Raw genomic sequence first — 57,671 nt, forward strand, 5'->3', positions numbered from 1 at the left:
TCGAACGCATGACCCGCCAGCCCGGCAACCGCCTCCGCCAGACCCTCCCGTCCCACCTCAACCACCGGCAGATCAAAAGAGGAAGGCGGAGCAAGAATCTGCTGATACGGCCTGCCCTCATCGGCAGCAAAGACCATCCGCAGCACCTCGTGCCGGCCCACCACATCGCCCAGCGCCATCCGCAACGCCTCGACATCCAGGTCACCGGTCAGCCGCAGAGCCACAGGAATGTTGTAGGTCGCCGACGGTCCCTCCAACTCGCCCAGGAACCACAACCGCTGCTGCGCGAACGACACTGGTACCGCCTTGGGCCGTGTCATCGCCACCAGCGCGGGACGCGCCGCACTCGAATCCGTCAGCCGCTGCGCGAGTCCGGCCACGGTCGGCGCCTCGAACAGCGCCCGCATCGGCACCTCGGCCCCAAAAACCGACCGGATACGGCTCACCAACCGGGTCGCCAGCAGTGAGTGGCCGCCCAGCTCGAAGAAGTTGTCCTCCACCCCGACCGTGGGCACGCCCAAAATCTCGGCGAACACCGAGCACAGGAGCTCCTCCTGCACCGTCGACGGCCCCCGCCCACCGTCGGCCGCCTGATAGTCCGGAGCCGGCAGAGCCCTACGGTCCAGCTTGCCGTTCACCGTCAACGGCAGCGCCTCCAGGACCACCAGCGCGGACGGCACCATGTACTCCGGCAACACACCCTGCAGATGCCTACGCACTACGGCGATGTCTGCACCCTCCGGACCACTCACCGGGACGAGATAGCCGACCAGACGCTTGTCACCGGGACGGTCCTCACGCAGCACCACCACCGACTGGGCCACGGACGGGAGCGCAGCCAGCACGGCCTCGATCTCACCCAGCTCGATCCGGAAACCCCGGACCTTCACCTGGTCATCCGTACGGCCCAGATACTCCAGCTGCCCGTCGGCGTTCCACCGGGCCAGGTCACCAGTGCGGTACATCCGCTCACCCGAGGTGAACGGGTTGGCCACAAACCGCTCCGCAGTCAGCCCCGGCCGCTCGAGGTAACCACGGGCCAGCTGCACACCGGCCAGATACAACTCACCCGCCACCCCGGGCGGCACCGGCCGCAAGGCTGCGTCCAGCACGAAGACTCTCATGTTCGGAACGGAACGGCCGATGGGGACGCCACCCAGCACATCCGGGTCCCCGGGACGAACGGTGAAGGTGACACATCCGACGGCCGCCTCGGTCGGACCGTACTCATTCGTGATCAGGACGTCGTGGTGCGCGGACCGCCACCGTGTGAGCTGCTCGCCTGCAAGGCTTTCACCGCCGACGACGAGGTCTCCCCGGACGAAGGACCCGGCGGGCTCTCCGGACAGAAGGCCCAGGTGGCTCGGCGTCACCTTCAGGAAGGTGGGCGCCAGTTCAGCGGGAAGCCCCTTCCGGATATCCGCGATATGCAGGGCACCGCCCGAGATCAGCGTGCCGTACAACGGTGTAACGGTCAGGTCGAACGCAGCCGACGAGTGCAGCACGGTCCGACCACTCAACCCGGGGTACGCGCCGATAGCCCAGGTGAGGTAATAGGCGACTGCTGCGTGGCTCACCACGACGCCCTTGGGGCGTCCCGTGGAGCCGGAGGTGTAGATCACGTAGGCGGGGTGGGCGGGCAGGAGTGCCGCTCCTCGCTCGTGGTCCGTGAGGTTCTCCCCGGCCATGGTGGACAGGGCCGCCGTGATGTCTGGGGCATCCGTCACGATGCGCGTCACACCGTCATCCACTGCGCCTGTCATGGCCTGGTGTGTAACCAGCAGTGTGGCCTGGGCGTCGTTGAGCATGTAGGTGACGCGGTCGGCGGGGTAAGCCGGGTCGATCGGAACGTACGCGGCTCCGGTCTTGACCACTGCGAGGAGTGCGGCGACGAGGTCGGCGGAGCGGTCCATCATCACCGCCACACGTTCTTCCGGCCGGGCGCCCCTGCCCACAAGGACGCGGGCCAGCCGGTTGGCCCGCGCGTTCAACTCCGCATAGGTCACCTCGGTGCCGTCGAAGACCACCGCGGTCGCGTCGGGGGTGCGGGCGACCTGGGCTTCCAACAGTTCGGCCAGCGTGGTCGGCGGAACCTCGTGGGTGGTGTCGTTCCACCCGGACAGGATCCGCTCCCGCTCCGCGGTGTCCAGGACATCGATGCGGCTGACCGGCACCGACGGATCCGCGGTCACTGTCTCCAGGACCAAAAGGAAGCGCCGTGCGATCGCCTCGACACTTGCGGGATCGAACAGGTCGGTGGCGTAGGTGATCAGTCCGGTCAGGCCCGCCGGGGTGCCGCCGTCGGTGATCTGCTCGGCGATCTGGAAGTCCAGGTCGAACTTGGCAGGAAGGACGCCCGCAGGCAGTACCTCGATGTTCAGCCCGGGCAGGTCCAGACGCGCTTCGGCGGTGTTCTGCAGGGTGAGCATGACCTGGAACAGCGGGTGGCGGGCCATCGACCGGGCCGGGGCCAGGTCCTCCACCAGCCGCTCGAACGGCACATCCTGGTGCGTGTAGGCGCCGAGGTCCGCTTCCCGTGTTCTGGCCAGCAGTTGCAGGAAGGTCGGATCGCCGGACAGGTCTGAGCGCAGCACGAGGGTGTTGACGAAGAATCCCACCAGATCGTCCAGTGCCTCGTCGGTGCGGCCTGCGATCGAGGTGCCGACCGGGATGTCGTCTCCGGCCCCCAGCCGGTGCAGCAGGACGGCCAATGCCGCCTGCACCACCATGAACACCGTCACGCCCTGCACCCGGGCCAGCTCAACCAACTCCTGGTGCACCTGCGCGTCAATGGTCAGTTCGACACTGCCACCCCGATGGGAGACGACCGGGGGACGCGACCGGTCGAACGGCAACGCCAGTTCCTCCGGCAGGTCGGCCAGTGCCTGGCGCCAATAGGCCAACTGCTCGGTCAGGAGGCTGTCGGGGTCGGTCTCGTCACCAAGCAGCTCGCGCTGCCACAGGCTGTAGTCGGCATACTGCACCGGCAACGGCACCCACTCCAGGGCCCGGCCAGTGGATCGGGCCGCATACGCGGCCGACAGATCCCGCGTCAGGGGGGCCAGGGACCACCCGTCACCCGCGATGTGGTGCACCATGATCATCAGGACGTGCTCGTCAGGACCGGTTTCGAACAGCCAGGCCCGCAGCGGGATCTGCTTGGCAAGATCGAAGTGGTGACCTGCGATCTCGGTGATCGCAGCCTCGAGGTCCGCTGCCCGTTCGACCGCGAGTGGGACGGGGGCGTCTTCGGCCGGCAGGATCTGCTGGTGGGGTTGCCCGTCCACCGTGGCGAACACGGTGCGCAGGACCTCGTGTCGGCCGACCACATCACGCAGGGCGGCCTTCAGAGCGTCGACATCCAGCGACCCGGTCAGTCGCAGGGCGAGGGGGATGTTGTAGGTGGCCGACGGGCCTTCCAGCTCGCCCAGGAACCACAACCGCTGCTGCGCGAACGACAACGGCACCCGCTCCACCCGCTCCGCCCGCACCAGCGGTTGCCGCCTCGCACCGGACGAGGTCAACCGGTCCGCCAGGGCAGCCGGAGTGGACGCCTCGAACAGCGTCCGGATCGGCACCTCGGCCCCAAAGACCGACCGGATACGGCTCACCAACCGGGTCGCCAGCAGTGAGTGGCCGCCCAGCTCGAAGAAGTTGTCCTCCACCCCGACCGTGGGCACGCCCAAAATCTCGGCGAACACCGAGCACAGGAGCTCCTCCTGCACCGTCGACGGCCCCCGCCCACCGTCGGCCGCCTGATAGTCCGGAGCCGGCAGAGCCCTACGGTCCAGCTTGCCGTTCACCGTCAACGGCAGCGCCTCCAGGACCACCAGCGCGGACGGCACCATGTACTCCGGCAACACACCCTGCAGATGCCTACGCACTACGGCGATGTCTGCACCTCCCGCACCACTCGCCGGGACGAGATAGCCGACCAGACGCTTGTCACCGGGACGGTCCTCACGCAGCACCACCACCGACTGGGCCACGGACGGGAGCGCAGCCAGCACGGCCTCGATCTCACCCAGCTCGATCCGGAAACCCCGGACCTTCACCTGGTCATCCGTACGGCCCAGATACTCCAGCTGCCCGTCGGCGTTCCACCGGGCCAGGTCACCAGTGCGGTACATCCGCTCACCCGAGGTGAACGGGTTGGCCACAAACCGCTCCGCAGTCAGCCCCGGCCGCTCGAGATAGCCACGGGCCAGCTGCACCCCGGCCAGATACAACTCACCCGCCACCCCGGGCGGCACCGGCCGCAAGGCTGCGTCCAGCACATAGACCTGGGTGTTCCAGACCGGGCGTCCGATGGGGACACTGCTCCTGCTGGTGTCGCTGTCACACGTCCATGCGGTGACCTCGACTGACGCCTCGGTGGGACCGTAGAGATTGTGAAGCGGAACGTCCAGTACGTTCCGGAACTGCCCGGCGAGGTCGCCGGGGAGCGCTTCGCCGCTGCAGAACACAGCTCGCAGGTCGGTACAGGCGGCGGCGGCCGGTTCGCGGAGGAAGACCTGCAGCAGGGACGGGACGAAGTGCGCGATCGTGACACGTTCGCGTTGGATCAACTCGGCCAGGTACCCCGGGTCGCGGTGGCCTGAGGGCTTGGCGACCACCACCGTCGCGCCCTGGAGCAGCGGCCAGAAGAACTCCCGTACCGACACATCGAAACCGAAGGGGGTTTTCTGCAACACCCGTTCCGAGGCCGTTAAGTTGTAGGCGCCCTGCATCCAGGTCAGCCAGTTGACGATACCCGCATGGGGTACGGCCACACCCTTCGGCCGTCCGGTGGACCCGGAGGTGTAGATGACGTAGGCGGGGTGGGCTGGCAGCAGGGTGGTCCGGCGCTCGGTGTCGGTGGGGTCGGTGTCGGTGTCGGTGTCGGTGGGGTCGGTGTCTTGGAGGTCCTCGAGTGCGGTGGTGGTCCGGGGGTCGTCGACGGCCACGTACGGCGGGTGGCTGTCGGTGAGGCAGGAGGCCAGGTCCGTGCTGGTGAGCACCAGGAGGGGCTGGGCGTCGGTGAGGACGTAAGTGATGCGGTCGGCGGGGTAGTCCGGGTCAACGGGTACATACGCGCCGCCGGCCTTGACCACCGCAAGGAGGGCGACCACCAGGTCGACGGAGCGGTGCATCATCACCGCGACCAGCGACTCGGGTCCCACACCCCGGTCGATCAGGAACCGGGCGAGGCGGTTGGCCCGTGCGTTGAGGTCCGCATAGGTCACCTCGATACCCTCGAAGACCACCGCGACCGCGTCCGGGGTGCGGGCGGCCTGGGTCTGGAACAGCTCCGGCAGTGTCGCCGCGGGCACCTCCCGGGCGGTGTCGTTCCAGTCCTCGAGAACCAGACGCTGCTCGGAGCGGCTCATCAACGTGATCTGGTGTACGCGTTTCTCCGCAGTGGAACGCGCCATCCAGTTCATCACGTCAAGGAATTTCGCAGCATGCTCATGCGCTGCTCCCCGGCTGTAAAGATCCGGGTTGGCATCCACAATCACGGATATGCTTCCGTCGGATGACCTGTCGTACACGGAAATAGACAGGTCATTGAAATTTATGCCACCGAGCCCGTGCGCACTGCTGGGGGCGTCACCAAATCTCAGATCGTAGTCAAAGGAGACGATATTGACCAGTAGGGGGTAAAGTCCGCTGCGCCCTACGAGCTTCAGGTCTCTGAGGATGTCCTCGTAGCGGTATCGCTGATGCCGCAAGGCATCTCTCACTCCGCGAGACACCTGCTTCACGAGTTCCCTCACCGTGGCCTTCGGCTGCACTGCGAGGCGCAGAGGAATGATATTCGCCGTCATTCCTGGGATGTCCCGCAGTGCAGTTGTTCTACCCATTACGGGGACCCCGAGAATGACGTCCTCTTGCCCCGTTGCGCGATGCAGGTAGGCAGCGCTCGCGGCTACGGCCAGACCCGAGAGGCTCGTTCCCAGTCGACGTGCGGAGCTTCGGAGTTCCGCGGCGGCGGCGGGAGGGATGTGGAGCGTATGACGTGTCAGTTCATGGGGCGTGGTGGAAGGTTCCCGGCCACTCAAGCTGACCGCTTGAGGGCGATCGGAAAGCCGCTCCGTCCAGTAATCCCGGTCCAGTTCGAATTCTGCGGACACCCGGTAATCGGCATCGGCGTCCATCAGTACGGAACTCGAGAGAAGAGGGCTGCCCGTGAGGGATTCACCAGCCAAAAGTGCCGTGTAAACTGCAGCCACTCGGGAGGCTATCAGGGGTCCCGCGAGTCCGTCTGCAATGATGTGGTGTATTCGCTGATACCAGAAGAAGAGGTCTTCGTCCACCTTGAATACAGCCTGGGTGAAAAGTTCACCGCCCTGGAGATCCACTGGACGTCGCATGTTCACCCGCATCCAACTCTCCGCGCTGGAACGGGGATCTTCCTCACCGCTCACGTCGATCACGTGAAACAGCCAATCGCTCCGCAGGTCAAAATACTGCTGCGGGACTTCGTCTGCGGTTCCCTCAAAGCGCAGGCTAAAACAGTCGACTTCTTGGACGACTCTTCGCACGGCCGCCTCAAAGAAGCCCGTGTGCACCTTTCCGTGAATCTCTATGTATTCACCCATGTTGTAGATCGGATTATCCGGATTCAGCTGCTGCGCATGCCATAGGCCAAGCTGTCCGGCCATCAGTTCACGACGGCCACCATGCGATCCAGACATCTCCACACCTCGGTCAACGCACGCGCTCCGTACCAGGAGCAACCAATTAAGCAATTTGAAAGCAATGTTGATCCACTTAACCCTCTCAAGCCGAACTGGGCACTGTCAACTTTCTTGGCGAAGTGGGCATTTAGAGGACGCTTAGGGGCGGCTTGTGGTAATAAGTTGCTTCTGCGGCCAACAATCCTTGGACTGATTCGCGTCTTACGTGCACCTTCCCGGCCTTCTGGGCGCCGACCTCTGTGCTCGTTCGATCCGCTTCTCGACGCTGGATTCCGTCTGGTTTATTAATAGGCGAAAAATTCCCACCAGTGTGGAGATTTCAGGTATTCCAGTCCGTGCCCGTCGGCGATAAATACGGCAAAACGGTAAACAGCTATTGCAAACAAACATCAAACACCCTCCAAGGGTGCAACCAGGGAGAGCTTGTGCCATTGACTGAACTTTGAGATCGCCAGTTTTCAACCCGTCTGTCCGGCACATGCATTTTTCGACCCCTGGGCTGCCGACCCTGCCACCCGTTTGATCCGGTTCTCATGCACAAAGTCCGTCTGGCCTGAGACGTCATCCGCTTATCGATCACAGGGACGGCCTGGTCGGACAGGGTTCCTGATCGGGTGATCGCGCGAGGGTCGGCGCATGGCAGCAGGGCCTCTTGGTAGTTCGGAGGCGCGAACCGAACCGAATACCAGGAGGCCCTGTTGTCGCAGTCTTCAGCGCTCGCGTGTGTGGAGTCCAGCTCGCCTTCCCTGCCGTGTGACTGCCTCGCGCACAGGCTCGGCAACGCGGCAGACCGGCCGACCGCACCCCCTGATGTCTCCGATATGACGGACGCGGAGTGGCAGGTCGTCCTGGCGTTGCTGCCGGTTCCGGCCAGGCCCTTCTCGGCTTGCGGATAGCCCCCCACGAAGATCTCCCGGCAGGGGTTGTCGATGAACATGTACTCCAGCGCGAGCAGCGAGGGTGCCGCGGCCGCGACGTGGATCGCGGCCAGCTGGGAGAGCCCCCCGGAAAAACCCGTGTGCGGGGCGAAGGCTATGTTGTGCGCGAACGCCAGGGTCCAGATGTGGCGTGCCCCGGTGATCCTCCCGCAGCGACCCAGATCAGGTTGCGCGACATCGATCAACCGCCGCTCGATCAGCGCGATCAGCTGCAGCAGCGGCTCCGGTCCGACTCGCCGGACGGCCGCCTTCGCGCTGACCAGTGCCGCGGCAGCAGGACGCTGTCATCAAGAAGGTGCCTTCGCCGCGAAGTTCGCGAGCCGTTCAGCGAAAGCCTCGACGAGGCCACGGAGCTCATCCGGGCGTTCGATGACGAAGGGCCGGTCCAGCGAGGCAAGTACGGCAGGCAGCCAGTCGAGCCGCTCCACACGCAGTTCGACACGGCAACAGCGCTCGGCCCCCGGAGATGCGCCGCCCGGGGATGGCAGTTCCGTCACGATCGCGACGCCGGCGGGCAGTCGGGTGTGGATCTGCTCGGCCGTCCCCTGGACTCGCAGGGTCACCTCATGCTGGTACGGAGCCGTGGCGAGCCCTGTCAGGACGCGCTTCGCCGGATCGATTCCGACGGATGGTTCGAACGAGCCGGGCAGGCTCCTCACACCGGTGATGCGATCCAGTCTGAAGGTCCGGTCCTCACCTGCCGAGAGATCCGCAGCCGTTACGTACCACCTGCCCGAGTGGGCGACGACCCCGTAGGGGTGCAGGGTGCGCTCGCTGCGTCGGCCGTCGCCGGCGGTGTACCGGATCGAGATCGGCCGGTGGTGGTGCACCGCGTCGGCGATCGGGAGGAGGACCGCGGGCTCCGGGGCGGCCGCTTTGCCGGGCGGATCCGTGAAGGCGAGGGAGCCGAGCACAGCGTCGAGTCTGCGGCTCAGCCGCTCGGGCAGCACTCGCCGGATCTTGGCCGCCGCCGTCTCAATCGCCGTGTCCGTGGCCGTCACCAGGCCCGATCGCCGACCCGCGACCAGGCCGAGCAGCACGGCGAGCGCTTCGTCGTCGCTCAGCATGAGCGGGGGCATGCGGTAACCGGGGCCGAGTCGGTAGCCACCGTAGCGGCCGCGCACCGACTCGACGGGCACGTCGAGGTCGACGAGCTGCTGGACGTAGCGCCGTACGGTGCGTTCGTCGACGTTCAGCCGATCGGCGAGTTCGGACACGGTCCGGATGCCGCCCGACTGCAGAAGCTCCAGCAGGGTGAGGACGCGAGCAATGGGGCGGGCCATACCCGGAAGTCTCCCGCATATACCGGGCGGGTTCCGCCCGGTATATGTCGTAGCGTGCGGTCACAGGCACCGACCGGCCACCGGCCAGAGGAGAAAACCCATGAACTTCGTCTCCATCCGCATCATCACGGGTGACGTCGCACGCCTCGTCGACTTCTACGAGCGCGCCACCGAAGTGTCCGCCACCTGGGCCAACGAGGACTTCGCCGAACTCAGGACCCCCCAGGCCACCCTCGCGATCGGCAGCACCCGCACGGTCCCTCTGTTCGCGCCGGGCTCCGCCCGCCCGGCCGACAATCACAGTGTCATCCTCGAATTCCTCGTCGACGACGTGGACAGCGTGTACAAGAACCTGAGCAGCTTCGTGGAGGACTTCGTCAACGAGCCCACCACGATGCCCTGGGGGAACCGGGCGCTCCTGTTCCGCGACCCCGACGGCAACCTCGTCAACTTCTTCACTCCTGTGACGCCGGCCGCCGTCGAGAAGTTCGCTCGCTGAGGACAACACGGTGGTGGCGACCCGCGCTCTCGGGCGGCCCCTGCACCCTCGGCACCTCCATCTGCCTGAGCTGCGCTTGCGGCCCCTTCACGTGCTCGTTGGGCTCCTCAAGACGAAGCGTGCCGGCAGAGAACGTCTCCCAGTTCAAGGTGAGCTGAGCTGCACTCACAGGCACTCTCCTTTACCTGCAACCGGGTCGCCTGGTGGTACCGGCCCGGCGAGAGCGTCGACGCGATCGCCGACACGGCCGAGGCCGGCGTCTGCCGCGCCGACCACCGGCTTCCCCCAGGCCAGGGGCCGGCCGGGGCGATCGCAGCTTTACGGCCTGGGAACGTTGCGCAGATTGGCCCTGGCCAGGTCGAGCATCCTGCCCACGCCCCCGTTGAGTACCGTCCTGCCTGCCGAGAAGGCGAAGCCCTTCACCTGTTCGCCGGAGATGTGCGGCGGGATCGACAGTGCGTTGGGGTCGGTGACCAGATCCACCAGGCACGGCCCGTCGTACGACAGCGCCTCCCGCAGGCCTTCCCGGATCTGGTCGGGCTTCTCGATGCGGATCGAGTGGATTCCGACCCCCGCGGCGATGGCGGCGTAGTCCACCGGCTCGTGGTCGGTCTCGTAGTCGGGCAGGCCGTCGACCATCATCTCCAGCTTGACCATGCCGAGGGAGGAGTTGTTGAAGACGATCGTCTTCACCGGCAGGTTGTGCAGTTTGACGGTGAGCAGCTCACCCATGAGCATGCCGAGTCCACCGTCGCCCGACATGGAGATCACCTGACGGCCGGGGTAGGCGAACTGGGCGCCGATGGCGTGCGGGAGAGCGTTGGCCATGGTGCCGTGCAGGAACGAACCGATCACGCGACGGCGACCGTTGGGCGTGATGTAGCGGGCCGCCCACACGTTGCACATTCCGGTGTCGACGGTGAACACCGCGTCGTCGTCGGCGAGTTCGTCGAGGATGGACGCCGGGTATTCGGGGTGGATCGGCACGTGGTGCTCGACGTTGCGGGTGTAGGCGGAGACCACGTTCTCCAGGGACTTGGCGTGGTGGCGCAGCGTCCGGTCCAGGTACGAGCGGTCGCGCTTCGCCTCGACCAGCGGCAGCGCCGCGCGCAGCGTCTCTCCCACGTCGCCGTGTACGCCCAGCTCCAGCGCGGTCCGGCGCCCGATCCGTGCCGCGTCGTGGTCGATCTGTACAGTGCGGGCCTGCGGCAGGAAGTCGTCGTACGGGAAGTCGGTGCCCAGCAGTACCACGAGGTCCGCCTCGTGCATCGCGTCGTAGCAGGCGCCGTAGCCGAGCAGTCCGCTCATGCCGACGTCGTACGGGTTGTCGTACTGGATCCACTCCTTGCCGCGCAGCGTGTGCCCGATCGGCGCGTGCACCCGGCCCGCGAGTTCCATCACCTCGGCGTGCGCGTCCCGCACACCGGCGCCGCAGAAGAACATCACCTTCTGGGCCGCGTTGAGCTTCGCCGCGAGGTCCCGCACCTGCTCGGCCGGTGGGACGACCCGGCCGCGGTCGGTGACGAAGCTGCTCGATCCGGTGGGGTTGGTGGCGGGCGCGTGGGACAGGTCGCCGGGCATGACGAGCACCGACACCCCGTTGTCCGCCAGCGCGCGCTGTACGGCGATCCGCACCATCCGCGGCATCTGCGAGGACTGGCTCACCATCTCGCAGTACTGGCTGCACTCGGTGAACAGCCGCTCCGGATGCGTCTCCTGGAAGAACCCGGTTCCGATCTGCTTCGACGGAATGTGGGAGGCGATCGCGAGCACCGGGGCCCCGGAGCGGTTCGCGTCGTACAGCCCCTGGATCAGGTGGGTGTTGCCCGGACCGCAACTGCCCGCGCACACCGCGAGCCGCCCGGTCAGCTGCGCCTCGGCCGCGGCGGCCAACGCCGCCGCCTCCTCGTTGCGCACATGGACCCACTCGATGCCCTCGGTACGCCGGATGGCGTCCACGACCGGATTGAGGCTGTCGCCGACGACGCCGTAGATCCGTTCCACCCCTGCCTGCCGCAGGACGTCTATCAGCTGCTGTGCCACGGTCGGATTACGCACCGGGTCCTCCTTGAACGGGTTGCTCGACGGACGCCCGCGGACGGCGGCCACCCTGGTGACGCGGCTCGCGTCGGCCACCAGGGTGGCCTTGCCGCTGAGTGGTCCGCCCGCCGTCGTCTTCGATTCGTCGGTGTCTGCGGCGCCTGCGTGAGACTAGCTCAGCCCGCCTTGATCTTCGAGAGGTTCTCTGCCAGCCAGGCGTCGAAGCTCTTGAGCGCCGGGTTGAGTTCCCGCACCTTGTCCAGGTCGCGGGCGCCGGTGAACTCCTGGTCGAAGTCGCCGTAGTACTGGAACATGTTGGCGATCTCCTCGGCGGCCGGGATGTCGAGGGAGCGGAAGACGTCGTAGGGGACCGACTGGAAGCGCACCGGTTCGCCGAGCGCGGCCTCGAACTTCGCCGCGTACTGCGCTCCGGTCAGGTGGTCGCCGGCCAGGCCGACAGTCTCGCCGAGGAACCGCTCGCCGCCCTTGAGGATGCCGAAAGCGGTGCGACCGATGTCCTCGGAGTCCACTCCGGACAGCAGCTTGCCGTCCTCCAGGGGCAGGGTCAGCGTCAGCACGCCGTCCTCACCGCGCTGGGGACCCATCTGGGTCAGGAAGCCCTGGAAGAAGAAGGTGGTGTTCAGGAAGGTGGTCGGCACGCCGGCCTGGCGGAACAGTTCGTTGGCCTCGCCCTTGGCGTCGAAGTGCGGCACGTTGTACTTGCCCTGGAGAACAGGCATCCGCTCGTCCTCCAGCGGCAGCAACTCGCGAGTGTCCTCCAGCGTCGACCACACCACGTGCTTCAGCCCCGCCGCCTGGGCCGCCCGCACCAGGACGTGGACCTCCTCGATCTCCTTCTCCGCCGAGCCGTGCGCCCAGAAGTTGGTGACCAGGAAAGCGCCGTACGCACCCGCGAACGCCTTGTGCACGCTCGCCTCGTCATGGAAGTCCGCCTGGACGACCTCGGCCCCCAGGGCGACGAGTTCCCGGGCGGCGGGCGCGCCGGGGTTCCTGGTGAGCGCGCGCACCGTAAAGCCCGAATCCGGGTCGGCCAGGATCGCCCGCGCGACACCGCCGCCCTGGCCGCCCGTCGCTCCGGCGACCGCGATGACCTTCTGCTCACTCATAGGTACTGCCCCTGCCCAAAAGTTAGGTTGATGCATCAATAAAAACTTACGCCATCTGAGATGACGCGTCAACCTTTCGGTTGGTCTTCACACGGTGACCGCCAGGGTGACCGCGTCGGCGGACGACCCGTGCCGCACCCCCCCCCCCGGACCGAGGAGGCCACGCCCGGCTCCACGCCCTGACCGGCCGCCTGGATCAGGCGCACGCGGCACCGCGCGACGTCGAGGGCGCACCGCCGACACCGGGCCCGGCTCCGCTCTCCGCCCTCCGCCCTCCGCCCTCCGCCCTCCGCCCTCAGCGTCGCACAGACGGCGTCGCGCAGACGGCGTCGCGCAGACGGCGTCTCGGCGAGGCAGGGATGACGCGTCAACAAATCGTTTACACTGACACGTATGACTGAGAGAACGCCCTGGCTCTCCGAGCCGGAGCAACACGCCTGGCGCAGCTTCGTGCGGATGCAGGAAAAGCTTGTCGGCAGGCTGGGCCGCGAGGTGCAGACCGAGTCGGGACTGTCGACCGCCGACTACGGAGTACTCGTCCACCTCACCGAAGTCCCTGAGGGTCGGCAGCGCGTCCTGGAGCTGGCCAAGGCCGTGGAGTGGGAAAAAAGCCGGATGTCCCACCACATCAACCGGATGGCCAAGCGGGGTCTGGTGATCCGGGAGGACTGTCCCACCGACGCGCGCGTGTCGTTCGTGGTCGTCACTCCCGCCGGCCGTGAAGCCCTCGCGACGGCAGCCCCCCGTCATGTCGAGGCGGTCCGCCGCCTGTTCATCGACCCGCTCAGCCCGGCAGAGCTCGCCATGCTCGCCCAGATCTCCGACCGCATCCTCGAACAGCTGGGGAAGGACAGCGCCTGAGCAGACGGCGCGACACCCGGCGGGCCGGACCGTCCTTCAGAACGGCCCGGAACCCCGGAACCCCGGTCCGTCTCACATCGCCGCGGCGAGCGTGACAGCGGCAGCGACCGCGAGCAGGACGAGGACGAAGGGAGCCATCGCGCCGCCTCGGGTCTTGGGGTCGGCGTAGTCACCGGCCTTGGCATGGAAGCCGATCGCCCCTGCCATCGTGATCGCGAAGCCGACAGCGGCGGCGATGCCCAGCGGCTGCCAGAAGAGTCCCCACGACGAGGCCCACGGCGGCAGCCACCTCGGCGAGCCCGATGAAGCGCACGAACCCGGCACTCAGCCCCATGTGCGACTGCAGCCCGGCGGAAACGTCCCCCTTGAGCAGAACCTTGGGCGCGCCGGCAGCGAGTGCCACCAGGGCCAGGAGCACGCTGAGGACGGCGGCGGCGATGTACATGGGAACGGATTTCCTTCCAGCTGGGCACACGCCCCACAGGGGGAACACCTGCCATTGATTGACTGATCAACCGCGAGCACAGGATGTAAAGGTTGACGCATCAATCAATGCGCGGAGCCGCCCCAGAGCCGCCCCAGAGTCGTCCCGGAGCTACCCCGGAGTGCCGACAGGGGCCGCCTCCGCCCGGAATACGAGCACCAGGCCACACGTTCCCACATACAGTTGACTCATCAACCAAATGGAAGAGGATGAGTGCGATGCAGTTCGGAATCTTCACCGTCGGCGACGTCACCACGGACCCGACCACGGGCCGGACACCGACCGAGCACGAGCGGATCAAGGCGATGGTCACCATCGCGCAGAAGGCGGAGGAGGTCGGGCTCGACGTCTTCGCGACCGGCGAGCACCACAACCCGCCCTTCGTGCCCTCGTCCCCCACCACCATGCTGGGCTGGATCGCCGCCCGCACCGACCGCATCATCCTTTCCACGGCCACCACGCTGATCACCACCAACGACCCGGTGAAGATCGCCGAGGACTACGCCATGCTCCAGCACCTGGCCGACGGGCGCGTCGACCTGATGATGGGCCGCGGCAACACCGGCCCGGTCTACCCCTGGTTCGGCAAGGACATCCGCGAGGGCATCAACCTCACCATCGAGAACTACGCCCTGCTGCACCGGCTGTGGCGTGAGGACGTCGTGAACTGGGAGGGCAAGTTCCGCACGCCGCTGCAGGGCTTCACCTCCACGCCCCGCCCGCTGGACGGCGTCCCGCCGTTCGTCTGGCACGGCTCCATCCGCTCCCCGGAAATAGCCGAGCAGGCCGCGTACTACGGCGACGGCTTCTTCGCCAACAACATCTTCTGGCCCAAGGAACACTTCCAGCGTCTGATCAACCTCTATCGGGAGCGGTACGCGTACTACGGCCACGGCACGCCCGAGCAGGCCATCGTCGGACTGGGCGGCCATGTGTACATGCGGCGCAACTCCCAGGACGCCATACGGGAGTTCCGGCCGTTCTTCGACGGCTCGCCCCAGATGGGAGGCGGTCCGTCGCTGGAGCAGTACATGGAGCAGACCCCGCTGACGGTCGGCAGCCCGCAGGAGGTCATCGAGAAGACGCTGACGTTCCGGGAGTCGTTCGGCGACTACCAGCGACAACTGTTCAACGTGGACGGCGTGGGAGTACCGCTGAAGAGCGTGCTGGAGCAGATCGACATGCTCGGCGAAGAGGTGGTCCCCGTCCTGCGCGAGGAGTTCGCCAAGAACCGCCCCGCCGACGTGCCCGCCGGCCCGACTCACGCCGACCTTCTCGGGCGGCACAAGGGAACGGATGCGAGGTGAGCACCGCGGGAGCAGCGGATCCAGCCCGCCGGCGCCCTGGCCGAGCGGCCGGCCGGCAGAAGGGGTGCGCCGGTGCCCCTCAGGTGCGCTGCGGTACGAACTGGCGGATGGTGGGAAGAGACTCCGGCTTTCCCACCCACATCACCCGGACCCCGCCGGGCAGCTGCTGGTGCGCGGCGAACTGTCGCTGGACACTCAGGATCACCCAGGCAGGGAACCCCGACAAAGAACCCCGGCACGAATACGGAGCTGAACAATATGTCCCTCGCAGTGCGGTTCTCCGAGTACGGCACCACTGATGTGCTCCGCGTCGTGGATGTTCCGGCGCCCGTCCCGGGCCCCGGGCAGGTGCGGCTCGTGGTACGGGCGGCAGGCGTCAACCCCTTCGACTGGAAGGTCATGCAGGGGTTCATGAGGCAGATGATGCCCCTCGATCTCCCCGCGGGCCTCGGGTCCGACGTGGCCGGTGTGGTGGACGAGGTCGGGGAGGGGGTGACCGCCTTCGCCGTCGGCGACGAGGTCCTCGGGGCCTCGCTCACCCCGGGCTACGCCCAGTCCGCGCTTGCGGACGCCGGAGCGCTGGTCGCCAAGCCGGCCGGCCTTTCCTGGGACGTCGCCGGAACTCTCGCGGGTTCGGGCGGAACGGCCTGGACGGTCATCGAACTCCTCAAGGTCATCCAGGGCGAGACCCTGCTGATCCATGCCGCCTCCGGTGGCGTGGGCACGTTCGCCGCCCAGCTCGCCGTGGCCCGTGGCGCGCGCGTGATCGGCACCGCCAGCCCGGACAACCACGAACGGCTGCGCGCGCTCGGCGTGACCCCCGTCGCCCACAGCGAGGGGCTCGCCGACCGGGTACGGGCGATCGCCCCCGACGGGGTCGACGCCGTACTCGACGCCTCCGGCCACGGCGAGATCCCGATGTCCATCGACCTCGCCGGAGGCCCCGAGCGGGTCCTCACCCTGCTGGCCTTCGACGCGGCCGACCTGGGCATCCAGGTCCACACGGACGGACCGCGCGGCAACACCGTCCGGGCCCTGCACGACATCCTCGCCCTCATCGAAGAGGGACGGCTGCAGGTCCCGGTCTGGCGCACGTTCCCCCTCACGGAGGCGGCCGCCGCGCTCGACCTGAGCCGTACGGGACACGTCGGCGGCAAGATCGTGCTGCTGCCGTAGGCCGGACCGGGAGGTCCCTCCTCGGCGGATTCAGTGGCTGCCCCGGCGTACGTGTGCCTCGGCGAGAAGGAGATAGCTTGCCGCGGTCCAGGTGTAGGCACGGTCGCGCAGGCCTGTTCCGGTGAGGGCGTCGAAGTTCTCGGCGAAGCCGTGGGTCTCGCACAGGGCGCGGAAGCGGGCGCCGATCTCGTCCGCCAGGCGGTGGTGTCCGCCGCGGCGCAGGCCGTCTTCGACGAGGACCGTGGCGGGGGCCCAGATCGGGCCGCGCCAGTAACCGTCGGAGAGGTAGTGCGGCGAGGCCGGCAGCTCGGTGGCCAGGCCGTACGGGGTCAGGTGGGCCTCGATGCGACCGGCCAGCACGCTGCTGACGTCGTCCGGCAGATGCTCGCCCAACGCGATGGGCATCAGGTCGAGGAGACTGGAACTGTGCCAGGTCTCCCCGCTGCCGACGCCCCGGGCGACGAACCGGTCACCGGTCCAGAGCTGGTCGAGCATCGCCGCCTGGGTGTCCGCGGCCAGACGCGTCCACCCGAGAGCCTTCTCCGGCCACCCCAACTCCGTTGCCAGTTCGGCCAGTTGGTGCAGCTGGAGAACGAGGAAGGCGGCCAGGTCCGCGGTGACCACCACCCGCTCGGGGTCGAAGGTGGTGGCGTTGTCCCAGCCGCTGTCGTTGCCGTGCTGGTAGTGGGGCAGTGCGGCGCCGGGGGCACGCCGTGCGGTGAGCCAGAAGTCGGTCCACCGTTCCAGCCTGTCGTAGGTCTCGGCCAGTTCACCCTCCCCGGGGGGCGTGCTCAGCCGGCGACGGAGGTGGCCGAACGTCCAGCCGTGGATGGGGGGTTTGACGAAGTTGTGGAGGACCTCGGAGTGGGTGACCGAGTCGGGCAGCGCCCCGGTCTCGTCCTGGTGGTCGAAGGGCAGGTGGAACTGGTCCCAGGCCAGGTCGGGGCGACCGGGGGCCAGAGCAAGGGCGTTGAAGCAGTGGTCCCAGCTCCAGACCTTGTCCATCCAGTGCTTGGACATGAGGACGGCGGGCCGGGTGACCAGCCCCGCCGGGCGTACGGTCGCGGACCACAGGACGTAGGCCGCGAGTTCGGCGGCCGGGGTCGCGGACGAGCGCCAGGGGGCGATCGTGTCGACGAAGTCCGCGAAGGAGTTCCGCGCGGCCTCGACGGTCTTGTCGAAGGACATCGGGGACGCGTACGGCGGGCGGGCCGTTTCGAGTTCCTCGACCGCGATCTCCCAGGGACCGTCCGCGTCGGCGGCGACCGTGAGGCCGCGGTCGGCGCTGCCCAGGGCCTGGCTGCCGGACGTGTCGGTCACCGTGCCGGACAACACGGTGACGCGGTAGCGGCGTCCGGTCTCGTACGACGTGAACACGTGCGCGCGGGCGGCCGCGTCGTGGAAGAAGTACGTGCCGCTGAAAGGGGTCAGCGACCGGGCCGCCGCGCGGACGCGCAGCGACAGGCCCGCTCCCCGCAGGCGTACCGTGTCCGGCGAGCCGTAGGCGAGCTCGACCCGGCCGGCCGCCCCGGTCCAGCTCAGCAGGCCCGGTGTCGCCTCGACGCGGGTCCCGGCCCGCTCGCCCGTCGCCCCGTCGAGCGGCACCAGGCTCAGGACGGCGTGCATACCGTTCTGGTGCGAGACGAGGTGCAGGTCCTCGGCGTACGTCTTCTCCGCCACCACGGGCGAGATGTCGAACCAGGATCCGTAACTGCTGAACGGGATGTCATGGACGGAGAAGGCGGAGAAGGCGGAGAAGGCGGAGAAGGCCGGGCCAGATCGGTCGGCGGTCATGAAGCGTCACTCGTTTCTCGGGCGGGTGCGGGCGACCGTCCGGCGGAGGGACGGTGGAGCCGTGACGAGGTGGAAGGAGTCAGTCAGTCCTTGACCGCGCCGGCGGTCACGCCGGCGGCGACGTAGCGCTGGGCGAGGACGAGGATGACCGCGGCCGGCAGCGAGGCCACGACGGCGGTGGCCATGATGGCGTTCCACTCCTGGTTGTTGTTGCCGATGTAGTGGTAGATACCGAGGGTGATCGGCTGGTGGGCGCCGCCGCCGGCGAGGGTGCTGGCGAAGACGAAGTCGGACCAGGACCACAGGAACGCGAACAGGGACACCGTGACGACGGCGTTGCGGCTCATCGGCAGGACGATCGACCAGAAGGTACGCAGGGGCCCGGCGCCGTCCGTCTTCGCCGCCTGGAGCAGTTCGCCGGGGACGCCGGACATGAACGCGGTGAAGATGAGCACCGCGAACGGAACCGCCAGGGTCGAGTCCGCGACGATCAGGCCGGGGACGGACTGGAGCAGGCCGAGGCTGAGGTAGATGGCGTAGAAGCCCATCGCCATGATGATGCCGGGGATCATCTGGGCGGCCAGAAGGACGAAGGACAGGATGCCACCGCCCCGCGGACGCAGCTTGGCCAGCGCGTAACCGGCGGGGGCCGCCAGCGCCACGGTCAGAACCACGGTGCCGAGGCCGATGACGAGGCTGGTGCCGAGGTAGGGCAACTGCTGGTCCAGGACGGCCCGGTAACCCTCCAGGGTGCCGTGGACGGGGAACAGCCCCGGGGGTGACTTGCGCATGTCCTGGTCGCGGGTGAAGGACACGTTGAGCATCCAGTAGACCGGGAAGAGCATGATCCCGGTCAGCAGGAGGCCGATGGCCGTCTTCCACCACGTACGGCTGCGTCGGTTCATGGCGATTCCTGTCACGACAGCCCCTGCTTTCGCTGGACCCTCATGTAGACCAGGCCGAAGACCAGTGCGGCGACGACGAGCAGGTTGCCGACGGCGGCTCCTGGGCCGAAGGCGGGCAGTAGGTTGCCGAAGCCGAGTTGGTAGGACCAGGTGGCGAAGGTGGTGGACGAGTCCGCCGGGCCGCCCTTGGTCATGATCCAGATGATGTCGAAGACCTTGAGCGTGTAGACCAGCCCCAGCAGCAGGGTGATCGCGGACACCGGGCGCAGCAGCGGGAAGGTGATGCTCCAGAACCGCCGCCAGGCATTCGCGCCGTCCAGGGCGGCGGCCTCGTACAGACCGGCCGGAATGGACTGCAGGCCGCTGTGGAGCACGACCAGGTTGAACGGGACGCCGATCCAGATGTTCGCGATGATCACCGAGGTCAGCGACCAGGACGGCGAGGTCAGCCAGTTCACCGGGCCGACGCCGAGGGCGTGCAGGGCGGCGTTGACGACACCGGAGTCGCTGTTGAGCATCCACGACCAGGTGGAGGCCGAGACGATCAGCGGCAGCAGCCAGGGCACCAGGAACAGCGCGCGCAGGGTGGCCGAAAGCCGGAAGTGCTGGTTGAAGAAGACCGCGAGCGCGAGGCCGATGGCGTACTGGAAGGCCAGGCAGACGGCGGTGAACACGACGGTGTGGAACAGGGCGGGGGCGAAGGTCGGGTCGTCCAGGACGGTCCGGTAGTTCTTCAGGCCCGTGAAGGGTGCGTCGCCCTGGACGAAGGAGCGGACCGTGTAGTTCCTGACGCTGAGATCGATGTTGCGGTAGAGCGGATAGGCGTAGAAGAGGCCGAGGTAGAGGACGACCGGGGCGAGGAACGCCCAGCCGGCCCACTGCTGGGAGCTGGGGCGGCGTCGTGCCCGGGGCGGGGCGTCGGGGACCGTACCCGGGTGATCGCCCACGGGCCGACGGTGCGGCACTTGTGTCGTGTTGCTCATCAACGGGCCCTGGTCCTGGTTACTTGACGACGGACTGGGCGGCGGTGAGCGCGTCCTTCGGGGACTTCGAACCGCTGAGGGCGGACTGGACGGCCTTCCACAACTGCTCCGAGATCTTGGGGTACTTGGTGCCCAGGTCGTCGCTGGTGCGGCCCTTGGCCGCCTTGACCGCGGCCACCCATGGCTTGAGTCCCGGGTCGGCCGCCACCTGCTTGTCCTGGACTTCGGTGGTGGGAGCGACGTACGAGAGGGTGGTGTCGGTGTCGTACAGGTTCTGGGTGCTGGTCAGGCAGGTCGCGATCTTCTGTGTGGTGGTGTAGCGGTCGGTCGAGTCCTGGACCGGGACGGTGACGAACTCACCGCCCGTCGGGGCCGCGGCCTGGCCTCCGCCGACGCCGGGGACGAGTATGACCCCGTAGTCGATGCCCGCTTTCCTGGCGTTCGCGAGCTGCCAGGTGCCGTTCTCGCCGAACGCGTAGTCCCCGGTCGCGAACTCCTGCCAGCTGGTGGTCTGGGTGTTGTTGAGAACGGAGTTGGGGGCGTAGCCCTTCTTCAGCCAGTCACCCCACAGTGACAACGCCGAGACACTCTTGGCCGAGTCCAGCTCGGTCAGCTTCGCACCGGAGCCCCAGAACCACGGCAGGAACTGGAAGCTGCCCTCCTCCGTGCCGATCGCGGAGAACGTGATGCCCTTCTTGCCTGCCTTCTTGACCTTCGCCAGCGCCGCTGTCAGCGCTGTCCAGTCCTTGACCGAGGTGACGTCCACCCCGGCCTCCTTCAGCACCTTCTTGTTGTAGTAGAGAGCGAGGGTGTTGGCGCCGATCGGGGTGCCGTAGGTCTTGCCGCCCGACTGCCCGGCGGCGAGCAGGTTGGGGTCGACCTTCGAGGTGTCGAGCTTGTTGTCGCCGGTCGTGGTCAGTACCCCCGCCTCGGCCAGGGTCGACACCACGGGGTTGTCGACGATGAGGACATCCGGGGAGTTGCCCTGCTGCGCCGCCAGCAGCGTCTTGCTCGCCAGGTCGCTGGTGTCGAAGCCGGTCCGCTTGATCTTCACGCCGGCCTCGGTGCCGCACGCGTCGAGCAGCTTCACCCACGCCGAGCCCTTGGCGAACTGCGGGTACGGGTCCCAGACGGTGTACGTGCCGTTGTCCGCCGCCTTCGTCCCGGTGCCCCCCGAGCCGGATCCGCAGGCGGTGGCACTGGTGGCGACAGCCAGCGCAGTCAGGGCTGCGGCGGTCAGGCGGCGCCTTCTGGAGGAGTTGTTCATCGCGGGTTCCTTTGTTTTTGGCCTGCGGGTGCCGAGTCTTTCGGCATGCGGGTGCCGAGGCGAGGGGTTGCCGGGGAGGCGAGCACGCCGAACGGCAGGGGTGAGCGGTTGCTGAGCGGCTGCTGAGCGGTTCGAGGGCCCGGTGGGTGCGGGAGGAGGACGGGCGTTCGGTGTGGGTCGCGGTCCGGGGGGCAGAGAGTCCGGGGGGCAGGGGGTCCGGGGGGCAGGGGGTCCGGGAGTCAGGGGGTCAGGGAGTCGTCGTCCCGATCCCGGGACCCCCGGTGGGCGTGGGCCCCGCGGGCCCGGTGCTGGCCCGCAGGGAGATGGGTGGCGTGAGGAGATGGTGCCGGGGCGGCGCGGCGGGCTGGTCGAGCCGCTCCACCAGCAGGTCGACGGCGAGACGGCCCATCTCGGCCGCCGGTACGTCCGCCGCGGTGAGCTGCGGGGTCACCGTCTCCGCCCAGCGGCCGGCCACCACCCCGGTGACGGAGAAGTCGCGCGGCACATGGCGGCCGGCCTCGGCCAGCCCGCGGTAGAGCCCGCCCAGCGCGGCCTCGTTCAGCGTGACCAGGGCCGTGGTGGCCGGGGCGTCGTGCAGGATCCGTTCCACACAGGTCTGACCCGAGGCGGCGTCGTCACCGCAGCAGTACGTCCGGACTGTCAGCCCGCGCTCGGCCGCGGCTTTGGTGAAACCGTCCAGGCCCCGGTGCGCGGACTCGTACCCGGTGCGCAGCAGTTGCTCGGGACGGTTGACGAAGGCGACCCGACGGTGACCGAGATCCGCCAGGTGGTGCACGCACCGCTCGACCAGCGCGGTGTGGTCGAGACTCACCCACCACCCGCCCTCGGGGCGAGCGGTACGGCCGATGGCGACGGAGGGGAAGTCCAGGGTGGCCAGGTGCTCCACCCGGTCGTCCTCCAGCCTGATCTCCATCAGGATCGCGCCGTCGACCCGCCGCTCCCCCAGCAGCCGTTGGAAGGAGCGGTCGCTGTCCACGCCACTGGGGGACAGCAGCACGTCGTAGTCGTAGGCCGCGGCGGCCTCCACCACGCTGCCGATGAAGTCCAGTTGCATCCCCGTGTAGTGGCTCCCGGCCGGCGGGAAGACCAGGCCGAGGGTGCTGGTCCGCCCGTTGGCCAGAGCGCGGGCGCTGGCGCTGGGCCGGTAGCCCAACTCGTCGACGACCTGTTGGATCTTCCGGCGCGTGTCCTCCGAAACCGGGCGCTTGCCGCTCAACGCGTAGGACACGGTGCTGCGCGAGACACCGGCCCGCCGGGCGATCTCACCGATGTTCACGGCAACTCCTTGTTCGAACCGGTTCGACATCTCGGAGAGGGAACCGTCGACGGTCGCGTGGCGCTGGGAAGGGAAGAGCGGCGACTACCGGCTGTCGAACCGGTTCGCGTGAAGTGAAGGTAGAAACAAGCCCGGCAGCTGTCAACACGTCGAACCATGTTTTTCGCAAAGACCCTGCAACCCGGCATACACGGCACAGGTTCCGTGTGTCGGGGGGATTGCTGGCCGGTTTCCTCGGTGCTAGCTTCACCGAACCGGTTCGACTCGCTCCCCTCCACTGTCCGAGCCGTACGGAATCCCTGGAGCCCCTGCCCGACGCGGGGCACCCGACGGACCACGGGCGACTGTCGGCCTGGCCACGGCGCTCGTCCGGCCCGCCGCCGATCCGGGCGGTCGCCGGTCCCGCCCGCCGTCGGTCCGGCCGGTCGCGGGTCCGGCCGGGCTGGACGAGACGACCCGGGGCCGGCCGGCCGAAGCGGGCCGAAGCGGGCCGACCGGAACCGCTCCCCCAAGGATTAGGACGCCATCCATGCCATCCGCTGACCGACCAGCCCGGCGCCGAGCCGCGGCCGCCGTGGCACTGACTCTCGGCGCGGGCCTGCTGGCCGCGCCGGCCGTCCCCGCGCAGGCGGCCGACGCACCCCAGCCCGCCGCCCACTACACCTTCGACCAGGACGACCCCGCCTCGGGCATGATCACCGACAGCTCCGGCAACGGCCTGACCGCGAGCCTGGTGAACGGCGACACCGCCCGGTCCGTCGCGGGCACCGGCGGAGGCACGGCGCTCGCCCTCCCCGGCGGAGCGCCCACCTCGAACGGCGCGTACGTCCGCCTGCCCCGCGAAGTGCTCGGCGACGCAACGGACCTGACGGTCTCGGCCCGCGTGAAGTGGGGCGGCGACACGTCGCCCTGGCAGCGGATCTTCGATCTGGGGACCGACAACACGAAATACCTCTTCACCACCCCGTCCAACAACAACGGGCTGCTGCAGACCTCGGTGACCACAGGCGGAGGCGGCGCCGAGGCACAGGTCCACGGCTACGCGATGCTTCCCTCGGACCAGTGGCGGACCGTCACCGTCACCCTCGACAGCTCGGCCGGCCGGGTCACCACCTACCTCGACGGCGTGGCGGTCTCCTCCGCCGAGACCGACGTCAAGGCGAAGGATCTGCTGGACGGTTCGGCCACCTCCGCCGGTCACATCGGCAAGTCCTTCTACCCGGACCCGCTGTTCAAGGGCGCGATCGACGACTTCACCGTGTGGCACGCGGCGCTCAGCGCCGAGCAGGTGGCCGGCACGGTCGGGACCCTTCCCACCCTCCGGCAGCTCTCGCAGACGTCGTTCGACGTCCGTACGACAACGGGAACCGCCCCGCCCCTCCCCGCCACCGTCCGCTCCACCTTCTCCGACGGCTACGACCGCGACGCTCCGATCACCTGGGACGCCGTACCGTCCGACAAGTACGCCCGGCCCGGCACGTTCACGGTGGCCGGAACCGCGGCCGGGCACGCGGTGAAGGCGACCGTCACCGTGGTCCGCGAGGGGCAGCTCACCGTCGACCTCGGCTCGGACACCGGCGCGTTCCACGGCGGCGCCTCGGGCACCCTCTACGGGGTGTACGGACCGGACATCCCCACCAACAACCTCATCGAGGGCATGGGCCTGCGCACGGTCTCCACGAAGGCGCAGGACGGTCCGCAGCACCCCGGTGCCGACGCGCTGGAGGTGGTCAAGCCACTGGCCGACTCCACCAACGGTGACGTGTACATCTACATGACCGACATCCACCGCGGCTTCCCGTACCAATGGCCGGGCGACACCCCCGCGGAGAAGCTGAAGCTCTACCAGGAGAAGATCGCGAAGCAGGTCGACCAGGTGCTGCGGCTGCCGAAGGAGTATCAGGACAACATCGTCTTCGTGCCGTTCAACGAGCCCGAGGGCAACATGTTCGGCACCGGCGAGTGGAGCTACGACCAGGTCGGCTGGCTCACCGACCCGGGCGCCTACTTCGCCGCCTGGGACGACGCGTACAAGCTCATCAAGGGCAGGATGCCCGACGCCCGTATCGCCGGCCCCAACACCAGCGTCCTCTACGGCCAGGTGAAGGGCTTCCTCACGCACGCCCTGGCCGCCGGCACCCTCCCGGACGTCATCACCTGGCACGAGCTGAGCCACCCGGAGGCGGTGCGCGAGAGCGTCGCCACGTACCGGACGTGGGAGAGGGAACTGTTCAAGGGCACCGACCGTGAGGCCACACAACTCCCGGTCAACATCAACGAATACGCCTTCAACTACCACACGTCGGTCCCCGGCCAGATGATCCAGTGGGTGTCCGCGATCGAGGAGTCCAAGGTGGACGCCGACATCGCGTACTGGAACATCGACGGCAACCTCTCCGACTCCGCGGTGCAGTCGAACCGCGGCAACGGCCAGTGGTGGCTGCTGAACTCGTACGCCTCGATGAGCGGCCACACGGTGCGGGTGACCCCGCCGTTCCCCGGCGAGAACTACCGCATGCAGGGCGTCGGCACCCTGGACGAGAGGAAGCGGCAGGCCCGGCTGATCTTCGGCGGCTCCACCGGCAAGGGCCACATCACCTTCGCGGGCGTCCCGAAGAAGCTGTTCGGGGACCGCGTGCACGCCTGGGTGCGGGAGATCGAGTGGAGCGGGCAGGTGGGCGACTCGCCCGGCCCGAAGCTGCTCACCGAGCAGAACCTGACGGTGGGTGACGACGGCACGGTCGTCGTCGACTTCGGTGACGGCGCACTGCCGAAGCTGAAGGAGTCCTCGGCGTACGAGATCGTCCTCAGCCCCGCCGGGAAGGCGAAGGGCACGCAGTCGCCGCCTGTGCGCTGGCAGGGTTCGTACGAGGCGGAGGACGCCGCCCACACCGGGGCCGGCTACTCCAGGAACGGCCCGGAGGGCTCGCCCCGCGACGTGTCGAAGTTCTACACCTCCGGCGGGTACGACGTGGGCGGCCTGCGCACCGGCTCGGACGTCACGCTCGACACCACCGTGGACGTGCCCCAGGACGGCACCTACGACCTGAGCGTCTTCGCCAACTCCCTCAACACCTTCGACAAGGTGAAGGAGCAGGGCCCGACCAACGTCTTCCTGCGCGTGGACGGCAAGGCGGACAGCGAGCAGGAGCTGTACCTGCCGCTGGGTTACAAGTGGGTGGTCTGGGACCACACCGACACCAAGGTCCACCTCACCAAGGGCAAGCACACCCTCACGCTCGCCGCGAAGAGCGCCGACGGCAAGCGCGCCACGAAGGGCGACGCCATCGTCGACCGTCTCACCCTCACCCTCCCCGAGGCGTCAACCGGCACCCAGGTGTACGAGGGCGAGCTGGCCTGGCTGGGCGGCGGGGCGCAGCCCGTCTACGACCTGCCGAAGCAGACCGGCGTCCCGGCCACCGGCTCGGGCGCGGGCCGGCTCGAGAAGGGCCAGACGGCCACGTTCTGGGTCTACTCCCCCGCCGACCGCGAAGCCACCCTCAAGGTCGACACCCTCGGCGGCGCGGGTGCCCGGCTCTCGGTCAACGGGCACGACGTCCTGGGTCTGACCAAGAGGAGGAGCGAGGTGGCGGTCTCCCTCTCGGGCGGCGTCAACAAGGTGACGGTGACCGGGGGTTCGTCCACCACTCTCGTCGACCGCCTCACCGTCACCCCCACCGAGGGCACGCTCGAGACGCGTACGTACGAGGCGGGCGACGCCGAGCTCGCGGGCTCGGCCGCGCTGGCCCCGCTCTCCCTGGCCACCGACGGCACGGCGATCACCGGCATCGGCGGCGAGCCCGGCAACGGCAACACCGCGACGTTCACCGTCTCCGCCGACCGGACCGGCCTGTACGCGCTGCGCATCCGCTACTCCAACCCCGAGCAGGCCGAGGCCACCCACTACAACCCGGACCCCCTCGCCCGCCACGCCGACATCAGCGTGAACGGCGGCGGGATACGGCGCGTCAGCTTCCCGCACAGCTTCCACCAGAACAACTTCTGGGAACTGACCGTCCCCGTCCACCTGAAGAAGGGACAGAACACGATCACGTTCCGGTCCGAGGAACCACCGAACTTCGACGGCACCACCTACGCCTCGGACACCTTCCCCGGCGTACCGCTCCGCTCCCGCTACGCCCCGCTGATCGACCGGATCACCGTCGCGCCGTACGCCCGGGAGGACTGAGCGACCGGGACCGGGAAGGACGGTGGGGCCGGCCGCGTCACGCACGGCCGGCCCCACCTCTCGCGCGAGACTCTCCCACGAGACCTCTCCCGCGAGAGGGAGGTGTCGAGCGGGACGCGTCAGCTCTTGCCGAGCATCTTGTTCATCTGCCCGATCTCCGCGGTCTGGGCCGTGATGACGTCGTCCGCGAGCTTCGTGGCGGGACCGTACTTGCCCTTGGCCTTCTCGGTCTTCGCCATCTCGACGGCGCCCTCGTGGTGCTGGACCATCATGTCCAGGAACATCTTGTCGAACTCGGCGCCGGACGCCTTCTTCAGCTTGCCCATGTCCTCGCTGCTCATCATGCCGGGCATGGCGGACGACATGTCGTGCTCCATGCCCGGCATGGACGACATGTCCTCGGGGACCTCCTCGCCCCACGACGTGAGCCAGCCGGACATGGTCTTGATCTCCGGGTCCTGCGCGCCCTTGATCTTCGTGGCGAGGCTCTTGACCTCCGGGGCGGAGGCACCGTCGGCGGCCAGATCGGCCATGGCGACGGCCTGGCGGTGGTGCTGGATCATCTCGGTCGCGAAGTCGACGTCGGCGTCGGTGTGCGTGCCGCCCTCGGCCGCGGCCGAAGCGGACGGGCCGGCCGACTCGGACTTCATCGATCCCATGTCGTGACCGCCGCTCCCGCTGTCGCTGTCGCCGCCGCACGCGGCCAGTACGAGGGCGGCCGCGCCGGCGGTGGCGGCGAGGGCGGCACGACGGATGAGCCTGCGCTGTGCAGTCATGGTTGAACTCCTGCGTTCTGATGTCTCGGATCTGCTGAAGGGCACGCCGGAGCACGTCGCCACGTCCGGATCGGCCGGTGGCGGCGTGCGGGACGTTCTAGATCCGCAGAAGCTGGAGTTCGGAGAGTGATGGTGGGGCTCGACCACCGGCGGGACCACTGCCGTCCGGGGACGCCTGCGCGTCCGGCGCCCGTCCGGCGCGGGCCATCACGTCGGGCTCCAGCACCGGCACCACCGCGGGAGTTCCGGAAACCGACGCGGACGCGCAGGTCGGGTCCGCATGCGCCATGTGCCCCGAACAGCCGCCCGCACCGTGGTCGCACTCGCCCGGCGTCGCCATCACGAGACCCGTGTGTGCGCTCGCCACGATCCGGTCGTGTCCGGCCTGATCATGGATTTCGGGGACCGGTCCGAGGCCGTGCATACCGAGCAGACCCAGCAGCAGGGCGGCCACGAGCAACCCGAACGACGGCAACGTGCGTCGCGGTCGCGTGTGTGGCGATCGCGTGCGCTGTCCGAGGCGGGTCACGGCCTCATCGTAAGCACGGATCATGGGCCCCTTGCATGCCGGGCGCCACCGGAGTGGACACCAAGGTTCGATACCCACCGAGGGTATACCAGCACCTTACCCGGCGAGGACCCGGAGCCCTGACAGGCCGGCCCTCTACTATGAACCTGCGTATGCGCTTGCGCATCCGGTGGCGAAAGGGAGTCAGGGCCATGCGACGGCTGGGGGACCTGGAGGCGGAGATCATGGACCGTCTCTGGACATGGAACCGCCCGGCGACGGTGCGCGAGGTCGTCGACGACATCAACACAGTGCGTCCCGTCGCCTACACCACAGTGATGACCGTCACCAACATCCTCTACACCAAGGGCTGGTTGCTGCGAGGCAAGCAGGGCCGCGCCTGGTGGTACTCGCCGGTCCGCAGCCGCGAGGCGTACGCCGCCGCACTCATGGAGGACGGCTTGGGAGAGAGCAAGGACCGACCGGCCGCGCTGGTCCACTTCGTCGAGAACATGTCCGAGGAAGAAGTGGCTGCCCTGCGCAAGGCCCTGCGCACCGTGGGACGACCGGCGAAGTCGTGAACGCGACCCCCGTCCTGGTCGGGTACACGACGGTCGTCGGTTTCGTCGCGCCCGCTCTGCTCCTGCGCGCCCGCTGGCCGTACCGCGCGCCCGCTCTGGCCGCCGCCGTCTGGCACGCGCTGGTGGTCTCGTTCACGGTGGGGGCGATGCTCAGCGTGTACAACGTCGTGATGCCGACCGAGCAGCTGCATGTGGGGCTGCTGGGTCTGCTGCACTCGTGCGGGCTGGACATCGGCATGAGCAGCCCCGTCCCCCAGGGCGCGGGCCGACTCGCCGTCGCCCTTCCCGCCGTGATCGGGGCGGCGGTGACGTCGAGTTTCCTCTTCCACGTCGTACGCGCTCGTCGGCTGCGGACGCGGCATCGGGAAGCGGTGGATCTGGTGGGGCGCCGCTCTGTGCGGCTGGGCGCCACGATCCTGCCCTACGACACCCCTGCCGCCTACTGCCTGCCCGGCCGCCGCCCCAGGATCGTGATCAGCGACGCGGCCGTACGCGAGCTGACGTCCGCGCAACTCGCCGCCGTACTGGAGCACGAGCAGGCCCATATCGCGGGCCGTCACCATCTGGCCCTGGCCGCCGTGGAGGCGTTCCACTCGGTGTTCCGCCGGCTCCCGCTGGCCCGTCACGCCCGGGAACAGATGACACTGCTGCTGGAGATGGTCGCGGACGACCGAGCCCTGCGCGGACACTCCCGCGAGACACTGGCGACCGCCATGTACGAGATGGCGGCGACCCGCAGGCCGGAGGGCGCGTTCGCGGCGGGCGGCCACACCGTGGTGATCCGTTTGGAGCGGGTGCTCGGCCCGCGCCAGGCACCTCACCCTCTCTTCTGGGGATGCGTTGCCGCCTGTGCCGTGGCCGTTCCGCTGCTGCCACTGTTGCTCGCCTGCCCGCCCGGACTCGGCTGACCGCCGACCCGACCCGGCTGGTGGCGACGGGGGGTGTCGTCACCAGCGTGTCCGCGCAGCGGGCTCATCGCCGGTGGACGAGCCCGCCCGGTCGGCGGTACGACGAGAACGTCAGGCCTGATAGGCCAGGTTGGCCATCATCCCTGCCTCGCCGTGGTACGCGTTGTGGCAGTGCAGCATCCACTGGCCCGGGTTGTCGGCGTCGAAGAAGACGGACACCTTCCTCTTGGGCAGCACGATCGTGGTGTCCTTGCGGGGGCCGGAGGTGCCGAGCTGGTAGGTGTGGCCGTGCAGGTGCATCGGGTGCCACATCTCAGTGGTGTTGATGAAGTCGAGCCTTACCCGCTGCCCCTCCTCCACGAAGATGGGGTGGGCCCCGGCATTGTTCATGTCGAACGGCACATCGTTGATGGCCCAGTTGTACTCGGCCATACCGCCGGTCAGTTTGATCCGGTGCGTGACGTCGGTCTCTGCGGTCCGCAGGCGCACGTCGTCAGCGGCGCGGAGCTGGGACGCCGTCATGATCATGCCGTCGAGTTCCGCCGGGCGGACCGTCGCGGACGGCGTACGCCCCGAGCCGGTGCGCACCAGCGCGAGGCCGCCTGCGTCCTTGCCTTCGGCCAGAGCCACCAGCGGGAAGACCCCGTCACCGAGGGTGACGAGAACGTCGTACCGCTCTCCCATGGCGACCAGCAGCGCGTCCACCTCCTGGTGCTGGACCGGGAAGCCGTCGGTGTGCGTGATGGTCATTTTGTGCTCGCCGAGAGCGACTCGGTAGGCGGTGTCCGCGCCGGCGTTGATGATCCGCAGCCGTACCCTCTTGCCGGGCTTGCCGGTGTAGACGTCCGGGGCGGTCGCCACCCGGCCGTTGATCAGGTGGTGGGGGTACCTCACATCGCCGGCGTCGCCGCCGAGCAGATCGCTCTCGGAGCCCGTGAGCATGAACTTCGTCGACATACCGCCGGAGGACGCGGAGGGCGACGGGGACGCGGAGGCCGAGGGGGACACGGAGCCCGACGGGGACGCGGAATCACCGCCCATGTCCATCCCGCCCATGTCCCCCATGTCATGACTCTCCATGCCGCTGGAGCCGGCGCGGGCTCCGGCACTCTCTCCCATGTCCATGGCGCCCATGCCGTGCCGGAGTTCGGCGAGGACCTCGTCGGGGGTGCCCGCGACGCCGTCGATCCAGTCGTCGAGGAGGACGACCCACTCGTCGTCGTACGCGAGAGGCTCCTTGGGGTCCTCGACGATCAGCGGCGCGTAGAGGCCGCGGTCGAGCTGGACACCGATGTGCGGGTGGAGGAAGTACGTGCCCGGGGTGTCGGCGATGAACCGGTAGGTGAAGTTGGCGCCGGCCCGGACCGGGGTCTGGGTGACCGGCGGCACGCCGTCCATGTCGTTGCGCAGCGCGATGCCGTGCCAGTGGATCGACGTGGCGGTTTTGTCGGGGAGTTGGTTGGACAGTTCGGCGACCAGGGTGTCGCCCGCGGTCACCCGTACCTCCCTGCCGGGGGTGCGCCCGTCCAAGGCCCAGGTCCTGGGCATGACGCCGCCACCCAGGTCGATCACCGCGGGGGCCGCGGTCAGAGTGAGCTTGTGCTCCCGTCCCGTGCTCCTGCGCTGCTTGTCGTTGCCGGTGACCTCGGAGCCGGACGGATCGAGGAGGTCCTTGCCGCTGCCGCTGCCTGAGCCGGAACCGCTGCCGCAGGCGGCGAGCGCACCGGCGCCCGCGATCCCGAGCCCGGCGATCAGGGCGGAGCGACGGTCGATGCTGTTCATTTCGTTGCGTCCTCTGTTGGGTACTGCCGATGTGGTCGCGGAGGGACGGCACATCGCGCGCCGTCCGGCGCGGCCTATATACGCAGTCGGGAGAGGACGGACAGGTCCGGCGGGGCCCGGCCGACCGCTGCGGCGCCGGGAGTGCGCCCCACTGCGGGCTGCCGCAGTTTCACCAGCGGGTCGAACGCCGCCTGGTCCGGGAGGGCGAGCTGTACGGAGCCGACGGTCGCCGTGGAGCAGTGCTGCATGCCCGGCATGGCGCAGGCACCGTCATCGGCGTCGTGCGCGGAGGCACCCGAGACCAGATCACCGGGGACTGAAGTGCCCGAGACGGAAGTGCCCGAGACGGACGGCGCCGTCCCGTCCGTCAGCAGGTGAACGGTGTGCACCGAGTCCGGCATGGAGGAGACGTCCATCGACGGCGTCTCGTGGTGGACGAGCACGGCCAGCGCGACGCACAGGGTGAGGAGCACCCCGTACGCCCAACGGACGGCTGTGCCGTCACCGCGGGCCGACCGAATCGTCATGCGCTCCACCTGTGTGCTGTCAATAACCGCATCAGGATCTTACCCCTAGGGGGTACCTGGGCGCTCGGCGGGGACCGTTCTTCCCTCTAACGGCTGGGCCCATGGCGCGTCCGCACACCCCACCCGGCCCACCTGAACAGGCTCCGACCCCGGGACGTACTAAGGGCACTAGTAAATGATGCCCCAGACGGCGCTCCGGGCGCCCCGTACGGCGGCGGCTCGACCACCCGGGCCGTCACGCGCGGACGATGGAGAAGGTGAAGATGGGAATGCTAGCGCTGAGTTGGGCCGTTGCGACGGTCGCCGCTCTTGTGGCCGCCGTCAGCGCGGTCCGGCTGGTGACCACCAGCGGCGAGGTCAGGTTCGCGGCGGGCGGCGACTTGCTGATGGGCCTGTGCATGGCCGCCATGGCGCTGCCCGCGACGGTCGGCTGGTACGCCGGGTACGGCATGTGGTGGGCGGCGGTTTTCGCCGTCCTCGGGGTCGCGTCAGCGGGGCTGGCGTTCAAGCACGCACGTCAGCACGGATGGAAACACGGTCGGCACTGGGTCCACCTCATCGTGGGCAGCGCGGGCATGGTCATCATGACGCTCGCCATGACGAGTACGCCGTCCGGACCGGTGCTCGCCCTGGGGGGCTCCATGGCACACATGCCGGGCATGGAGAACATGGCGAGCATGGAGAACATGGAGAACATGGCAGGCATGTCGGGCACGGACCACACCGCCGGCATGGAGTCGATGCCGGGGATGGGCAGCATGCCGGGGATGGACATGACAGGCGGGACGGACGCCTCTGCCCACACAGGTGCCGCCGCCGGCTCGTCGCCCGTATGGCAGTTCGTCGTCGCGGCGCTCGCTGTGTACTTTCTGCTGTCGATCGGCGCATCCGTGTGGGCGAGGGCCCGGGGGACCAGCCGGAAGGGCCGGGGCACGGGCACCCGCTCCCACTGGGGCCGTTGGCTGCTCGCCATGCCGGACACAATTCTCGTCTTCCTGGCGTCGCTGACGATCTCGGTGTGGGACAGGGCCAGGACGACGCAAGGCGGCGGCAGCCACGGGCGACGCCGCAAGCTCGGAGCCGCACCCGACGCCGCACTGGCTGCGCACATCGGCATGGGAGGGACCATGTCCGCGATGCTGTTGATGATGGTCGCGTGACGGTCGCCCCATGGCCGGCCCCGGCGGAACACCTTCATGTGGGCAGCACCACAGCTGCGGAATACCCCAGGGGGGTATAGTGTTGCCATGGGCCGGGAGAGACAGACCAGTCACACCTCTTCCGGAAGGACAATTCACGCACTCACACCCCGAGGGAAGAGCCATGACCACTGAGACTGAGACTGAGACGAACTCCGGTTCCTGCTGCGGCTCCGGTTCGTGCGGAACCGACGCCACGGTCGACATTCAGGGCGTCGGCGTGACCACCGTCTACAAGGTGTCCGGCATGACCTGCGGCCACTGCGAGGGCGCGATCTCCCAGGAGATCTCCGCACTGGACGGCGTCACCGCGGTCACCGCGGTCGCCAAGACCGGCGAGGTCACCGTGGTCTCCGCCGCCGCACTCGACGAGGAGACCGTCCGCGCCGCCGTCGACGAGGCCGGCTACGAGCTCGTCGGCCCCGCCTGACGACCGAGCGGGCCACTGCCCGCTCACATGAACTCCCTCCGCGCCGGGACGTACCGCTCCGCTGATACGGTCGCTGTGCGTCCCGGCCTCCCCTGGAGACATGTCATGACCAGTACGGCTCCCGAAAAGGCCCTTCCTGACAGCGCACCCGCACCCGCGCAACAGGTCGAGCTCTCGATCGGCGGGATGACCTGCGCCTCCTGCGCCGCCCGCATCGAGAAGAAGCTCAACCGCATGGACGGCGTCACGGCGACCGTCAACTACGCCACCGAGAAGGCGAAGGTCTCGTATCCGGACGGCACCGAGGTCGCCGACCTCATCGCCACGGTCGAGAAGACCGGCTACACCGCCCAGGAGCCGCCCCCGCCCGCCCCCGTCACGGGTGAAGTGGGCGAGGCGCAGGCCGCTCCGACGGCGGACGGCGAGCTGCTGTCCTTGCGGCAGCGTCTCCATGTGTCGCTGGTGCTCACCGTGCCCGTGGTCCTGATGGCGATGGTTCCGGCCCTGCAGTTCGACAACTGGCAGTGGCTGTCGCTGACCCTGGCCGCTCCGGTCGTGGCCTGGGGCGCCTTCCCCTTCCACAAGGCTGCCTGGACGAACGTCCGGCACGGCGCCGCGACGATGGACACGCTGGTGTCGATCGGTACGCTCGCCGCGCTCGGCTGGTCGGTGTGGGCCCTGTTCTGGGGGAACGCGGGGATGCCGGGAATGCGGCACGCCTTCGAGTTCACCATCTCCCGTACGGACGGCTCCTCCTCCATCTATCTGGAGGCCGCGGCCGGCGTGACCACGTTCATCCTGGCGGGCCGCTACCTGGAGGCGAAGTCCAAGCGCAAGGCGGGCGCGGCGCTACGGGCACTCATGGAATGGGGCGCCAAGGATGTCTCCGTGCTGCGCGGGGGCAAAGAAGTACGCATCCCCGTGGGCCAGTTGGCCGTCGGTGACCGCTTCGTCGTACGGCCCGGCGAGAAGATCGCCACCGACGGCACCGTCGTCGAGGGTGCGTCCGCCGTGGACGCCGCCATGCTCACCGGCGAGTCCGTGCCCGTGGACGTCACCGTCGGCGACACGGTGACCGGGGCGACCGTGAACGCCGGCGGCCGGCTCGTCGTCGAGGCGACCCGGGTCGGCGCGGACACCCAACTCGCGCGGATGGCGAGGCTCGTCGAGGACGCCCAGAACGGAAAGGCCGAAGTACAGCGGCTCGCCGACCGGATCTCCGGCGTCTTCGTACCTGCTGTCCTCTTCCTCGCGATCGCCACTTTCGGAGTGTGGCTCGGAGCGACGGGCGACACCGTGGCCGCCTTCACCGCCGCCATCGCCGTCCTGATCATCGCCTGCCCGTGCGCACTGGGCCTGGCCACGCCGACCGCGCTGATGGTCGGCACCGGCCGGGGCGCCCAGCTCGGCATCCTCATCAAGGGCCCGGAGGTGCTGGAGTCCACGCGGCGCGTCGACACCGTTGTCCTGGACAAGACCGGCACGGTGACCACCGGTCGTATGCGCCTCCAGGACGTTTTCACGGCGCCGGGCGTGGACGAGGGCGAACTGCTGCGGCTGGCGGGAGCGTTGGAGCACGCCTCGGAGCACCCCATCGCCCAGGCGATCGCGGCCGGCGCGGCCGAGCCGGCCGGCGGCCTTCCCGTGCCGGAGAGCTTCGAGAACATCGCCGGTCTCGGTGTCCGGGGCGTCGTCGACGGGCACGCGGTGCTCGTCGGGCGCGAGAAGCTCCTGGCCATGGGGCTCGGCGAGATCCCCCGGGAACTCGCCGAGGCCAAGGCCGCGGCGGAGGCCGAAGGACGTACCGCGGTCGTCGTCGCCTGGGACGGCGAGGCGCGTGGTGTCCTCACCGTCGCCGACGCGATCAAGGAGACCAGCGCAGAAGCCGTGGCCGAGCTGCGCCGGCTGGGCCTGAAGCCGGTCCTGCTGACCGGCGACAACCAGCTCGTCGCCGAGTCCGTGGCCAAGGCCGTCGGTATCGACGAGGTCATCGCCGAAGTCCTGCCGCAGGACAAGGTGGACATGGTCAAGCGACTGCAGAGCGAGGGCCGTACGGTCGCGATGGTCGGCGACGGCGTCAACGACGCCGCCGCCCTCGCCACCGCCGATCTGGGCCTGGCGATGGGGACCGGAACGGACGCGGCGATCGAAGCGGCGGACCTGACCCTCGTACGAGGCGACCTGCGGGTGGCCGCGGACGCGATCCGGCTCTCCCGGAAGACCCTGGCCACGATCAAGGGCAACCTCTTCTGGGCCTTCGGATACAACGTCGCCGCCCTGCCGCTCGCCGCCTTCGGCATGCTGAACCCGATGATCGCCGGAGCTGCCATGGCGTTCTCGTCCGTGTTCGTGGTGACGAACAGCCTGCGGCTGCGGACCTTCAAGTAGCGGCCCAGCCGCCGCGTCGGGCGAGGCGCGTCACGTCGGACGGGGCGCGTCGGACGGGGCGCGCGAGTGGGGAGCTCACCTACACGGAGGGGCACCCTTCGCACTAAGCTCCTTAGAAGATTGAGGCCGCCGGCACCCATCAGGAAGGGACCGCATGGAGAGCTCGGACTGGCGACCGGTACTGGCGCTCCTGGTACTCGTCGTCGTGGCGGTCGTTCTGCTGCACGCCGTCTCCGTCGCGCTGCGAGCGATCCGCGAACCGCTGCACACGGGACCGTTCAGCGGGGGCCTCGAACCGCAGGAGCACGCACTGTCCCGGTTCCACGTCCGCTGGTATCCGGTCACGATGATCTTTCTCGCCTTCGACATGGAAATGCTGTTCATGTATCCGTGGACGAAGGTGGTCTCGGCGGTCGGTACCAGCGCGGTCGTCGAGATGTTCCTCTTCCTGGGCGTGCTGCTCGCGGGGGTCGGATACGCCTGGCGCGAGGGGGCCTTCCGGTGGAGCTGAGATCCCGGCTCGCGCGCGCGGCCTTGTCCCGCCCCGGGGTGCTGCTGGCGGCATACCCAGGAGCTACGCGGGAACGGCTCACGGTCGAGGCGGAGTTGGCGCGAAGGGGATGGCCGTCCGTGGCCGCTCCGGCGGACACGGACCTGCTGGTGATCGCGGGCGGTCCCGGCGACGGGGGTGACGACTGGGTCGCGAACGTCTGGGGCGCCGTATCGGCTCCGAAGGCGTGGGTCCGGGTCACGGATGCGGAGCAGGTCGCCGATGCGTTCGATCGAGGGCTGGCGGAACTCGGACGGGGAGGATCTCCGTCGGCTCCGGGTCCGACAGTTCGGCACGCGGGTCACGACCACCACGCCGCGCATGACATGCATGCCACGCATGACACAGATGACGCACCTGACATGCATGCCACGCACGACACGCATGAGCACGGCGGAGGGACAGCCGAGCACATCGGGCACGATGCCCATCACGGCCAGATGGAGCACCCCGGTCACACCATGCACGCCGAGCACACCATGCACGCCGAGCAGGGCCACGCCGGGCACGCCGGCCACGCCGGCCACGCCGGCCACGACATGGGAGTCGTGGACGGGCTGCCCATGGCGGACCGGGCCGACGACCGCGACGGACTGCGGCTGGACCGCCTGCACGTCCCCTTGGGGCCCGTGCTCGCTGACTGGCCCTCCGGTTTGGTGCTACGGCTCACCCTGCAGGGCGATGTCGTCCAGGAGGCCGCCGTGGAACAGGTCGCCGCTCCCCCGTCGCCGCGACCGCCCTTCTGGAACGAGCCGTTCCTGCGGGCCGCCGAGGGCGTACCGGTTCCCGGGGGTCATGCGGCGCGGCGGTTGTGTGCGGCGCATCTGGACAGTCTGGGCAGGTACTTCGCCGTACTGGGGTGGAGCGACCTGGCCGCGCGGGCCCGGCACGCACGGGACCGCGCCCTCGCCGGGACACCGGCCGCCGAACTCGCCGCTCTCGTACGCCCTTTGATCCGTCGGGCCGAACGTTCGCGGACGGTGCGCTGGCTGACCGCCGGCGTGGGCGTGCTGCCTGCCGAGCATGCGCGGCACCACGGGGTCACGGGGCCGGCCCTGGTCGCGGACGGAGACGCCCACGCCCGCATGCTCGTGTGGCTCGAAGCCGTCGGGCGCAACGCGGCGGCGGCCGACCTGACCGAGCCACTGGACGCGACGGAGGCCGTCGGGCCGCGCGGACGGATCGTCGGGGACGCGATGCCTGCCTCCCAGGCACTGTTGGACGTCCTGCCCGGCCTGCTTCAGGGTGCCGAGTTCGCTTGTGCACGGATCATCGTGGCGAGCCTCGACCCGGATCTCGACGAGACCGGACTCGTCACGGTGGCGGGGACGGACCATGGCTGAGCGCGCTCCGCTCTGGGCGGTCTTCGTACTGCCCGCCGTCCTGGTCGTCGTGGCCATGGCGGTGGCCGGGCTCGATGCCGTGCTCACGGCCGGGGCCCGCAACGGCCGTAAGGGAGGCCGTATCGGATCGCTGCGTGAGTCGGCCGGCCATGTCGCCCGGCCCGGCCGTGAGGTTCTGAGGCACCTCGTGCAGCAGCCGCGGCGTACGCGGGCGTCCGATCTGCCGCTGGCCCGGATCGGAGCGGCGCTGCTTCCCGTCGCGGCCGTCCTGGCCGCGGTCGTACTGCCTCTCGGCTTCCGTTCGCTGAGCGATCTACCGGATGGGATCGTCTGGTTCAACGCGATGGAGGCGCTGGCGTGGGCGGCCGTGTGGCTGGCCGGCTGGGGGCCGAACTCTGCGCTGTCACTCATCGGCGGTTACCGGTTCCTGGCCCAGGGTCTGGCATACGAGCTGCCGCACATGCTCGCGATCACCACCGCCGCCCTCGGTGCGCAGTCACTGCGGGTCGGCGAAGTCGTCGACAGCCAGGCGGGGTTGTGGTTCGCCGTGTGGATGCCGGTGGCCTTCGCGATCTATCTGCTCAGCGCCATGGCGATGGCGTTCTGGGGACCGTTCGACCAGCCCGCCGGGCAGGATGTGGCGGGCGGCGCGGCCACTGAACTGTCGGGTGTCGACCGCGTGCTGTTCCTCGGCGGTCGGTGGCTGCTGCTGGTCGTCGCCGCGGCCTTCAGTGTGCCGCTCTTCCTGGGCGGCGGCCACGGCCCTGCACTGCCCGGCTGGGCGTGGACCGTGCTCAAGACGGCGGTCGTGCTGGCCTTCCTCGTCTGGGCCCGGCGACGGGTCGCGACCCTGCGTATGGAGCGGTACGTGGAGCTCGCCTGGGTCGTGCTGACCCCGCTGGCCGTCCTGCAGGCCCTGGTGGTGGCCGTGGTGGCGGTCGACCGGTGAAACGGATGAGCCCGAGACCGACGAGCCCGAGACCGATGAGCGCTATAAGGACGAGGCCGAGACGGATAAGGCCGACCCGGATGAGGCCGAGCCGGATGAGCACGAGAAGGACGAGCCCGAGCCGGATGAGGCCGAGGACGAGAGCGAGGTGCAGGACGTAAATGGGTGTCGCCGTCTTCTGGGTGCTGGCGGTCCTCGGGGTCGTCAGCGGCGTGATGGTGTTCCGCTTCGACTCCATGGCCCGCGCGACGTTCTCCCTGCTGGCCTCGCTCCTGTGCGTGGGCGGGCTCGTCGTGCTGCTGGGACTCGACTATCTCGGCATCGTCATCGTGCTGATGATGACCATCGAGATGGCCGTCATGGCCGTCTTCATGGTGATGTACATGATGAACCCGGCCGGGCTCATGCCGATGACGATGATCCACAACAAGAAGGGCGCGGCCGTGGTCTGCGGGCTGGTGTTCGCGCTGCTGGCCGCCGGGATCCTGTTCGCGCCCTGGCCCGAGCGCGAGGGCAGGGCCCCGGACGACCCGACCATGGATCTCGGCATGTCCCTCATGGGCCCCCAGATGCTCACCATGATGACGCTGGGCATGGCACTGTTCGCGACGATCGTCGCCACGGTGGTGCTGGCCACCCGCCGCGGACGCTACGACCGGCTCGGCGACGACCTGCGGGCACGGCGCGCGAACGATCCCGTACGAGGCGGTGTCGGCCGGTGAGTCTGGAGCTGTTTCTCCTGTTGGCCGCGGCGCTGTTCTGCATCGGGCTGTTCGGAGCCCTCACCCAGCAGTCGATCGTGATGCTGATGATGGGCCTCGAACTGATGCTGGGCGGGGTGATCCTGGCCGCCGCCGCAGTCTGGCACTACATCGCGCCGGCGACCGCCGACGGCCAGGTGCTGATCGTCGTGGCGGTCACGGCGATGGCCCTGGAGATGGCGATCGGATTCGCCGTGGTCACCGCCCTGTTCCGGTCACGGGAGATCGACATGACCGACATGGCGGCGGAGTTGAAGGAGTGAGCGCCCTGCTGTGGGCGCTGGTCACCGTGCCGCTCGGTTCCGGTGTCCTGCTGCTGTCGGCCGGCCGCAGGGCCGACCGGATCGCCCCCGCCCTGGCCCTCACGGTCGCCCTCGCCGCGACGGGACTCGCCGTCACGGCCGCCTTCCGGCACCCCACCGCGCAGGCTCCGTTCCTCGACGGGCTGCCGCTGCGGCTCGCCGTGGACGGACTGTCCGGGCTGCTGGTGGTCACCGTCACCGGGGTGACCCTCGCCGTACTCCTCTTCAGTGCCGCCGAGTTCGGCCCGGCCGAGGCGCGCGCCCGTTTCTTCGGGCTGATGCTGCTGTTCGCCGGGAGCATGCTCCTCACCGTGACGGCCGCGACCCTCCCCGCCCTGTTGCTGGGCTGGGAGGTCATGGGCGCCACGTCCTGGGCGCTCATCGGCTACTGGTGGCGGGATCCGCAGCGTACGAGTGCCGCGGACACCGCGTTCCTCACCACCCGCACGGCGGACCTCGGTCTCTACCTGGCAGCGGGCGCCGCGCTGGCGGGCGGCCGCGACTCGACGCTCTCCCTCGACGCCCTTGCCCGCGCCGACGACCCGTGGCTGTCCTTCGTCACGGCGGGCATCGTCGTCGCGGCCCTCGGGAAGTCCGCGCAACTGCCCTTCAGTTTCTGGCTGTCGAAGGCCATGCAGGGCCCGAGCCCGGTCTCCGCGCTGCTGCACTCGGCGACGATGGTGGTCGCGGGGGCGTACCTGCTGCTGCGGACCGGACCGCTGCTGGACGCCTCCGGCTGGGGCGACGACGTGGTGGCGTGGACGGGCGCGGCCACCGCGCTGTGCCTCGGCCTGGTCGCCGCCGCCCAGACCGACCTCAAGCAGCTGCTCGCCGCGTCCAGTTGTGCGCAGATCGGCTTCATGGTGCTGGCCGCCGGTGTCGGGGCGACCTCGGGCGGCACGTTGCAGCTGATCGCCCACGCCGCGGCGAAGAGCCTGCTGTTCCTGGCGGCCGGTGCCTGGCTGACGGCGCTGGGCACGCAACAGCTCCCCGAACTGCTCGGCGCCGCGCGCCGCCACGCGACCCTCGGCACCCTGTTCACCGTGGCCGCGCTGTCACTGGCCGGGCTTGCGCCGCTCTCGCTGTGGGCCGCCAAGGACGTCCTGCTCGCGGGAGCCCTGGAGACCAGTCCCTGGCTGTACGGCGTGGGGCTGGCCGCGGCCCTGTTGTCGGCCGTCTACAGCGCCAAGGCCCTGTGGTACGTGTGGCAGCCCGAGGTGCCCCGTCCCGATGCCCGCCGTATCCCCGTCGGTGCTGTGCCGCCCCTGGTCCCGCTGGCCCTGGCCTGTCTCGCCCTGACGCCGTTGGCCTTCCCGCCCCTGCGTGCGGCGGTCGGACGCGTGGTCGCGGGCCCCGCTCCACTCGCCCCGGCTGCCTGGGAGTTCGTGCTCTCCGGTGCGATCGCCCTGCTGGCGGCCGCGGTCGCCTGGTCCTGGAACACGCGCTCGCTGCCCCTGCCCGGCCGTGCCAAGTCCGCGCTCGTGGACTGGCTGCGCCTGGAGCGTGCCGCGAAGGTCCTCCTGGTCGCCCCGGTGATGTGGCTCGCCCGCGCCGCCGCCGCGTTCGACGAGCGAGGCCTGGACCGTGCCGCCGACGGCTCGGCGGTGGCGGCCGTACGGCTCGCCCGCTGGACGAACGCCGTCGTCGAACGTGCCATCGACGGCACGGTGACGGCGGTCGCGTCCGGGACCAGCGCGCTCGGCCGCTGGGCCCGCCGCCCGCAGACCGGACAGCTGCACCAGTACCTCGCCCAGGCCGTCGCGGCCTTCACCGTCCTCGCCGTCGTGCTCGTCCTCATGAGGTGACCCGGATGCTGACCACCCTCGTCTTCGCACCCACGGCCGTCGCGCTGCTGCTCTTCGCCCTGCCCCGACGCACGACTCCAGCGGTGTTCCGCGTCATCTGGGTGGCGGTGTCGGCCGTCGAACTCGCCCTCGTCGTCGCGATGTGGGCCGGGTACGAAACCGACGGCGGCATGCAGTACGAGCAACGCGCCCGCTGGATCCCCAGCGCGGGCGTCGGCTACCACGTCGGCGTGGACGGCCTGTCCCTGCCGCTGCTCGCCCTCACCTGTCTGCTGTTCCTGGCCTGCGCGCTGTACTCACTGCGCGAGAACCGCCGAATCCGCGAGTTCGCGGCACTGTTCCTTTTCCTGGAGACCACCTGCCTGGGCCTGTTCGCGGCCCTCGACCTGATCCTCTTCTTCGTCTTCTTCGACCTGTCCATCGTGGCGATGTACTTCGTCATCGCCGGCTGGGGCCACCGGCAGGCGGCCGGCGCCGCGCTGAAGTTCTTCCTCTACACCTTCATCGGGTCGCTCGCCCTGTTGCTCGGCTTCATCGGCCTGTACCTGGCCGCCTCCCCGCACACCTTCGACATGGTCGAGCTGACCCGGCAGAACCCGCTCGCCGGACGGTCCGTCTACGGCGGCCTCGTCCTGTTGGCCGTACTGGTGGGCCTGGCGGTGAAGACGCCGACGGTGCCGTTCCACACGTGGTTGCCACCGGCTCACGTCGAGGCGCCGGCCGCCGGTTCGGCGATCCTGGCCGGAGTGCTGCTGAAGATGGGCACGTACGGGTTCCTGCGCATCGCCATGCCGATGCTCCCCGAGGCCTGGCGGCGCTACGCCCTCGTGCTGGTCGTCGTCGGTGTCGTGTCGGTCCTGCACGGGGCCCTGGTCGCGCTCGCGCAGACCGACTTCAAACGGATGGTCGCCTACACCTCCGTGAACCACATGGGTTACATCGTCCTCGCCGTCGGTGCCGCCGCGGCGACGGCCGACAGCTCCGAGCAGGCCCGTTCCCTCGCCGTCACCGGAGCGGTGACCCAGATGGTCAGCCACGGGCTGCTCACCGGTGCGCTGTTCCTGCTGGCCGGAGTGCTGTACGAGCGGGGGCGGACGTACGACATGCCCTCCTACTCCGGAGTCGCGGGTGTGGCCCCCGTGTTCGCGGCGATGACCGGCATCGCGGCCTTCGCCTCCCTCGGCCTGCCCGGCTTCTCCGGCTTCGTCGCCGAGTTCCAGATCTTCACCGGAAGTCTCGGACCGCGGCCCCTGGCCACCGCACTCTCCGTGCTCGGCATCCTCCTCACGGCCGGGCTGTTCCTGCGGGCGCTGCGGCAGGTCCTCATGGGGCCGTTGCGCCTGCCCGACGCCCCGGGGACACCCCGCGCGTTCGCCGACCTGCGCACGCACGAAAGCCTCGCGGTCGTACCGCTGCTCGTCCTGGCCGTGGTGCTCGGAGTGGCACCGCGCTTCCTGCTCGACGTCATCGAGCCGGCCTCGCGCTCCGTCCTGGAGCTGCTCGCCCGATGACCGAGATGAACGAGAACCCGCTCGACCTCCTGCCCGAGGTACTGCTGGCCGCGTCGGCCGTGCTCGGCCTGCTGCTCGGCTCGTGGCTGCCCCGTGCCCGGCAGTGGGCGGTGGGGCTGCTGGCCGTCGTCGCGTGCGTGGCGGGAATCGTCGCGGCGTCCGTGGCCGCGGCGGGGCCTGCCACCACCGCCTTCGGCGAGGCGTTCGCCGTCGACCCGGTGACGAGCACGTCCAGGATCGTGGTTCTCGGCGGCACGCTCCTCGTCCTCGGCGTCTCCTTCGGTCCGCTGCGTGGCGATGCGCGGGAGAGCGAGTTCTACGTCCTGGTGCAACTGGCGTCCCTCGGCGCGCTGATGATGGCGGGCACGCAGGACCTCCTGTTGTTCGCCGCCGCCTACCTGCTGGCGAGCATTCCGGCGTATACGCTCGCGGGCTTCCGCAAGGACGGGCCAGGCACCGAGGCGGCCCTCAAGTACTACGTCGTCGGCGCCCTGTTGGGGGTGCTGTTGCTGACCGGGATCACCATCCTTTACGCGGCCGGGCGCGCGAGCGGATATCCGATGCTCGGGACGGAGTTCCGCGACGCGCCCGAGGCGCTGCTCGCCGTGGGTGCGATCGGGCTGCTGGCGGGCGTGCTGTTCAAGGCCGGCGGCGTGCCCGCGCACTTCTGGGTGCCCGACGCGGTGCAGGGCAGCAGCCCGCCGGTGGCCGCGTTGCTCACCAGCATCCCGAAGATCGGGGCACTGGCCGCGCTCTTCCGCCTGAGGGACGTCGTCTTCGCGGACAGCACGCTGCCGTGGGCCGCGCTCCTCGCCGTACTGGCCGCCGCGTCGATGACGCTCGGCAACCTGGGGGCGTTCTTCCAGCAGGACGTCAAGCGGCTGCTGGCCTACTCGACGATCAGCCAGGTCGGGTACCTGCTCATGCCGGTGGCCGTGGCGGGCCGCGCGGACCTCGCCCAGCCGGCGCTGCTGTACTACCTCGCGGCCTACACGGTCACCAATCTCGGCGCGTTCGCCGTGCTCTGCGCGCTTCCCCAGGCCGAGTCCACGGCCGACTACCGGGGTCTCGCCAAGGAGCGTCCGCTGCTGGCCGCGAGCCTGGTCATCTGTCTGCTGGGGCTCGTCGGCACCCCGCCGACGGCGGTCTTCCTCGGCAAGCTCGAGGTGTTCAGTGCCGCGTTCGACGGCGGCTACGCATGGCTCGCCGTCCTGGCCGCCGTCAACACCGTGGCGTCGCTCTTCTACTACCTGCGCTGGATCGTGCCCGCGGTCTCCGGGGGCGGATCCGTGCCCCTGGCCGACGGCGACCGGGCGGCACGCGTCGTCGCCTACGCCGCCGCAGCCGTGTCCCTCGGCCTCGGCATCGGCGGCGGACCGGTCCTGGACGTACTGACCGGGTCGATCGGTCACTGACGTACCCGAGAAGGGCAGACGCGACCCCGGACACAAGGGCCGCTCCCAGCGCCCCAGCGGCACCGAGGACGCTTCTGCCAAGACCGGCGTGGACCCGCAGGACCCGCCGTCCGATCGCTGAGCGGGTTGACGGTCCCCTCACGCCCGGACGGCGGACTCCTCGACGAGCGTCGCCCTGCCGGCAGGTCTTTCAGGAGACTTGTCGGCAGGTCCGTCAGCACCTCTGTCGACAGTTCCGTCAGCAGATCCGTCAGCAGATCCGTGGCAGTTGCTCGCCGATCGGCAGATCGACGACCCGCGTTCCGCCCAGGCCGGTCCGGGCCACGACCATGCCGGGATGCGCCTCGACGGCCTCACCGATGATCACGGAGTCCGCTCCCAGAGGATGGACCCGCATCGCCTCCAGGACGGCGTCGGCGTGCTCGCGCGGAACGAAGGCCACCAGCTTGCCCTCGTTGGCGATGTACATGGGGTCCAGTCCGAGGATGGCGCAGGCATTCGCCACGGCCGGTGGGACCGGGACCTCGCGTTCCCGGACGACCACCCCCGTGCCGGAGGCCTGAGCGATCTCGTTGAGCGAGGCCGCCAGGCCGCCCCGGGTGGGATCGCGCAGTACGTGCAGATCCGGGGTGACGGCGAGCATGGCGTCGACCAGGCCGCCGAGCGCCGCGCAGTCGCTCTCGATCTCCACTTCGAATTCCAGGCCCTCGCGCACGCTCATGACCGCCACCCCGTGCAGACCGATGGCGCCGCTGACGATCACGACGTCGCCGGGGACGACCCGCTGTGGGCGCAGATCGACGCCCGCCGGGACGAGACCGACGCCCGCGGTGTTGAGGTAGATCCCGTCGCCGTGTCCGGCTTCCACCACCTTGGTGTCGCCGGTCGCCACCTCCACACCGGCGGTACGCGCGGCCGTACCCAGCGCCTCGGACACCCGCCTGACCACGTCCAGCTCGACGCCCTCCTCCAGGATGAATCCGCAGGAGAGGTAGGCGGCGCGGGCGCCGCTCATGGCGAGGTCGTTGACGGTGCCGTTGACCGCCAGGTCGCCGATGCTGCCGCCGGGGAAGAACAGCGGCCGCACCACGTAGGAGTCGGTGGAGAACGCCAGCCGGGCGCCGCCCAGGGAGAGGACGGCGGCGTCACCCATCTGGGCGAGCACCTCGCCGCCGAAGGCGGGGGCGAAGATCTGCTGGACCAGTTCGGCGGAGAGGACTCCACCGCCGCCGTGGCCCATGACGACACGCGGCCGGTCACGCAGGGGCGCCGGACACGTCCACCCCTCGATGTCCAGGGCGGAGGGGGCGTAGGGCGAGGGGAGATCTGTGGTGTCAGACAACGGGGGTCGCCTCCCGGGCCTTGGTGGCGGGCATGTCCAGCCTCCGGTAGAGGTAGTACGCGGCGCAGGCGCCCTCGCTGGAGACCATGGTGGCTCCGAGGGGAGTGCGCGGGGTGCACAGAGTGCCGAAGGCCTCGCACTCGTGCGGCTTGAGCAGTCCCTGCAGGACCTCTCCGCTGCGGCACTCGGCGGGCTCGGCCGTCTGGATTCCGCCGACCGGGAAGCGGTACTCGGCGTCGTGGTCGCGGTACTTCGACGACAGCCGCCAGCCGCTGTCGGGGATCACCCCGATGCCGCGCCAGGCCCGGTCGGTGACCTCGAAGACGTCCTCCAGCATGGCCCGGGCGGCCGGGTTGCCCTCCGGGAGGACGGCACGGGCGTAGGCGTTGTCGACGGTGTGCTCACCCCGTTCCAGCTGACGGACGGCCTGGCGCACCCCTTCGAGGATGTCCAGTGGCTCGAAGCCGGTCACGACGATCGGAACACGGAAACGTTCGGCCAGGTCCGGGTACTCCCCCACGCCCATCACGCTGCAGACGTGCCCGGCCGCGAGGAAACCCTGCACCCGGCAGCTCGGCGACGACATGATCGCCTCGATCGCCGGTGGTACGCGGACATGGGACACCAGCATGCTGAAGTTCCGGATGCCCAGCTTTTGGGCCTGATGGACCGTCATGGCGTTGGGGGGTGCCGTCGTCTCGAAGCCGATGCCGAAGAACACCACCTCGCGGTCCGGGTTCTGCCGCGCGATCCGCAGGGCGTCGAGCGGCGAGTAGACGACGCGTACGTCACCGCCTTCCCCGCGGACCTGGAACAGGTCCCGTCCGGTGCCGGGCACGCGCAGCATGTCGCCGAAGGAGCAGAAGATCACCTCCGGTCGCGAGGCGATCTCCAGAGCCTTGTCGATGACCTCCAGCGGGGTCACGCACACGGGACAGCCGGGTCCGTGGATCAACTCGACCTCCGCCGGGAGGAGTTGGTCGATGCCGTGGCGGATGATGCTGTGCGTCTGCCCTCCGCACACCTCCATCAGGGCCCATGGCCTGGTCACCGTGGCGTGGATGTCGTCGAGGAGCCGACGCGCCAGCTCCGGATCCTGGAACTCGTCGATGTACTTCATTACTTGCGCACCTCTTCCACCGGGTCCGCGCCCGACTCCGCCGCCGCCGACTCCGCCGCCGCCTCCCAGGCGTCACCGAACTCCTCCTGCAACAGGCCGAGTTCGGCGAAGAGGTCGAGGGTCTGCCGCGCCGACTCCTCGTCCAGCCGTTGCAGGGCGAACCCCACGTGGACGATGGCGTACTCGCCGACCTGGAGGTCGGGCAGGTACTCCAGGCACACCTCCTTGACCACTCCGCCGAAGTCGACGGTGGCCATCCGGGTGCCGTCCCGTTCCTCGATGTCCAGCACTCTGCCGGGTACCGCCAGGCACATGAGCCTCTCCTCGCTGTAAGTCGCGCGTTTGCTCAGTCGGTGGGAGTGGGAGTGGGGGTGGGAGTGGGGGTGGCGCGGGCGGCCACCATCAGCTGGCCCAGCGCCAGACCGCCGTCGCCCGGCGGCACCAGGTGGTGCCGCAGAACCGTGAAGCCCTCCTCGCGCAGGACGGCGGCACAGGCCGAGGAGAGCAGCGTGTTGGCGAACACACCGCCGGTCAGGGCGACCGTGTCCAGCCCGTGCCGCTCCCGCGCCCGCCCGCAGATCTTCTGCACCAGGCCGCTCACGCTCCGATGGAAGCGAGCCGCGATGACGGCGCGATCGACGCCCGCGCGCAGGTCGTCGACGATCGCCGCGAGCACCGGCGCCGGATCGGCCCTTACGGCGCCGTCCCGGTTCTCCTCCGACGCGTGCAGTGCGAAGACGTACGCCGTGGTGTCCTCGGCGGGTGCGTGCAGCGCCGTCCCTTCCAGCTCGACGGCGGCCTGTGCCTCGTATCCGGCTCGGTGGCACACCCCGACGAGAGAGGACACGGCGTCGAAGAGCCGGCCCATGCTGGAGGTGGGGACGCAGTTCAGTCCACGCTCCAACTGCCGTTCCAGGAGGCGTAGTTCGTCGGGCGGGCAGACGGCCGTACAGGCGAGATCGTCGGACCAGCCGATCCCGGCCGCCCTGAGGTGGGCCAGCGCCATGCGGTACGGCCGGCGTACCGCGGCGTCGCCACCCGGCAGCGGGACGTACGCGAGGTGCCCGAACCGGGTGAAGCGGTCGTAGTCGGCGAGCAGGAACTCCCCGCCCCACACGGCGCCGTCGTCGCCGTGGCCGGTGCCGTCGAAGGCGACGCCGATCACCGCCCGGGTGCCGTCCAGCCCGTGTTCGGCCATCGCGGCGGCGACGTGCGCGTGATGGTGCTGGACGCGCACGACGGGCCGGTGCGCCGCGTTCCGGTCGGCCCAGTGGGCGGAGCGGTAGCCGGGGTGCCGGTCGGACGCCAGGGTCTCGGGCCGCACCCCCGTGATGGACTCCAACTGCGCCGCCGCGCGCTCGAAGGCCCGCTGCGTACCGACGTCGTCCATGTCGCCGATGTGCGCCGACAGCCAGGCGCGGCGGCCCGCCCCGAGGCAGAAGGCGTTCTTCAGGTCTCCGCCGACGGCGAGGGCCGGCCGCACGGCCAGCGGGAGGGAGACCGGCAGCGGGGCGTAGCCACGGGAGCGGCGGATCACCAGCGGCTCCCCGTCGCAGACGCGGACCACGGAGTCGTCGCACGGGACATGGATGGGCCGGTCGTGGGTGAGATAGGCGTCGGCCAGGTGCGCGAGCCGCTCCAACGCCTCGGTGTCGTCGGTGACGATCGGCTCACCGGACGCGTTGCCGCTGGTCATGACAAGCAGCCGGGGGCCGTCCGGGTCGCCGGGCAGGCCGAGCAGCAGATGGTGCAGGGGCGTGTACGGCAGCATCACACCGAGGTCGGGGCTGCCGGGCGCGACGGCCTCGGCGGGCCGCGGGTCCCCGGCGGCGTACGGCGGTTGCGGACGCCGCCTCAGCAGGACGACCGGCCTGGCCCGGCCTTCGAGCAGGCTCCGCTCCTCGGGGCTCAGCCGGACGAGGTGACGGACGTCGTCCGCGGTCCTGGCCATGAGGGCGAACGGCTTGTCCCCGCGCGCCTTCCGGCGTCTCAGGAGGGCGACTGCCGTCCGGTTCGTGGCGTCGCAGGCCAGGTGGTAGCCGCCCAGGCCCTTCACGGCGAGGATCGCGCCCCGCGTCAGCAGTGTGCGCGCCTCGGTGACCGGGTCCGCGCCCTCGGCGCTCCTGAGCCCTGGCCGCTGGGCGACGACCAGCCGCAGACGCGGCCCGCAGGCCGGGCAGGCGACCGGCTGCGCGTGGAAACGCCGGTCGGCCGGATCCGCGTACTCCCGGGCGCAGTCGGGGCACATCGCGAAGCCGGCCATGGTGGTGTGGGCCCGGTCGTACGGGACACCGGTGACGATCGTGAAGCGTGGGCCGCAGTGGGTGCAGTTGACGAACGGGTGGCGGTACCGCCGGTCGGCCGGGTCGGACAGCTCGGCGAGGCAGTCGGCGCAGGTGGCGGAGTCCGGGGAGACCAGGGTGCGGGCCGGTCCATCGGCGCGGGAGGTGAGGATGGTGAACGCGGTGCCGCCGACGGGAGGCATCTCCCGGTGGTGGACGGACTCCACGTGGGCCAGCGGGGGTGCCTGGGCGGCGATCCGTTCGCAGAACCGGGCCACGGCCGAGGCGGTGCCCTCGACCTCCACGACGACGCCCTCCGGAGTGTTGGTCACGTGCCCGGCCAGGGCGAGTTCGGTGGCGAGGCCGTACAGGTAGGGCCGGAAGCCCACGCCCTGCACCACCCCCCGGACGGTGACCCGGCGGCGTCGGGGAGTGTCCCCTCGGCCCTCGGCGACGGCGGCCGAGGCCTGCGGACCGCTCACGAGGGGGTGTGGGCCATCGTGCCGGTGGCCTCCGGGTGCGCGTGGGTGTGACCGTCGGGCGCGTGGGTATTGCCGTCGGGCGCTTGCACGTGACCGTCGTCCGCGTGCGTGTGACCGGTGTCGGCATGCGCGTGACCGTTGTCCGCACGCGCGTAACTGTTGTCCGCATGCGCGTGACCGCTGTCCGTATGCGCGTGACCGTGACCGTGATGGTGGGACAGCCGAGCCATGACCGGCGAGTGGACGGGTGCACCGTCCGCTGCTGCCATCGCCCTGTCGAGCAGCGCGCCGACTCCCTGCCCCCGGCGCGCCGAGGTCAGGACCACCTCGACTCCCGGGTTGACCTGCTCCACGTTCGCGCGGAACGCGGCCTCGTCGAACTCGACGGCCTCCGCGAGGTCGGTCTTGGTGACCACGACCAGGTGGGCGAGGCCGAAGGCGGTGGGGTACTTGAGCGGCTTGTCCTCGCCCTCCGTCACGGAGGCGAGGGTGACCCTCAGCGTCTCCCCCAGGTCGTAGGAGGCCGGGCAGACCAAATTGCCGACGTTCTCCACGAACAACAGCCGGGTGTCGTCGGGCAGCCATCCGTCCAGGTGCCCGGCGAGCATCCCCGCCTCCAGATGACACAGTCCGTCGGTGAGCACCTGCTTGACCGGGACACCCGAACGCGCCAGGCGGGCCGCGTCGTTCTCGGTGGCGAGGTCGGCGCTCAGCGCCGCGACGGGAACGGACCGCTCCCGTGCCCGCAGGAGTTCGCGCTCCAGCAGCGCGGTCTTGCCACTGCCCGGACTGGACAGCAGGTTGACGACCGCGGTGCCTCGGGCCGCGAGGTGAGCGCGCAGGTCGTGGGCGCTCGCGTCGTTCTTCGCGAGTACGGCCTGCCGCAGGTCGACGACACGGCACATGGTTCAGCACTCCTCGGAGATCGGTTCGCGGGTGGGCGCGTGCGGGGGGCCGCCGTCCTCCCAGTGCACGTCGAGGATCTGCAGTTCCCGGCCCGTGAGCAGGTCGGTACGCGCTCCGCCGCACTCGGGGCAGGTCAGCCGGGGCGGCATGCCGACGGCCCATTCGTGCGCACAGGGCGTGCAGCGGGCCCGCCCCGGCACCGCTTCGGTGATCAGTTCGGCGCCTTCCAGCAGGGTTCCGGCGCAGGCCAGTTCGAAGGAGAAGGCGAGTGCGTCGGGTACGACTCCGGCCAGTTCGCCCACCTGGAGCCGCACCGACCGCACCGCCGTGACGTCACCGGCCCGCGCTGCGGCCTCTGCCACCTGGTCGACGACGGCCAGCGCGACGGACATCTCGTGCATGGGTCCCCGTCCTTCCGTCCCGCTTGCATCCCGCTTGCATCCCGCTTGCATCCCGCTCGCGTCCCGCGGCCTGCCTCCGGTCGGCCTTCATTAGAGGCGCGCACCGCCTGGCCGCACGGCCCGGCACGCCGTGACCGTCCGGCGGGTACGCCGTTCGACGCAACCGCGGGGCACAACGGTGGCGCCCACCGTTCACATCCGTCGGATGCGCAGGTAGCGCCTCAGATCGGGGAGCACCTCGACGACGACGGCGACCATGGCGGCAAGGGCCGCTCCGCCGATGACGATCTTCTTCATCCCGTCTCTCCTCATGTCGCAGCCTCAGCGGTTGAGGCCTGAACCACGGACGGCTCGCCGTCCCGCAGCAGCTCTTCGATCAGCCGGACGGCCTCCGGTACGGCGCCGGACACCGGCGCGCTGAGACCGATGCCCTCCGCCACCGAGGCCGGTTCGCACCCGATGACCAGGACACGGCGTGGTGGCACGCCGCCGGTCCCGGCACAGAGGATGCCCAGCAGTGCCAGGACGGCGTCGGGGGTCATCCGGTGGCCGTCCAGCGTGGGGGCGGCGGGCGAAGGGCTCCCGCCGGCGTCATGTTCGATGACGTACAGCGTGCCGGGGACTTCGCCGCGTGCCGTGGCGTCCACGAGGACGAGGGTGTCGTAGCCGTCCAGGAGCTGGTAGGCGAGGTGCACCCCCCGTACGCCGATGTCCACGACCTCGATGTGTCCGGGCAGGTCGCGCTCGGCGAGCCGGCGCGCGGTCTCCACGCCGAAGGCGTCGTCCCCGAGGAAGATGTTGCCGACGCCGGCGACGAGGGTCCTGGGCCCTGACTGCGGGGAGGGGTTCATACGTCGTCCTCCAGCGGCGTGATTTCGTCGGGCTGGAAGTACAGGAACCGTCCCTGCTCGCGGCGGATGTCGGCGCCCGGGTCGCCCTCGACCGTGACCGCCAGGTGCACTCCGCCGTCGACGTCGTGCAGCACCGCCTCGACCTTCGCGGTCCGGCCCCGCAGGAAGATGTCCTGCGCGTCGGTGCGCCGCAGGCCCGGGCGCAACTCGACGCGGCTGCCCTGGCCCACCGGCCGGCCGTCCACGACCACCCGGTCCCGCGCCGGGTCGAACCCCGCCTCGCTCGCCGGGTCCCACCAGGGGGTTTCCGGCCGCTGCACCCCGTACTCGTCGGGGAAGCCGCCGTCCGGTGCGGCCGGGCCCCCGTCCGGGGCGGCCGGGACCGGGCCGGTCACCTCGCGCAGGCTGCGCACGGCCCCGTGCAGACGTTCCAGAACCTCGGCCGGCATCGAGTCCGCCAGCTCGATCACGGCGGCCGCCCGCTCGTCGGTGCCCCGGGCCTCGCGTTTCTCCTCGTCGGTGAGCGCCGCCGTGCGCAGTGCGAGGATCTCGTCGATCTCGGTGGCGTCGTACAGCGCGCCAGGGCTCTCCGGCGCGATGGCCGGATGGTCCTCCAGGATGATCGGCGAGGACAGCACGAGGTCGGCGCGGCCGGGTTCGCAGGCGAGTACGGGCCAGGTGTGCAGGTTGCGGCAGGCGGCGACCGCGCCCTTCGCCCACTCGGGGGGATCGGTCATCGACAGGAACGATCCGGCGCTGAGGGCCATGAGCATGTGGGTGGCGACCAGGGAGCGCGGCAGCGCCGCCTCCCGGTCGGCGTCGCGGCCCTCGGGCGGTGTCCAGTCGCTGGTGTTCTCGACGACGGCGGTCAGCCGCATGGTCCGGTAGGGGCCGTCGAGTTCGTGGGCGGACAGCCGGATCGTCCCGCTGATCTCCTCGGACCGCCGGACCAGTCGGCCGACGGTACGGCCGGCCGCGTCCAGGACCGGTGCGGTGCCCTCCCGCGCGGGGCGTCGGAAGGGATGCGTGACGCCGTCGCCGAGCAGCTCGTCCACCGACGCGACCACCTCGACGCGCTCCTCGCCCCCTTCGTCCCAGGGCACCAGCACCCGGTCGTCGAGGCGGAGCTCGGCAACCGTGTCGAAGCCACCGTCCGGGCGGGCCCGCTGTACCGTGCGGCGCCGGGCGTGCAGGAAGCGCACCTCGACCGAGAGGGTCGCCCCCGCCTTCGGTTCCATCAGGCATTCGGTGTGCTGGAAGTCGTGCTCCTCGCACTCGGCGCCCCAGGTGGGCGGCACGAGCACCCCGAACTGCCAGCGCAGCCGGTTCTTGGCCGCCGAGGCGCGGTACGGGTAGAGCACATAGCCCTCGAAGAGGACGGCGTCGGCCACCTGCCGGGCGAGGGCGAAGCGTTCCTCGGTCTCGGGGGCGAACGCGGGCACGGTCACGGATCCGTCCTTCCGGTGGTGCGGGTCAGCGCGCGCAGCGGGTCCCTCCGGGGCGGGTCCGCGGCGCCGTTGTCGTCGAGCAGGGCCTCGAGGGTCGCCTCCCAGGAGGGCAGCGCGTGCTGGGAGCGGTAGGCGAGGAGGGCGTCCATGGTGGCGCGCGGCAGCCGGATCCAGCCGCACCCGGGGAAGTGCTGCTCGATCATTTCGCGCCAGGTGGCGACCGGCATCCGGAAAATGGCCTCCCGATCCCACGGGACCGGCTCGACCTGGAAACCGCCGGTTCCGGTGAACGCCGTGCCGGAGAAGAGCATCAGCAGCGGAACCTCGCCGCCGCCGAGGGCGGTGAGGTAACGGGTCGCGGCGACGTCCATGTCGTAGGTGCAGGGCACGACAAGGTCGACATCGATCTCCCCGGTGAAGCCGGGGGCCATGAGCGGGACCTGGGCGAACTGCACCGGCTTGAGCGTGCTGCCCCAGCGTGAGCGCTCGCCGAAGAGGTCCGCCAGCCCGTCGGCCTCGGCGGACTCGTAGGCCCGGCGGGCGGGTTCGATGCGGATCTGGCAGCGCAGCGCGAGGGCGTGCACACGTGCGTTGCCGGCGGCGGTGACGCGCAGCCGGAAGACGAGGGTCGGTCCGGCGGCGTACCGGTCGGCGCGGACGCCGGTGCAGGCGAAGGAGAACTCCGTCACGGCCGCACCGCCCCATCCGGCCGGTTCCCCGACTCGTCCGACCGGCTCCCCGCCCCGTCCGACCGGCTCCCCGCCCCGTCCACGGGCCGGGCGCGTCGCGCGACGTCCGCGAAGAAGGAGTCCAGAGCGGCGCGGGCCTCGGCACCGCCGTCGAAGCCCTGCCACAACAGGCGCATACGGCCGACCAGTTCGTAACAGAGGTCGATCGGTACGAGGTGACAATCGCAGCGGCCGTCGGTGCGGCGCAGGAGCAGCGCCTCCACGTCGGGTTCGAGCAGTGAGGCGAGGCGGCTGCCGCCGAGGACCGCCGTCCACGTGGCCGGTTCGAGTTCGCTCTCGGTGGCTCCGGCCGGGCTCGGGTAGAGGGCGACCAGCCGGTCGAGTGCCGCGTTGCGGAAGAGGAAGGCGACGCCGACCGGGATCTGCAACGCGTCCCACGCGCTCTCGTCGAGGTGGTGGGCGGGGTCGGTGAGGTAGCGGGCCGGGACCGTGCGGAAGCGGCCCGCGGCGGCGCCCGGTTGTTCCATCAGCAGCGCGCAGGGGGCACAGGCGCAGACGAGGGCGCGTTTCTCGGTGTCGACAAGATGACGGTGGTCCGCCTCCACCGTCACGGCGCACAGCTCGCACCGTTCGGGCTGTGCAGGTCTCTCGGTGAGGAACCTCCGCAGACCGGGCGTGCGCGTCGTCAGGGACACCGTCATCGGGCTCCCGTCGGTGCCGTGCCGATCTGGAGGAGCGCGGGCCCCGCGGGTTCGCTCCGTACGTCGACGGCCCTGACCTCCGGTGCGAAGCAGGCGAGCGCCGCCTGGGCGGCTTCCCGGGCGCCCGCGCCCGCTCCGGGGCCGGACCCGCAACCGCAGCCGCCGGTCTGCCGGGCCCGCAGCGTCAGGGTGCCGCTCTCCTCGTCGAAGTCGACGACGTCCAGGGCGTGTTCGCGGACGCTGTCGAGGGCCCGGGCGATGCGGGTGTCGCGGTCCTCGGGGTGCAGGTCGTGCAGGACGAGCAGGCTCGCGACCAGTTCGTCACCGAGCAGTCCCGCCGACGGCTCGCCGGGAGCGGAGGACAGCAGGTGGAGGATGCGGGCCAGGCCGGCTCCGTAGAAGTCCATGAGGGACCGCACGAGTTCCTCCGCCGCCACGGTGGCGGCGGGGTCGCCGCTCGCGGTCAGCCGGTCCAGCACCTCCTCGACCCGGCGTCCGGTCAGCTCCGCGTCCACCGGCGCCGCAGTCGTGCCCGCGCTCATCCGCCCAGTCCGCTCAGGCCGGTGGGCACGTGCATCGACTTCACCGTCTTGCCGCCCCCGACGTACATGTGGACGCCACAGGGCAGACAGGGGTCGAAGCTGCGGACGGCGCGCATGATGTCGATGCCCTTGAAGTTCTCCGGGGTGTTCTCCTCGAAGATGGGCGTGTTCTGCACGGCGTCCTCGTACGGGCCCGGCGTGCCGAAGGTGTCCCTGGTGCTGGCGTTCCAGGGGGTGGGCGGGTACGGGTGGTAGTTGGCGATCTTGCCGTCGCGGATCACCATGTGGTGGGAGAGGACGCCGCGGACCGCCTCGGTGAAGCCGACGCCGATGCTCTCGTCCGGGACCTCGAACTTCTCCCAGGTCTGGGTGCGTCCGGCCCGGACCTCCTCCAGACCCTTCTCCGCGAAGTGCAGGGCGATGGCGGCGGTGTAGGCCTGGAAGTAGGTACGTGCGCGGTTGCGTTCCAGCGCGTTGGACCACTGCGGGATCTTCCACTCGAAGGTGGTCTCCGGCTTGGTCAGGGTGCGGGGCAGGTTGATGACCACGCTGTGGCCGGTGGCCTTCACGTACCCGGTGTCGACGAGTCCGGACAGGGCGGTCGACCAGAGGCGGGCGATGGGGCCGCCGCCGGTGTCCAGGGCGAGGTGGTCCTTGCCGTCGAACCAGCGCGGGGACATGACCCAGCTGTACTTGTCGTCGAAGTTCCGTTTCTGCGGGGCGGGGATGGTGTGCTGGTTCCACGGGTGGCGCGGGTCCACCGGGTTGCCGAGCGGGTCGTGGGTGACGAACTGTTCCTGGCCCTGCCAGTCCTCGTAGTAGGAGCTGCCCAGCAGGACGCGGATGCCGAGGTTGATCTCGGTGAGGTCGTTGGTGACGAGCTTGCCGTCGACGACGATGCCGGGCGTGACGAACATGCGCCGGCCCCAGTCGGTCATGTTGGCGTAGGTGAAGTCGCAGTACTCGGGGTCGTTGAGCGCGCCCCAGCAGCCGAGCATGACCCGTCGGCGGCCCACTTCCTCGTACCCGGGCAGCGCCTCGTAGAAGAAGTCGAACAGGTCGTCGTGCAGGGGCACGACGCGCTTCATGAACTCCACGTAGCGCATCAGCCGGCTGAGGTAGTCCGTGAAGAGCTGGACGGAGGCGATGGTGCCGACGCCGCCCGGGTAGAGCGTGGAGGGGTGCACATGGCGGCCCTCCATCAGGCAGAACATCTCGCGCGTGTAGCGGCTGACCTGGAGGGCCTCGCGGTAGAACTCCCCTTCCAGGGGGTTCAGCGAGCGCATGATGTCGGCGATGGTGCGGTAGCCGTGCTCGGCGGCGTGCGGGGCCTCGGTGCGCTCGGCGAGTTCGAGGACGCCCGGGTTGGTCTCCTTGACCATCTTCTCGCAGTAGTCGACCCCTACCAGGTTCTCCTGGAAGATGTTGTGGTCGAACATGTACTCCGCGGACTCACCGAGGTTGATGATCCATTCGGCGAGGTGCGGGGGCTTCACGCCGTACGCCATGTTCTGCGCGTACACCGAGCAGGTGGCGTGGTTGTCCCCGCAGATGCCGCAGATGCGGCTGGTGATGAAGTGGGCGTCGCGGGGGTCCTTGCCGCGCATGAAGACGCTGTAGCCGCGGAAGACCGACGACGTGCTGTAGCACTCCGCGACCCGCTTCTGCTTGAAGTCGATCTTGGTGTGGATGCCCAGGCTGCCCACGATCCGGGTGATCGGGTCCCAGGCCATCTCCACGAGGCCACTGCCGTCACCGGCCGCCTTCGTCTTCGGTGCCATCTGTTGCCGTGCCCTTCGTTGCGCGGGAGGTTCGTGTTGGGGGGTGCACGAAGCTGTGCGGGGGGGTGCACGAAGCAAGGAGCGGATCACTCGCGGCGGATGCTCACCACGGGGGTCGGTATCCGGTGGTGATCTTGTCTCCGGCGCGGCGCCACTTGGGCTCCTTGTCCACCGTCCTGGCGGTGATCGACCGCAGCTTGCGGACCACGGTGCCGTAGGCCCCGCTGGCGTTGCTCGACACCTTGGCGCCGGGGGGCTCGTCCATGAACGGCATGAACTTGTCGGGGAACCCGGGCATGGTGCAGGCGATACAGATACCGCCGACGTTGGGGCAGCCACCGATCCCGTTCATCCAGCCGCGCTTGGGCACGTTGCACTTGACGACCGGGCCCCAGCAGCCGAGCTTGACCAGGCAGGTCGGCGAGTCGTACGAGAGGGCGAACTGGCCCTGTTCGTAGTAGCCCGCGCGGTCGCAGCCCTCGTGCACGGTGGCCCCGAACAGCCAGGTGGGGCGCAGCTTGTCGTCCAGCGGGATCATCGGGGCGGCGCCGGCCGCCTGGT

46 protein-coding genes (1 of these 46 running past the window's edge) are annotated in these 57,671 nt (G+C 69.7%); 18 read left to right on the forward strand and 28 right to left on the reverse strand.

Annotation, left to right across the window (positions count from 1 at the left end):
* Positions 1-6,677: amino acid adenylation domain-containing protein (locus tag M2271_RS27450; RefSeq protein ID WP_348539196.1), on the reverse strand; the 6,677-nt coding region annotated here is incomplete at its 3' end.
* 1,228 nt (positions 6,678-7,905) lie between these two features.
* Positions 7,906-8,901: a YafY family protein gene (locus M2271_RS27455; RefSeq protein WP_280890019.1), complete on the reverse strand. Its 996-nt coding sequence runs from the start codon at positions 8,899-8,901 to the stop codon at positions 7,906-7,908.
* 100 nt (positions 8,902-9,001) lie between these two features.
* On the opposite strand from M2271_RS27455, the gene M2271_RS27460 reads away from it, so the two are divergent.
* The gene (locus M2271_RS27460) at positions 9,002-9,400 is read left to right on the forward strand and encodes a VOC family protein (protein WP_280890020.1); all 399 of its coding nucleotides are present in this window, start codon (positions 9,002-9,004) and stop codon (positions 9,398-9,400) included.
* Between the two features lie 318 nt (positions 9,401-9,718).
* On the opposite strand, the gene M2271_RS27465 is transcribed toward M2271_RS27460, so the two are convergent.
* A complete protein-coding gene (locus M2271_RS27465) occupies positions 9,719-11,458 on the reverse strand; it encodes a pyruvate dehydrogenase (RefSeq protein WP_280890021.1) in 1,740 nt (579 codons plus the stop codon).
* A gap of 158 nt (positions 11,459-11,616) precedes the next feature.
* Positions 11,617-12,567, reverse strand: coding sequence for an NmrA/HSCARG family protein (locus M2271_RS27470; RefSeq protein ID WP_280890022.1), 951 nt, complete (start codon positions 12,565-12,567; stop codon positions 11,617-11,619).
* A gap of 393 nt (positions 12,568-12,960) precedes the next feature.
* Between M2271_RS27470 and M2271_RS27475 the strand changes: the two genes are divergently transcribed.
* Positions 12,961-13,428, forward strand: coding sequence for a MarR family transcriptional regulator (locus M2271_RS27475; RefSeq protein ID WP_280890023.1), 468 nt, complete (start codon positions 12,961-12,963; stop codon positions 13,426-13,428).
* Positions 13,429-13,500: 72 nt separating this feature from the next.
* Here the strand turns inward: M2271_RS27475 and M2271_RS27480 are convergent, their stop codons facing one another.
* Positions 13,501-13,752 (reverse strand): DoxX family protein, encoded by a 252-nt coding sequence (locus M2271_RS27480; RefSeq protein WP_280890024.1) that lies wholly within the window; start codon positions 13,750-13,752, stop codon positions 13,501-13,503.
* A 378-nt stretch (positions 13,753-14,130) separates the two neighbouring features.
* On the opposite strand from M2271_RS27480, the gene M2271_RS27485 reads away from it, so the two are divergent.
* Complete coding sequence (locus M2271_RS27485) at positions 14,131-15,219, forward strand: LLM class flavin-dependent oxidoreductase (RefSeq protein ID WP_280890025.1); 1,089 nt, start codon at positions 14,131-14,133, stop codon at positions 15,217-15,219.
* Between the two features lie 79 nt (positions 15,220-15,298).
* On the opposite strand, the gene M2271_RS27490 is transcribed toward M2271_RS27485, so the two are convergent.
* Complete coding sequence (locus tag M2271_RS27490; RefSeq protein ID WP_280890026.1) at positions 15,299-15,424, reverse strand: hypothetical protein; 126 nt, start codon at positions 15,422-15,424, stop codon at positions 15,299-15,301.
* A 53-nt stretch (positions 15,425-15,477) separates the two neighbouring features.
* Between M2271_RS27490 and M2271_RS27495 the strand changes: the two genes are divergently transcribed.
* Positions 15,478-16,395: an NADP-dependent oxidoreductase gene (locus tag M2271_RS27495; protein WP_280890027.1), complete on the forward strand. Its 918-nt coding sequence runs from the start codon at positions 15,478-15,480 to the stop codon at positions 16,393-16,395.
* A gap of 30 nt (positions 16,396-16,425) precedes the next feature.
* Here the strand turns inward: M2271_RS27495 and M2271_RS27500 are convergent, their stop codons facing one another.
* The 5 genes from M2271_RS27500 to M2271_RS27520 form a co-directional block, all read right to left on the reverse strand.
* The gene (locus M2271_RS27500) at positions 16,426-18,189 is read right to left on the reverse strand and encodes a trehalase family glycosidase (protein ID WP_280890028.1); all 1,764 of its coding nucleotides are present in this window, start codon (positions 18,187-18,189) and stop codon (positions 16,426-16,428) included.
* 83 nt (positions 18,190-18,272) lie between these two features.
* Positions 18,273-19,094: a carbohydrate ABC transporter permease gene (locus M2271_RS27505; RefSeq protein WP_280890029.1), complete on the reverse strand. Its 822-nt coding sequence runs from the start codon at positions 19,092-19,094 to the stop codon at positions 18,273-18,275.
* Positions 19,095-19,105: 11 nt separating this feature from the next.
* Positions 19,106-20,077 (reverse strand): sugar ABC transporter permease, encoded by a 972-nt coding sequence (locus tag M2271_RS27510; protein ID WP_280890030.1) that lies wholly within the window; start codon positions 20,075-20,077, stop codon positions 19,106-19,108.
* 19 nt (positions 20,078-20,096) lie between these two features.
* Positions 20,097-21,344: an extracellular solute-binding protein gene (locus tag M2271_RS27515; protein ID WP_280890031.1), complete on the reverse strand. Its 1,248-nt coding sequence runs from the start codon at positions 21,342-21,344 to the stop codon at positions 20,097-20,099.
* A gap of 247 nt (positions 21,345-21,591) precedes the next feature.
* Positions 21,592-22,641 (reverse strand): LacI family DNA-binding transcriptional regulator, encoded by a 1,050-nt coding sequence (locus tag M2271_RS27520; protein ID WP_280890032.1) that lies wholly within the window; start codon positions 22,639-22,641, stop codon positions 21,592-21,594.
* A 529-nt stretch (positions 22,642-23,170) separates the two neighbouring features.
* Between M2271_RS27520 and M2271_RS27525 the strand changes: the two genes are divergently transcribed.
* Positions 23,171-26,830: a LamG-like jellyroll fold domain-containing protein gene (locus tag M2271_RS27525; RefSeq protein ID WP_280890033.1), complete on the forward strand. Its 3,660-nt coding sequence runs from the start codon at positions 23,171-23,173 to the stop codon at positions 26,828-26,830.
* Positions 26,831-26,949: 119 nt separating this feature from the next.
* Here the strand turns inward: M2271_RS27525 and M2271_RS27530 are convergent, their stop codons facing one another.
* Together M2271_RS27530 and M2271_RS27535 are read right to left on the reverse strand one after the other, a co-directional pair.
* Positions 26,950-27,606 (reverse strand): DUF305 domain-containing protein, encoded by a 657-nt coding sequence (locus tag M2271_RS27530; protein ID WP_280890034.1) that lies wholly within the window; start codon positions 27,604-27,606, stop codon positions 26,950-26,952.
* Positions 27,607-27,703: 97 nt separating this feature from the next.
* A complete protein-coding gene (locus tag M2271_RS27535) occupies positions 27,704-28,135 on the reverse strand; it encodes a DUF6153 family protein (protein ID WP_280890035.1) in 432 nt (143 codons plus the stop codon).
* Positions 28,136-28,326: 191 nt separating this feature from the next.
* On the opposite strand from M2271_RS27535, the gene M2271_RS27540 reads away from it, so the two are divergent.
* The gene (locus M2271_RS27540; RefSeq protein WP_280890036.1) at positions 28,327-28,695 is read left to right on the forward strand and encodes a BlaI/MecI/CopY family transcriptional regulator; all 369 of its coding nucleotides are present in this window, start codon (positions 28,327-28,329) and stop codon (positions 28,693-28,695) included.
* Positions 28,692-29,603, forward strand: coding sequence for a M56 family metallopeptidase (locus M2271_RS27545; protein WP_280890037.1), 912 nt, complete (start codon positions 28,692-28,694; stop codon positions 29,601-29,603). The genes M2271_RS27540 and M2271_RS27545 overlap by 4 nt, the downstream gene beginning before the upstream one ends.
* 111 nt (positions 29,604-29,714) lie before the next feature.
* Here M2271_RS27545 and M2271_RS27550 read toward each other — a convergent pair whose 3' ends face one another.
* Together M2271_RS27550 and M2271_RS27555 are read right to left on the reverse strand one after the other, a co-directional pair.
* The gene (locus M2271_RS27550) at positions 29,715-31,385 is read right to left on the reverse strand and encodes a multicopper oxidase family protein (RefSeq protein ID WP_280890038.1); all 1,671 of its coding nucleotides are present in this window, start codon (positions 31,383-31,385) and stop codon (positions 29,715-29,717) included.
* A 74-nt stretch (positions 31,386-31,459) separates the two neighbouring features.
* Positions 31,460-31,912: a hypothetical protein gene (locus M2271_RS27555; RefSeq protein WP_280890039.1), complete on the reverse strand. Its 453-nt coding sequence runs from the start codon at positions 31,910-31,912 to the stop codon at positions 31,460-31,462.
* A 269-nt stretch (positions 31,913-32,181) separates the two neighbouring features.
* Here M2271_RS27555 and M2271_RS27560 point away from each other — a divergent pair, with 269 nt between their 5' ends.
* The 11 genes from M2271_RS27560 to M2271_RS27610 all read left to right on the forward strand — a co-directional run bounded on the left by M2271_RS27560 (position 32,182) and on the right by M2271_RS27610 (position 44,565).
* Entirely contained in the window at positions 32,182-33,072 is an 891-nt protein-coding gene (locus M2271_RS27560) for a DUF5134 domain-containing protein (RefSeq protein ID WP_280890040.1), read from the forward strand.
* A gap of 163 nt (positions 33,073-33,235) precedes the next feature.
* Positions 33,236-33,541, forward strand: coding sequence for a heavy-metal-associated domain-containing protein (locus tag M2271_RS27565; protein WP_280890041.1), 306 nt, complete (start codon positions 33,236-33,238; stop codon positions 33,539-33,541).
* Positions 33,542-33,646: 105 nt separating this feature from the next.
* On the forward strand, positions 33,647-35,929 hold the full coding sequence (locus M2271_RS27570) for a heavy metal translocating P-type ATPase (protein WP_280890042.1): 2,283 nt from the start codon (positions 33,647-33,649) through the stop codon (positions 35,927-35,929).
* A gap of 154 nt (positions 35,930-36,083) precedes the next feature.
* Positions 36,084-36,440 carry an NADH-quinone oxidoreductase subunit A gene (locus tag M2271_RS27575; RefSeq protein ID WP_280890043.1) on the forward strand — a complete coding sequence of 119 codons (357 nt, stop codon included), beginning with the start codon at positions 36,084-36,086 and terminating at the stop codon, positions 36,438-36,440.
* Between the two features lie 401 nt (positions 36,441-36,841).
* Complete coding sequence (locus tag M2271_RS27580) at positions 36,842-37,822, forward strand: hypothetical protein (protein ID WP_348539197.1); 981 nt, start codon at positions 36,842-36,844, stop codon at positions 37,820-37,822.
* Positions 37,815-38,771: an NADH-quinone oxidoreductase subunit H gene (locus M2271_RS27585; RefSeq protein WP_280890045.1), complete on the forward strand. Its 957-nt coding sequence runs from the start codon at positions 37,815-37,817 to the stop codon at positions 38,769-38,771. Before M2271_RS27580 ends, M2271_RS27585 begins: the two co-directional genes overlap by 8 nt.
* 161 nt (positions 38,772-38,932) lie before the next feature.
* Positions 38,933-39,493 (forward strand): NADH-quinone oxidoreductase subunit J, encoded by a 561-nt coding sequence (locus M2271_RS27590; RefSeq protein WP_280890046.1) that lies wholly within the window; start codon positions 38,933-38,935, stop codon positions 39,491-39,493.
* Positions 39,490-39,795: an NADH-quinone oxidoreductase subunit NuoK gene (gene nuoK, locus M2271_RS27595; protein ID WP_280890047.1), complete on the forward strand. Its 306-nt coding sequence runs from the start codon at positions 39,490-39,492 to the stop codon at positions 39,793-39,795. Before M2271_RS27590 ends, nuoK begins: the two co-directional genes overlap by 4 nt.
* A complete protein-coding gene (locus M2271_RS27600; protein ID WP_280890048.1) occupies positions 39,792-41,639 on the forward strand; it encodes a proton-conducting transporter membrane subunit in 1,848 nt (615 codons plus the stop codon). Before nuoK ends, M2271_RS27600 begins: the two co-directional genes overlap by 4 nt.
* Before the next feature lie 5 nt (positions 41,640-41,644).
* Positions 41,645-43,150: an NADH-quinone oxidoreductase subunit M gene (locus M2271_RS27605; protein ID WP_280890049.1), complete on the forward strand. Its 1,506-nt coding sequence runs from the start codon at positions 41,645-41,647 to the stop codon at positions 43,148-43,150.
* Complete coding sequence (locus M2271_RS27610) at positions 43,147-44,565, forward strand: NADH-quinone oxidoreductase subunit N (RefSeq protein WP_280890050.1); 1,419 nt, start codon at positions 43,147-43,149, stop codon at positions 44,563-44,565. The genes M2271_RS27605 and M2271_RS27610 overlap by 4 nt, the downstream gene beginning before the upstream one ends.
* Positions 44,566-44,815: 250 nt before the next feature.
* Here the strand turns inward: M2271_RS27610 and hypE are convergent, their stop codons facing one another.
* The 13 genes from hypE to M2271_RS27675 all read right to left on the reverse strand — a co-directional run.
* Entirely contained in the window at positions 44,816-45,907 is a 1,092-nt protein-coding gene (gene hypE, locus M2271_RS27615; RefSeq protein WP_280890051.1) for a hydrogenase expression/formation protein HypE, read from the reverse strand.
* Positions 45,900-47,027, reverse strand: a complete 1,128-nt coding sequence (hypD, locus tag M2271_RS27620; RefSeq protein ID WP_280890052.1) for a hydrogenase formation protein HypD — start codon at positions 47,025-47,027, stop codon at positions 45,900-45,902. The genes hypE and hypD overlap by 8 nt, the downstream gene beginning before the upstream one ends.
* The gene (locus M2271_RS27625) at positions 47,027-47,341 is read right to left on the reverse strand and encodes a HypC/HybG/HupF family hydrogenase formation chaperone (protein ID WP_280890053.1); all 315 of its coding nucleotides are present in this window, start codon (positions 47,339-47,341) and stop codon (positions 47,027-47,029) included. Before M2271_RS27625 ends, hypD begins: the two co-directional genes overlap by 1 nt.
* A 32-nt stretch (positions 47,342-47,373) precedes the next feature.
* Complete coding sequence (hypF, locus tag M2271_RS27630) at positions 47,374-49,791, reverse strand: carbamoyltransferase HypF (protein ID WP_280890054.1); 2,418 nt, start codon at positions 49,789-49,791, stop codon at positions 47,374-47,376.
* Entirely contained in the window at positions 49,788-50,696 is a 909-nt protein-coding gene (gene hypB / locus M2271_RS27635) for a hydrogenase nickel incorporation protein HypB (protein ID WP_280890055.1), read from the reverse strand. The genes hypF and hypB overlap by 4 nt, the downstream gene beginning before the upstream one ends.
* Positions 50,697-50,699: 3 nt before the next feature.
* Entirely contained in the window at positions 50,700-51,098 is a 399-nt protein-coding gene (locus tag M2271_RS27640) for a hydrogenase maturation nickel metallochaperone HypA (RefSeq protein ID WP_280890056.1), read from the reverse strand.
* A gap of 308 nt (positions 51,099-51,406) precedes the next feature.
* Complete coding sequence (locus M2271_RS27645; protein WP_280890057.1) at positions 51,407-51,949, reverse strand: hydrogenase maturation protease; 543 nt, start codon at positions 51,947-51,949, stop codon at positions 51,407-51,409.
* Positions 51,946-53,397 carry a hypothetical protein gene (locus M2271_RS27650; RefSeq protein WP_280890058.1) on the reverse strand — a complete coding sequence of 484 codons (1,452 nt, stop codon included), beginning with the start codon at positions 53,395-53,397 and terminating at the stop codon, positions 51,946-51,948. Before M2271_RS27650 ends, M2271_RS27645 begins: the two co-directional genes overlap by 4 nt.
* Positions 53,394-54,086 carry a DUF6084 family protein gene (locus M2271_RS27655; protein ID WP_280890059.1) on the reverse strand — a complete coding sequence of 231 codons (693 nt, stop codon included), beginning with the start codon at positions 54,084-54,086 and terminating at the stop codon, positions 53,394-53,396. The genes M2271_RS27650 and M2271_RS27655 overlap by 4 nt, the downstream gene beginning before the upstream one ends.
* Positions 54,083-54,787 (reverse strand): DUF5947 family protein, encoded by a 705-nt coding sequence (locus M2271_RS27660; RefSeq protein ID WP_280890060.1) that lies wholly within the window; start codon positions 54,785-54,787, stop codon positions 54,083-54,085. The genes M2271_RS27655 and M2271_RS27660 overlap by 4 nt, the downstream gene beginning before the upstream one ends.
* Positions 54,784-55,329, reverse strand: coding sequence for a hypothetical protein (locus M2271_RS27665; protein ID WP_280890061.1), 546 nt, complete (start codon positions 55,327-55,329; stop codon positions 54,784-54,786). Before M2271_RS27665 ends, M2271_RS27660 begins: the two co-directional genes overlap by 4 nt.
* Entirely contained in the window at positions 55,326-57,110 is a 1,785-nt protein-coding gene (locus M2271_RS27670; RefSeq protein ID WP_280890062.1) for a nickel-dependent hydrogenase large subunit, read from the reverse strand. Before M2271_RS27670 ends, M2271_RS27665 begins: the two co-directional genes overlap by 4 nt.
* Positions 57,111-57,213: 103 nt before the next feature.
* On the reverse strand, positions 57,214-57,671 hold the final stretch of the coding sequence (locus M2271_RS27675; RefSeq protein ID WP_280890063.1) for a hydrogenase expression protein HypE. The gene runs 631 nt beyond the window's last position; 458 of the gene's 1,089 nt are visible here — the last part of the coding sequence; the start codon falls outside the window, past its right edge; it ends in the stop codon at positions 57,214-57,216.

This window comes from Streptomyces sp. LBL (assembly GCF_029893585.1).
Classification (GTDB): Bacteria; Actinomycetota; Actinomycetes; order Streptomycetales; family Streptomycetaceae; genus Streptomyces.

What these genes read in the sequence shown, in the direction of transcription:
- M2271_RS27455 (WP_280890019.1), bottom strand. Translation starts at nt 8,901, where the DNA reads ATGGCCCGCCCCATTGCTCGCGTCCTCACCCTGCTGGAGCTTCTGCAG.
- M2271_RS27460 (WP_280890020.1), top strand. Translation starts at nt 9,002, where the DNA reads ATGAACTTCGTCTCCATCCGCATCATCACGGGTGACGTCGCACGCCTC.
- M2271_RS27470 (WP_280890022.1), bottom strand. Translation starts at nt 12,567, where the DNA reads ATGAGTGAGCAGAAGGTCATCGCGGTCGCCGGAGCGACGGGCGGCCAG.
- M2271_RS27475 (WP_280890023.1), top strand. Translation starts at nt 12,961, where the DNA reads ATGACTGAGAGAACGCCCTGGCTCTCCGAGCCGGAGCAACACGCCTGG.
- M2271_RS27485 (WP_280890025.1), top strand. Translation starts at nt 14,131, where the DNA reads ATGCAGTTCGGAATCTTCACCGTCGGCGACGTCACCACGGACCCGACC.
- M2271_RS27495 (WP_280890027.1), top strand. Translation starts at nt 15,478, where the DNA reads ATGTCCCTCGCAGTGCGGTTCTCCGAGTACGGCACCACTGATGTGCTC.
- M2271_RS27500 (WP_280890028.1), bottom strand. Translation starts at nt 18,189, where the DNA reads ATGACCGCCGACCGATCTGGCCCGGCCTTCTCCGCCTTCTCCGCCTTC.
- M2271_RS27505 (WP_280890029.1), bottom strand. Translation starts at nt 19,094, where the DNA reads ATGAACCGACGCAGCCGTACGTGGTGGAAGACGGCCATCGGCCTCCTG.
- M2271_RS27510 (WP_280890030.1), bottom strand. Translation starts at nt 20,077, where the DNA reads ATGAGCAACACGACACAAGTGCCGCACCGTCGGCCCGTGGGCGATCAC.
- M2271_RS27515 (WP_280890031.1), bottom strand. Translation starts at nt 21,344, where the DNA reads ATGAACAACTCCTCCAGAAGGCGCCGCCTGACCGCCGCAGCCCTGACT.
- M2271_RS27525 (WP_280890033.1), top strand. Translation starts at nt 23,171, where the DNA reads ATGCCATCCGCTGACCGACCAGCCCGGCGCCGAGCCGCGGCCGCCGTG.
- M2271_RS27530 (WP_280890034.1), bottom strand. Translation starts at nt 27,606, where the DNA reads ATGACTGCACAGCGCAGGCTCATCCGTCGTGCCGCCCTCGCCGCCACC.
- M2271_RS27540 (WP_280890036.1), top strand. Translation starts at nt 28,327, where the DNA reads ATGCGACGGCTGGGGGACCTGGAGGCGGAGATCATGGACCGTCTCTGG.
- M2271_RS27550 (WP_280890038.1), bottom strand. Translation starts at nt 31,385, where the DNA reads ATGAACAGCATCGACCGTCGCTCCGCCCTGATCGCCGGGCTCGGGATC.
- M2271_RS27555 (WP_280890039.1), bottom strand. Translation starts at nt 31,912, where the DNA reads ATGACGATTCGGTCGGCCCGCGGTGACGGCACAGCCGTCCGTTGGGCG.
- M2271_RS27560 (WP_280890040.1), top strand. Translation starts at nt 32,182, where the DNA reads ATGCTAGCGCTGAGTTGGGCCGTTGCGACGGTCGCCGCTCTTGTGGCC.
- M2271_RS27565 (WP_280890041.1), top strand. Translation starts at nt 33,236, where the DNA reads ATGACCACTGAGACTGAGACTGAGACGAACTCCGGTTCCTGCTGCGGC.
- M2271_RS27570 (WP_280890042.1), top strand. Translation starts at nt 33,647, where the DNA reads ATGACCAGTACGGCTCCCGAAAAGGCCCTTCCTGACAGCGCACCCGCA.
- M2271_RS27575 (WP_280890043.1), top strand. Translation starts at nt 36,084, where the DNA reads ATGGAGAGCTCGGACTGGCGACCGGTACTGGCGCTCCTGGTACTCGTC.
- M2271_RS27580 (WP_348539197.1), top strand. Translation starts at nt 36,842, where the DNA reads ATGCATGCCACGCACGACACGCATGAGCACGGCGGAGGGACAGCCGAG.
- M2271_RS27585 (WP_280890045.1), top strand. Translation starts at nt 37,815, where the DNA reads ATGGCTGAGCGCGCTCCGCTCTGGGCGGTCTTCGTACTGCCCGCCGTC.
- M2271_RS27590 (WP_280890046.1), top strand. Translation starts at nt 38,933, where the DNA reads ATGGGTGTCGCCGTCTTCTGGGTGCTGGCGGTCCTCGGGGTCGTCAGC.
- M2271_RS27605 (WP_280890049.1), top strand. Translation starts at nt 41,645, where the DNA reads ATGCTGACCACCCTCGTCTTCGCACCCACGGCCGTCGCGCTGCTGCTC.
- M2271_RS27610 (WP_280890050.1), top strand. Translation starts at nt 43,147, where the DNA reads ATGACCGAGATGAACGAGAACCCGCTCGACCTCCTGCCCGAGGTACTG.
- hypD (WP_280890052.1), bottom strand. Translation starts at nt 47,027, where the DNA reads ATGAAGTACATCGACGAGTTCCAGGATCCGGAGCTGGCGCGTCGGCTC.
- M2271_RS27625 (WP_280890053.1), bottom strand. Translation starts at nt 47,341, where the DNA reads ATGTGCCTGGCGGTACCCGGCAGAGTGCTGGACATCGAGGAACGGGAC.
- hypB (WP_280890055.1), bottom strand. Translation starts at nt 50,696, where the DNA reads ATGTGCCGTGTCGTCGACCTGCGGCAGGCCGTACTCGCGAAGAACGAC.
- M2271_RS27640 (WP_280890056.1), bottom strand. Translation starts at nt 51,098, where the DNA reads ATGCACGAGATGTCCGTCGCGCTGGCCGTCGTCGACCAGGTGGCAGAG.
- M2271_RS27645 (WP_280890057.1), bottom strand. Translation starts at nt 51,949, where the DNA reads ATGAACCCCTCCCCGCAGTCAGGGCCCAGGACCCTCGTCGCCGGCGTC.
- M2271_RS27660 (WP_280890060.1), bottom strand. Translation starts at nt 54,787, where the DNA reads ATGACGGTGTCCCTGACGACGCGCACGCCCGGTCTGCGGAGGTTCCTC.
- M2271_RS27665 (WP_280890061.1), bottom strand. Translation starts at nt 55,329, where the DNA reads ATGAGCGCGGGCACGACTGCGGCGCCGGTGGACGCGGAGCTGACCGGA.
- M2271_RS27670 (WP_280890062.1), bottom strand. Translation starts at nt 57,110, where the DNA reads ATGGCACCGAAGACGAAGGCGGCCGGTGACGGCAGTGGCCTCGTGGAG.